This is a genomic window from Terriglobia bacterium (assembly GCA_020072565.1).
Lineage (GTDB): Bacteria > Acidobacteriota > UBA6911 > UBA6911 > UBA6911 > JAFNAG01.
Map to the genome: position 1 here is coordinate 1 of JAIQGI010000051.1, position 57,671 is coordinate 57,671.

General features: G+C 59.4%; 30 protein-coding genes (1 of these 30 running past the window's edge). 9 read left to right on the plus strand and 21 right to left on the minus strand.

Annotation, left to right across the window (positions count from 1 at the left end):
- Positions 1-463: 463 nt before the first annotated feature.
- The 3 genes from LAP85_23675 to LAP85_23685 all read right to left on the minus strand — a co-directional run bounded on the left by LAP85_23675 (position 464) and on the right by LAP85_23685 (position 6,177).
- Complete coding sequence (locus tag LAP85_23675) at positions 464-1,426, minus strand: amidohydrolase family protein (GenBank protein ID MBZ5499409.1); 963 nt, start codon at positions 1,424-1,426, stop codon at positions 464-466.
- A 727-nt stretch (positions 1,427-2,153) separates the two neighbouring features.
- A complete protein-coding gene (locus tag LAP85_23680; protein ID MBZ5499410.1) occupies positions 2,154-3,896 on the minus strand; it encodes a Na/Pi cotransporter family protein in 1,743 nt (580 codons plus the stop codon).
- A gap of 184 nt (positions 3,897-4,080) precedes the next feature.
- Positions 4,081-6,177 (minus strand): M28 family peptidase, encoded by a 2,097-nt coding sequence (locus LAP85_23685; protein ID MBZ5499411.1) that lies wholly within the window; start codon positions 6,175-6,177, stop codon positions 4,081-4,083.
- 53 nt (positions 6,178-6,230) lie between these two features.
- On the opposite strand from LAP85_23685, the gene LAP85_23690 reads away from it, so the two are divergent.
- The gene (locus LAP85_23690; protein MBZ5499412.1) at positions 6,231-8,381 is read left to right on the plus strand and encodes a glycoside hydrolase family 127 protein; all 2,151 of its coding nucleotides are present in this window, start codon (positions 6,231-6,233) and stop codon (positions 8,379-8,381) included.
- Between the two features lie 315 nt (positions 8,382-8,696).
- Positions 8,697-9,275, plus strand: a complete 579-nt coding sequence (locus tag LAP85_23695) for a hypothetical protein (GenBank protein ID MBZ5499413.1) — start codon at positions 8,697-8,699, stop codon at positions 9,273-9,275.
- Positions 9,276-9,656: 381 nt separating this feature from the next.
- Here the strand turns inward: LAP85_23695 and LAP85_23700 are convergent, their stop codons facing one another.
- A complete protein-coding gene (locus LAP85_23700) occupies positions 9,657-12,014 on the minus strand; it encodes a Tat pathway signal protein (GenBank protein ID MBZ5499414.1) in 2,358 nt (785 codons plus the stop codon).
- An 84-nt stretch (positions 12,015-12,098) separates the two neighbouring features.
- A complete protein-coding gene (locus tag LAP85_23705) occupies positions 12,099-13,358 on the minus strand; it encodes an energy transducer TonB (protein ID MBZ5499415.1) in 1,260 nt (419 codons plus the stop codon).
- Positions 13,359-13,755: 397 nt separating this feature from the next.
- On the opposite strand from LAP85_23705, the gene LAP85_23710 reads away from it, so the two are divergent.
- Both LAP85_23710 and LAP85_23715 read left to right on the plus strand, forming a co-directional pair.
- Positions 13,756-16,059 carry a beta-galactosidase gene (locus tag LAP85_23710; GenBank protein ID MBZ5499416.1) on the plus strand — a complete coding sequence of 768 codons (2,304 nt, stop codon included), beginning with the start codon at positions 13,756-13,758 and terminating at the stop codon, positions 16,057-16,059.
- 12 nt (positions 16,060-16,071) lie between these two features.
- A complete protein-coding gene (locus LAP85_23715) occupies positions 16,072-16,776 on the plus strand; it encodes a carbohydrate-binding family 9-like protein (GenBank protein MBZ5499417.1) in 705 nt (234 codons plus the stop codon).
- Positions 16,777-17,052: 276 nt separating this feature from the next.
- Here LAP85_23715 and LAP85_23720 read toward each other — a convergent pair whose 3' ends face one another.
- The 4 genes from LAP85_23720 to LAP85_23735 form a co-directional block, all read right to left on the minus strand.
- Entirely contained in the window at positions 17,053-18,288 is a 1,236-nt protein-coding gene (locus LAP85_23720) for a hypothetical protein (GenBank protein ID MBZ5499418.1), read from the minus strand.
- Between the two features lie 237 nt (positions 18,289-18,525).
- Positions 18,526-20,370, minus strand: a complete 1,845-nt coding sequence (locus LAP85_23725) for a sodium:solute symporter (GenBank protein ID MBZ5499419.1) — start codon at positions 20,368-20,370, stop codon at positions 18,526-18,528.
- A 320-nt stretch (positions 20,371-20,690) separates the two neighbouring features.
- Positions 20,691-23,120, minus strand: a complete 2,430-nt coding sequence (locus tag LAP85_23730) for a glycoside hydrolase family 127 protein (GenBank protein ID MBZ5499420.1) — start codon at positions 23,118-23,120, stop codon at positions 20,691-20,693.
- Between the two features lie 110 nt (positions 23,121-23,230).
- Complete coding sequence (locus tag LAP85_23735) at positions 23,231-25,381, minus strand: DPP IV N-terminal domain-containing protein (GenBank protein MBZ5499421.1); 2,151 nt, start codon at positions 25,379-25,381, stop codon at positions 23,231-23,233.
- A gap of 441 nt (positions 25,382-25,822) precedes the next feature.
- Between LAP85_23735 and LAP85_23740 the strand changes: the two genes are divergently transcribed.
- The gene (locus LAP85_23740) at positions 25,823-26,299 is read left to right on the plus strand and encodes a hypothetical protein (GenBank protein MBZ5499422.1); all 477 of its coding nucleotides are present in this window, start codon (positions 25,823-25,825) and stop codon (positions 26,297-26,299) included.
- Positions 26,290-28,326, plus strand: a complete 2,037-nt coding sequence (locus tag LAP85_23745; GenBank protein ID MBZ5499423.1) for a S9 family peptidase — start codon at positions 26,290-26,292, stop codon at positions 28,324-28,326. Before LAP85_23740 ends, LAP85_23745 begins: the two co-directional genes overlap by 10 nt.
- Positions 28,327-28,457: 131 nt before the next feature.
- Here LAP85_23745 and LAP85_23750 read toward each other — a convergent pair whose 3' ends face one another.
- From LAP85_23750 to LAP85_23795, 10 genes are all read right to left on the minus strand, one after another.
- Complete coding sequence (locus LAP85_23750) at positions 28,458-30,317, minus strand: glycoside hydrolase family 127 protein (protein ID MBZ5499424.1); 1,860 nt, start codon at positions 30,315-30,317, stop codon at positions 28,458-28,460.
- A 251-nt stretch (positions 30,318-30,568) separates the two neighbouring features.
- Positions 30,569-31,966, minus strand: a complete 1,398-nt coding sequence (locus tag LAP85_23755) for an FAD-dependent oxidoreductase (protein ID MBZ5499425.1) — start codon at positions 31,964-31,966, stop codon at positions 30,569-30,571.
- A 148-nt stretch (positions 31,967-32,114) separates the two neighbouring features.
- Positions 32,115-33,419, minus strand: a complete 1,305-nt coding sequence (locus LAP85_23760) for an MFS transporter (protein MBZ5499426.1) — start codon at positions 33,417-33,419, stop codon at positions 32,115-32,117.
- Positions 33,420-33,506: 87 nt separating this feature from the next.
- Positions 33,507-34,394 (minus strand): 2-hydroxy-3-oxopropionate reductase, encoded by an 888-nt coding sequence (garR, locus tag LAP85_23765; GenBank protein ID MBZ5499427.1) that lies wholly within the window; start codon positions 34,392-34,394, stop codon positions 33,507-33,509.
- A gap of 45 nt (positions 34,395-34,439) precedes the next feature.
- Positions 34,440-35,405 (minus strand): transketolase family protein, encoded by a 966-nt coding sequence (locus LAP85_23770; protein ID MBZ5499428.1) that lies wholly within the window; start codon positions 35,403-35,405, stop codon positions 34,440-34,442.
- 93 nt (positions 35,406-35,498) lie between these two features.
- Positions 35,499-36,332 (minus strand): transketolase, encoded by an 834-nt coding sequence (locus LAP85_23775; protein MBZ5499429.1) that lies wholly within the window; start codon positions 36,330-36,332, stop codon positions 35,499-35,501.
- 5 nt (positions 36,333-36,337) lie between these two features.
- A complete protein-coding gene (locus LAP85_23780; protein ID MBZ5499430.1) occupies positions 36,338-37,021 on the minus strand; it encodes an aspartate/glutamate racemase family protein in 684 nt (227 codons plus the stop codon).
- A gap of 74 nt (positions 37,022-37,095) precedes the next feature.
- Positions 37,096-37,932 carry a sugar phosphate isomerase/epimerase gene (locus LAP85_23785; GenBank protein ID MBZ5499431.1) on the minus strand — a complete coding sequence of 279 codons (837 nt, stop codon included), beginning with the start codon at positions 37,930-37,932 and terminating at the stop codon, positions 37,096-37,098.
- 120 nt (positions 37,933-38,052) lie between these two features.
- On the minus strand, positions 38,053-40,785 hold the full coding sequence (locus LAP85_23790; protein MBZ5499432.1) for a glycoside hydrolase family 127 protein: 2,733 nt from the start codon (positions 40,783-40,785) through the stop codon (positions 38,053-38,055).
- Positions 40,786-41,563: 778 nt separating this feature from the next.
- A complete protein-coding gene (locus tag LAP85_23795; GenBank protein MBZ5499433.1) occupies positions 41,564-44,461 on the minus strand; it encodes a hypothetical protein in 2,898 nt (965 codons plus the stop codon).
- A 1,274-nt stretch (positions 44,462-45,735) separates the two neighbouring features.
- Here LAP85_23795 and LAP85_23800 point away from each other — a divergent pair.
- Both LAP85_23800 and LAP85_23805 read left to right on the plus strand, forming a co-directional pair.
- A complete protein-coding gene (locus tag LAP85_23800) occupies positions 45,736-48,669 on the plus strand; it encodes a hypothetical protein (protein ID MBZ5499434.1) in 2,934 nt (977 codons plus the stop codon).
- A gap of 19 nt (positions 48,670-48,688) precedes the next feature.
- The gene (locus LAP85_23805; GenBank protein ID MBZ5499435.1) at positions 48,689-50,377 is read left to right on the plus strand and encodes a beta-xylosidase; all 1,689 of its coding nucleotides are present in this window, start codon (positions 48,689-48,691) and stop codon (positions 50,375-50,377) included.
- A 352-nt stretch (positions 50,378-50,729) separates the two neighbouring features.
- Here the strand turns inward: LAP85_23805 and LAP85_23810 are convergent, their stop codons facing one another.
- On the minus strand, positions 50,730-54,539 hold the full coding sequence (locus LAP85_23810) for a carboxypeptidase-like regulatory domain-containing protein (protein MBZ5499436.1): 3,810 nt from the start codon (positions 54,537-54,539) through the stop codon (positions 50,730-50,732).
- Positions 54,540-54,891: 352 nt separating this feature from the next.
- On the opposite strand from LAP85_23810, the gene LAP85_23815 reads away from it, so the two are divergent.
- A complete protein-coding gene (locus LAP85_23815) occupies positions 54,892-56,604 on the plus strand; it encodes a CRTAC1 family protein (GenBank protein ID MBZ5499437.1) in 1,713 nt (570 codons plus the stop codon).
- A 77-nt stretch (positions 56,605-56,681) separates the two neighbouring features.
- Here the strand turns inward: LAP85_23815 and LAP85_23820 are convergent, their stop codons facing one another.
- Positions 56,682-57,671: the 3' portion of a nitrilase gene (locus LAP85_23820; protein MBZ5499438.1), read on the minus strand. 27 nt of this gene lie beyond the right edge of the window; 990 of the gene's 1,017 nt are visible here — the last part of the coding sequence; the start codon falls outside the window, past its right edge — the gene reads right to left on this strand; it ends in the stop codon at positions 56,682-56,684.

Genomic DNA, 57,671 nt, shown 5'->3' on the forward strand with positions numbered 1-57,671 from the left:
CCCATAGGCGTCCGCCGCAAGCAACAGCGGCTTCCTTCAAGTGACCTTATCGGAAATGCCCCGGCAAGTTCTGGTTCCTTTGTTATCGCGGATTTCTGCGCCGTGGCATTTCCGATGAAGGCTTACCACTTACCGCTCGGAATGTATGAACCGCAGCCTCTGTTTCGATGGTTGCTTCCTGGAATCACATCGGTTGTTTCACTTCTACGGTTACGGCGTATCTCAGGCAAGTGGCCGGTCGTCAGTCAACTTCCCACATACGTCGTATCTGGGGAACGTACCTGTTTACGAGTGCCCGATATTCAGACAAGTGCTGCGGATTCAACTACCCAGGCCTGAAAGTGTGAGAGCGACTGAGCTCCCTGCCTGGATGGATTGGCGCGTACGCCAAACTTGGCCCCCGCTCGCCGCAGGTGGTATTCGGCTCGACAGACGCCGGCAAACGCACACTGGGCTGCTGCGCTTACTTCCGGCCGTTGTGCCGCGCGATTTGTTCCCTGCTGAGACGAAGGAACCGGGCAGCGTTGTTGTAGAGAATGTCTCGCTTCTGAGCCGGTGTCAGGAACGTGGCTGTCTCAATGGACTGGATTGCCACTTCCAATGCTTCCGGCCACACCATCTGATCCGAACCGAACATCACTCGGTTGCCGAACCCGGTTTCCACTAGGCTTCGTAGATACCTATGAAAGACCGGACGGGGAATACCGAAGCTGATCACGCCAACGTCGACGTACAGCTGCGGGTGCGTCCACAGCACCGCCAGGAGGTCGTCGAGCATGGGCCATCCGGCGTGCATCAACCACATGCGCAGCCGGGGATGCCGGAGGAGTGCTTCTTCCACCACAAGCGGGCTGTGGAGTCGGGCCCGATATCCTTGGAAACCCAGGTATGGAGCGCCCGGAGGCCCAGGGCCGACGTGGATCCCAACTGGGATGTCCATCTCCTCGGCCAACGCAAGGTAGGGCTCGAATTTCGCATCTCCCGGCTCGATCCCCTGGTACTGGATAATCACCTCGCCGAGGACGGAGTACCGGCCAGCTTTGAAAAGGGCTCGCATTTCCCCTGCGGAGGGTGCTCCGGGACCTAGGTCGAAAAATAGGCCGGGAATGATCCGGTCGCCGCTGACTTTGCGCCACTCGTTTACCAAAGGACCGCTGGCTACTCCGATGACGTTCCTACGTTCCATGATCGCGAGGGTCCGGTCCATCAGCTCCTTATCCGTGAGAGGAGAATGAATCGGATGCGCGCACGTCGGATTCTTGAGAAATGCGCCGAACGCGGCTCCCCAGTTTGCGCCGTTCTCAGCGGGGGGTATCGAGAGTGGAACACAAATACTGACCGGGGGCGGCCCCTGGTCCGCCGCTCGAAAGGCATGAAGATGCATGTCGAGAATAGGTGCGGGCCGGGTCTGCGCGGATGCCTTCATGCTGAGCCCTCCTTCCGGAACGGGGTGGATGTTGACCGAGAACACGGCCATCTTACCAGAAGTTGGAGCGCCGGCGGCGATTTCCCGGTGCGAATGGCTGGATATGTCGGTGGGGCGATGCCGGCCAACTCCAATTCTATCTGAGCAGAAAGTATCGTCCAGAGAATATCATCCGCACCTTCTGCCGCGAGAGTGCCAGAATCCTGTCTCTTGCAGCATCGTTTTGGGGCATGACTGCTTCGAGGGCCCGAGAGACCCCGCTGGTCGACAAAACACTTTCGCATGGGAAGCAGCAATGGATAGTCGGAACAAGCTGCATTCTTGGGATCAAGTCCCGTCCCTGGGGGTTAGCTCAGCTTCCGATAGTCACATGCCTGTGTTGTCGCGTAACCGGAAAAGTGACCTGATCTGGACTCCAATTCCAGGCGCTTTTCGGCGATGTTGATCCCACGCGGGCGAATAACGCGCAAACCGTACATTGGCCTGCTAGGCCCGGAGTGGAGTGATTCCGAATCAAAAACGACGTTGTCAGCGGGTCCGACATCCACGAGGGTTTGATGTTCGTCAATTTGCGGCGGGATAGCTACCTGTCAAATAGCTCCTCAGCAAATATTCGCCAATCCGCATTCAGATGACCCATAATGTCTCTGAGGATTGCCTGCACACAATCGTGGCAGGTCAGTGGTGGTGCTCGTCGGCATGGAGCAGCAGCCCCGCGCCGCCAATCTCAATTGAAGATGTTCTCATCGTACGGGGCTTTGTTGCGCTTGATCTTGCCGGGGGGCTCGACTTTGTCAGACCGCTTTTCCAGCTTGTGTTCTTTGACGAAGAAAAACGGCTCCTTCTCCACCAGGGCGATCGTCTTCGAATGCTGCACAATCTTGTTGAAGCATGTGACGTAGCGATGAAAGAAAATGCCGGACAGGGCGTCTTCCTTTTTTTCGAGGATCTTGGTCTTTTCTTTCTGCTTGATGTCGAGGCTATATGCCACGTACTGGCTGCGCATTTCCAGGATCTCCGCGGCGAGTTTGGTCGGTCGATCGTAGAACGAGGGCTCGAAGGACCGAATCGTCAGGAGCAGCATCTGGTCAGCCTTCTTGTATAGCTCGATCAGGTCCATGACCGTATCGTCAGTGAACCAGATGTTTCTGGCCATTTTCTCCCGGGTAAGTTCGGCGATACTGTCGACATGGTCGCCAATCCGTTCGAGATCCGCCGTTGCCGTCATCAAATACTGAATGATTATGGATTGCCTCCGGGAAAGCTGCCGCCCGGCGAGCGCGATCAGATAAGAATTGACGGCCTCTTTGATGGTATCCAGAGCCTCTTCGTTTTTCCGCACGTAACGGAATCGCTCCGGATTGAGATCCAGGAACCCGCGCATCGTGTCCTGCAACATCCTGCGGGTGATCGTTGCCATGCGCTGGAGTTCTTTGAGTGCGGCCACAATGGCTTTCTCCGGCGTTTCAAGATGACTGTCGTCCAGGTGGCTCTTTTCAGGTTCGGCCTGTTGCGACGGAAAGATCCTGGTGACGAACTCGGCATACTGGCGCGTGAATGGCATGAAGATCATCGCCGTGAGCACCTGCACTGCCGTATGGGTATTGGCAATCTGGCGCAGCAAGCTTCCCGAGGTCATCGGGATGACGCTTTCGTAGACCCTGTACATGATCACGGCGATCGCTGCCCCGAAGACGTTGAACATCAGATGCGAGAGGGCGGCGCGCCGGGCGGAGATCGATGCCCCGATGCTGCCGATCAAAGCCGGAGCACAGGTCCCGATGTGCGCTCCTAATATCAAGGGGAAGACCTGGTCGATCGAGGTGAAAACCCGGGCCGTGCTCAGGGCGAAGAGAATACCGATGGTGGCACCGCTGCTCTGGACCAGGGCGGTGAACAGACCTGACAGCAGCAGTCCGAATAACATGCCGGTCACCGTGGCCGCATTTGTGTGTCGAAGAACGTTCTCGAAGTAGCCGGAATTCCGGAGCGGAATGACCGCGTCGCTCATGATCCGCATGCCCAGAAACAGAAGCCCGAAGCCGACTACGACAAGCCCCAGATGCCTGAGCGATTCCCGCCTGGAAACCAGATGACACATCAGGCCGACGAATATGGCCAGGAAGCAGTAGCGATCGATGCTGAAAGAAATAATCTGCATCGACAACGTCGTCCCGACATTCGCTCCGAACATGATGCTGATCGACTGTGCGAGGTCCATCAGACCGGCGTTGGCGAAACCCACCATCATGACGGTTGTCGGTCCGCTATGAATCAATAAACTGAGGAGAGTACCGATGCCGAGACCGGACCACCGGCTGCTGGTAAGCCTGGTAAGGAACACCCGCAGCCTGTGTCCGGCAGTCTTCTGGAATTCGCGGCTCATCAACTCCATCCCGTAGATGAAAAGTCCGATGCCGCCTAACAATTCCGTGATCGAGAAAAAAAGCTCAGAAGCACTGAGAGCCACTTGCCGTCCCCTTTAGGTCCATCTCAGTACAGCGGCGCCGGGAGGCCCAGCCAGAACAGTTTCGACGCCGACTGTTGTGGCGATGGCGAACCCGCTCCCGACCTTCCATCCGCACAGGTCGGGGGGCGCATCGGGCCGCCGCCGGCCTCGCTGCGCTCCGCAGTGTTCATCTGCAGCTCGTCCATCATTTTTTTTGTAGTTCGACGAATCCTGCTTTTTCCAGTACCAGCATGAAGTTCTCGACTTCCTTGAGCGGGATGGGGTCGTACTCAGCCGAGACTCCGTTTCGAATGTCGAGGATAGAGCGTCGTCCATCGATGAAGTTCCTCACCTCGTATTCGCTCCCTTGCAGCTTGTACGCCGGGAGATCCTTGATGTCCTTCAGCGCCGCCCGGAACGCTGCAGAATCGAAATAACCCTGCATCCGGGACGTCCTCACCGGGACAATCCTGCTCAACCGGATTTCGTCGGGCGTCGGCGCCGGCTTCTGATATCTTTGCCCCTCTCTGAGAGCGCGCTGCTCATAAACCTTCTCGACATCGTCTGCCGCAATCTTCATCAAACTGTCCAAAGCCTGGACCCGCGCCTTAAGCAGGCCGTCGAGGGCCGCGTCATTCCTGATGAAGAATTTGATCGAGGCCAGCGCGTCCTTTTCCCGCACAAATCCCTGGGTGACGACATTCACGGCCTCTCTTGCCGCGTCGGCAAGGGTTGCTGCGTCCGCGTTGAGCATCATGCGCTCGGCCCGCAATTTGTCCTTGCCGACGCGCGACAGCCCGCGGTTGGCCGTTTCCGCCATCATGACCTGCGTCTCGCGCGACCCGGCCGAGCCGAGGAAAACCGCCGCAGCCGAGGTGATGAAGGCCACGCGCTTGAGCTGGGTGGCGTCGGCCTTGTCGATGGTATCGCCGCTGGTGTGGTACCACATGTCCGGCCATGCGATGAGCATGAGCGCGGGTACTTTCACGCCGCCGTCCAGAAAGACGACATGGTCGCTGCCGCCTGTGTACTCGCTGATATAGTAGTAGAACGGCTGCAGGGAGCCGTTGGGCGAAACGACCGGGATCTCCGACGCGCCGTATTCCCCGCATTCCTTCTGGGTCTTCCCCAGCCACTCAAACAGGGCTTCGAAAACGTCGTTCAGATACGTCGGCGAGGACCAGGTCGACCGCTCCAGGTTGAAGAAGGACCGGTTCCTGACGATGTCCTCCCCGACCATGTCGAGGTTGATGTCGGCGAAGAAACGCTTGGTGATCTCAGGGTATTTCTGGATATAGGCTGCCGTGCCCGAGATTTCCGGAATGAACAAAAAGCGGATCGAGCGCTTCAGCGGCGGGATCTTGCCGTCGTCCACGAGCTTTTTGATCGCCCGCGCCGTCTCCAGGATGACCGCACAGCCGCTGATGTTGTCGTTGGCACCCTGTTTGGCGAAGCCTTCGAAAAGATGAGCGGTGAAAACGAGCTCCTCATTGGGAAATTCCTTTCCCGGGATCAGAGCGGAGACCATTTCCTCCTGGTACGGGACCATCTGCGTCCTGACGATGGCGCTCATCTCGACCTTCGAGCCCCGCTCGCACAGATCTCGGAGCTCATCGAACTGCCGCTTCGATACGACAAAGCCGAAGGTTTTTTCGTTTTCGCCGACGCGAATCGAACTCCAGCCGATTTCGTCCACATCGTAGTCGGCGTGGCTGCCGCCCCAACCGATGAGCCCCGCGGCCCCGAATTTATCAACGGCCAGCGCTTTGGCCATCCCCGGCGAGCCGTTGACCAGGACGATTTTGCCCTTGACGTCCTTGCCGGTGTACGACTGCTCGCGATTGCCGAAGCCGACGTAAACCAGCTCGGAGGTCACATCCGCCGAGCCGCTGCCGGAGCAAAGCGAAGCCGGGACCTCCTTGAGATCGGCGATCTTCCTCTTCTCCGGGGAGAGCAGCCACAGCTCGGCCGCCTCGGCGTCCCAGGTGCTTTTGGCGCGCGCCGGCAGCCCGATGATTTCGGAATCGGTGATGCCGTATTCTTTAAGCTTGTTAAGGACGTATGCGGTCTCGTAATATCCTTGGACATATTCCTCGGCGCGGCGGTTGCGGTTGACGCCCGCAAGCGCGATCATGTGATGCATGGCCTCATCTCCTGAGGCCTCGTTGGCAATTTCGAGGATCAGATTAGGCGGCAGAATGGTCTCGAGGTAGCGCTGTCGGCCCGACTGGGCGAAGTCCGGCGGGGCAAGCGTGAGCGCCAGGACCAGAACGGCGGTAAGGGTCGCAATCCTCTTCTTCATGTGGGGCTCCTCCCGGAAAAAGGTGAAGCTATCATTCCATAGGATGAAACACGATGAAAAGGAAAACCCGATATCGATGCCTGGCCTTGATTTTATTGACCGTGTTGGCGACACGCGCCGGACTGGCCCAAGTGGAACAGGCGACTCCGCCCGAGGCCGACCACCCCGTAGCCAACCGCGCACCCCTGGCGGCCAGCCCGTTCATGAAACTGCCCATCGGCCGCATCACGCCGCGAGGGTGGTTGCGCAATATGCTTGAAATCGAAAGAGACGGCATGACGGGGCATTTGAAGGAGATCTCCCCCTGGCTGAAGTTCGAGACCAGCGCCTGGGCCAACAAGGAAGGCAAGGGGGAGCGCGGCTGGGAAGAACTGCCTTATTGGTTGAAGGGTTTCGCCGATCTTGGCTACGTACTGAAGGACAACGACATCATCGCGGAGGCGCGCAAGTGGATTGAACTGGTGTTGTCTTCGCAGCGCGCCGACGGCTGGTTCGGTCCGCGCGATCTGCTCACCTCGTTGAAGAGCAAGAATGATCCAAACGGCGTGCCGGATTTGTGGCCGAACATGATCATGCTCAACGTGCTGCAGTCCTTTTATGAATATACCGGGGATAAAAGAGTGATCCCTCTGGTGACTAACTATTTCCAGTGGGAGAACCAGTTGCCTCCCTCCGCCTTTGGCGAGGGCTACTGGCCGCAGATACGCGCCGGCGACAATATTGAGAGTGTTTACTGGCTCTACAACCGGACGGGTGAGCCCTGGCTGCTGGAACTGGCGAAGAAGATTCACGACAACATGGCGCGCTGGGACCAGGACGTGATCAACTGGCACAACGTGAATTTTGCCCAGGGATTTCGCGAGCCGGCGATCTATTGGATGCAGGCAAAGACCGCGGACCTGCTCAACGCCCCCGAGCGCAATTATCAAAAAGCAATGGCTATGTACGGCCAGTTCGCCGGCGGCACTTTTGTGAGCGACGAGAACAGCCGGCCCGGATATATCGATCCGCGAGGTGGTTTCGAAACCTGCGGCATCGTGGAATTCATGCATAGTTTTGAGATGCTGACCAAGATTACCGGCAATCCGCTCTGGGCCGACCGGTGCGAAGAAATCGCGCTCAACAGTTTTCCCGTGGCGGAAACGGCCGACATGAAGGCCCTGCATTACCTCACGTGCGCGAACCAGATCCAACTCGACAGCAGCAGCAAGTCGCCTGCTGTGCAGAACAGCGGCCCGACATTTTCCTACAGCCCCTACCAGGTCTATCGCTGCTGCCAGCACAACGTCTCGCACGGGTGGCCCTACTATGCCGAGGAACTGTGGCTGGCAACACCGGACCATGGTCTCGCCGCATCGCTGTATGCAGCGTCTGAAGTCGACACTCAGGTTGGGGACGGCACGAAGATCAAGATCATCGAAGAAACCGACTATCCCTTCCGGGATATCATCCAACTCAGGCTCTCCACGCCCAAGGAGGTGGAGTTCCCATTGTACATGCGCGTGCCCCGCTGGTGCGAGAAGGCTTCGGTTCGAATCAACGGCAAAGTGACTGATGTGAAAGCATCCCCCTCGTCCTACATTCAAGTGAAACGCCATTGGGCCAATGGCGATACGGTGATGCTGCAGCTGCCCATGAAGATTTCGGTCCGCAAATGGGCGAAAAACAAGGATTCGGTGTCCGTGGACTACGGGCCGCTGAGCTTTGCTTTGAAGATTGAAGAGAAGTGGCAGAAATATGGCAAGGATGACTTGTGGCAGGAATGGGAGGTTCTCCCGGCCACGGCTTGGAACTATGGTCTGGTGCTCAACGGGCTGGATCCCGCCGGATCGTTCAAGATAGTCCGCAACGCGGGCCCGCTCGCCAGGCAGCCCTTCACTCTGGAGGGGGCGCCGCTGGCGCTGCAGGTCAGAGCGCGCAAGATACCGGAATGGCAGCAGGAAGCGAAAACGGGCATCGTAGGGTTGCTTCCGCAGAGTCCGGTAAAATCGAATGAGCCGGTCGAACAGGTTACGCTTATCCCGATGGGCTCAGCGCGTTTGCGAATCAGCTCTTTCCCGACGATCGCGGCCGAGCCGGCGGCCCGCAAGCAGCCAAACGCCATCAGTAAAAAGCAAAAGATTAACGCAGAGGGCGCGGCTGGGGGCAGGGGGCACGGAGGGTCGGGAAATGAGGCTACCAAGGTTCTGCGGGCTCAACGTTAGGCTTTTGAGGATCGAGGTAGTTGTCATGCACATGGGTGCGCCCCGGCGCATGAGGTGCTGTGCCGAGAATACAGCTGCCCTCCGCGTCCTCTGCATTGAGCTGTTGAGGCATGCGGCAGTTCTCATGCGCATGGGTGGCCACAATCATCAGCCTCCGCTGCAACATTTCCGCCTTCCCAGGGTTAATGTGAAATAGCATGAGGAAATCGAGGAAGAGAAATCGTCCAGGTCCGGAACATGTCGCCATCGTGCGAAGTCTGGCGAAATTGTGAAGAAAAAACACTAACCCGACCATTGCCAGGGAGGTCGCCGGTGATGTCAACGAAAGTCCATCCAGTCGCGCGTGTTGTTGTTATCGTTTTTGTGTTGTTCAGCACCCACGTCGTATTAGCCAGCCAGGGCCAGCAAACCCGGCCAAAGGCCGCTCAGCGGGCCGGCCAAGCCAGGCAGAACCGGGAGCAATTGCGAAACCGAATCATGGGCATAAAGGACGAGCCGACGGTCGATACCGCCCTGGCAAATCTGGTGAAAGAGGGCAGGATAACCCAGAACCAGGCGGTGAAGATCAAAGCCCAGTGGCAGAAGCAGCAGGGGAGAAGCCAGCTGCAGCAGACGCTCCAGGAACTCAGAGGCATACAGGATGAAGCCAAGTTTACCGAGGCATTGAACAGCTTGGTTGCGGACGGAAAGATCACCCAGAAACAGGCGGTCAAGATCAGAGAGCAGTGGCAGAACCGGCGGCAGAACGCCGGCCTTAGGCAGGTTTTCAACAATATCCGCGGCATCAAGGACGAGTCGAAGGCTGACGAAGTCCTGGCAAATCTTGTCCGCAACGGCAGCATAACTCAGGAACAGGCGGCAAGAATCAAGGAGCGCTGGAAAAAACGCCGCTGAAGCCGAGAGAGGGAGATCTGCGACGTTCTGGGACTCACAGTGAGCGGCTCCGCGGACGGCCAGATGCTGGACGGGCTGCACTGCCTCGATAAGTGCCTAGTCGTCAAGCAGCACGGCAACAGCGATCCGATCCCTTGCCTCGAGTTACTCATCACGCAGTGCCATCACAGGGTCAAGCCGGGCCGCCCGTTGCGCCGGCAGCAGGCTGGCCGCGACCCCCGACAGCGGGGCAGCGTGTCAACGATCAACTGCAGTTCGGACCAGGGGAAACCTCAACACAGAGATTGCTGAGACCGCAGTAATTTGAAATGTTTCGAAACCTCTTTCCGTGGGCTGCGGTCTCTGCGTCGAGAAAAGGGAGGCGGAATTCGCAACCTGGGCCTAGCTGAGTTGGCCGACCACTTCAAAATGTCTCTCCGCTCCGGTCCGGATCATCACGGTGTCTTTGTGCGGGCCGCCGAGAGTCGCGGGGCGGCCGTTGACCGTTACCGCCTTGACTGGATTCTGCGCGGGTACCCGCAGCTTGACGTGAACTTCCTTTGGGGCGCCCGGCTGCGCCAGCTCGACCGTTGCCGCGACGCTCCTGGATGCGGGTTTTGCCGCCAATTCCAGGCTGACCCTGCCCCAGCGCGTGGGCGCCTGGCTGATCTTGATCGGCTTTCCGGAGATCACCCAATCGCGCGGGACACCCTTGGCGAAGTAGAGCCGGTCTTCGTCCGAGTCCTCGAGTACAAGCATCCAGCGCACCATGACGGGGACGGTCTGCTGGGCCGGTATGCAAAAAGTGGCGGTGCCGCCTGTGATGCCGCAGACCTCTCCGGCAACCCAGCCGCCGCGGGTGTGGGCATGATAACGATGCGAGTAGAGAAACAGCAGGTATTCTTCGATGCGGTCCAGGCGGAGCAGCATCAGGGCGTGGCCGTAGGCGATGAAGCCGAGAATGGAGCGGCCGCCGGGGCGGGCCGCGCCGACGTTGGCAAGAACGCCGAGGGTGGTGGCGCCGTAAGCCCTCATGGTGTCGACGACCATGTTGGCCAGGTTTACGGGGAGTATATCGGCATGAACCAGTTCGGCGTAGAGGCGGTGCGGCCACTGTTGCGGACTGGGCCGCTCCTGCGCCATGGCTTCTCGAAACATCAGTTTTACGCCGGGCATTGGCGGGACATACGGCGGAGTCTTGTCCTTCCAGATGTTTTTCTCCATGCTCGAGACTGTGGCATCCTGAAGAACCTTGCTTCGGTTCAGCCAGTCCTGGGCCTCCTTTTCCATGCCGGGCATGGGCTTGAGCTTGTCGATCTCCAGCCATGCCCTGCCGATATCCTTGAGTCCGCGTGCGGAGAAAGCGCTGTTGGCATAATAAGGTTTCCACCAGACTTCGGGAGTGGCAGCCAGGCAGGCGTCCGATTCGCTCCAGCCGTGGATCAGACCGTAACCGGGATCGTCCTGAGGCATCTTCAAGCCGAGGTCGTGCATGTCGGCGAGCAGCTTCGCCGTGGCCTGAATTTTGGCCTTGTGCTTGAGGAGCAAGGCGCTGTCGCGCGTGTAGTTGAAATAGCGGGCGAGCAGGGAGAGCGACATGCCGAACTGCGCCGTCTCCGGGCCGCGCATGTTGTTGACGCCTTTGGCATCGACGAAATCGGTGAAATAGTTGTCGATGAATTGTCGCGCCGTCTCGAACCGCCCCCACTCGAGATTGACATGGACGGCGCTGGTGAAAATATCCTGGAAGCCGTCGTACTCGGAACCGTAGTAATCTCGATCCACCGCCCCGTATTTGGGATAAACGCCGCCGGGCCGGACCATCAGTTCCTTGGCGAAATAGTGCCTGGACATGTCGATCCAGGAGTTGTCCGGCAGGGAAGCCGGCGCGAAATCCTTCAGCTGCCTGTCCCAATAGTTCGCGAAGACCAGCAGCGCGCGGTAGAACTGTTCCGGCTGGGGATCCCGGCGGGCGGGCGGAAATGCGGGGTAGCTATGGCCGTAAAACGCCTTGGCGATTTTGCCGTTTTCAATCAGCATGGTGCGATGCCAGGTCTGCACGATGAACCGGTCGTGCGCTTCAACATCGCCAAAAACCACCACCTCGCAATAGGAGTTGTCAGAGACTGGCATGACCTTCCGGACGGCAGGCATCCAGCCTCCGAGAAGGCCATCGAAGCGCTTCTGCGTCACGGCCGGGTTGCGGAGTTCGGCAAGGTATTGGGAAGGGTGGTACGTCCTGGTGTTGCCGCCCGTGTAAACCATCATCGTGTCGAAAGCTTCCCTGGTGCCGACAAAAGCGTCCCACCTCGAGCGGGGAGCTGCGGCGCCCGGACCCTGGCCGGCGGCGGACCCTTGAGGAGGCGCCGCCGATTTCACCATTTCGGGATCGGGATCGCCTCCGCCCGCGAGCAGCCTGTCGGCGAGGAGATCGGTTCCGGACAACCCGATGTCGTTCATGCTCAATCCCAGATACGGAGGGTTGGCTTCGGCGAACGAGGCTTCGGCGCTCTTGGTGAGTACGCGTGCGCCGCCGGTCGACGAAACAAAAGTCAGAACGCCTTCGCGGCTGCGCAGGTCCTCATAGACTTTCCACAAAGTCGCGTTGAGCTTGAACTCGCAGATGAGGGTGTGGCCCTCGATATCCGGGGTCACATCGGCTGCCGGCTCTTCGGGTGAGGCCGCGGCGCTGCCGCCAGATAGAGTCTCGAGGCTCGCGGCTGTCACTGCTAGGCTCTGCAAAAACCTTCGGCGATCCATAACGGCTCCTCCAAACTGGTGGAATTATCGAATGGCGGGTCAGAAAACGATGAAACCGCCTGACCCTATATCTTTTCCTTTTTTTCAGTTCAGCCGGAACCTCACTTCAATCCGGGCCTGTACATCCACCGGCGCGTCTTTGAGCGTGCCGGGCTTGAATTTCCATCGGGTCGCGATCGTATTCACCGCGGATTCGTCCAGGCCGTGACCCAATCCATGGATGATTCTGAGGTTGTCGACGGTCCCATTTTTGCGGACGACAGCCTGGATGGTCACGACACCCTCGATTCGTGCTCTTCGTGCTTCCTCCGGATAGGGAGGTAAAGGTTGACTGATAGGCACAGGAGCGGTTACGCCCTCGCCAACCATGTATGATACGTTGCCGCTTCTTGTCCCCACACCTTGGCCCGCGCCAACTTCAGGAGCCTCGACGGGGCCAGTGTCCGTTGCGCCTCCGGTTCCGGCTTCGCCGCCTCCTACCCGGCGGCCCCATTGCATCTGATTGAATTCATCCACCGTCAGGAGCTCGAGGAAGTTGGTGGAGGGATAGTACGTGGCTTCCAGACGACTCCGGTAGGGTCTCAGGCATTCTTCAATTGGGAGCGGGAGGTTGTCCTGCCATGCCAGCCGGTCCATCTGCGTGTCGATGCGGCTGATCTCTTCTGCCAGCGTGCCGCGCCATTTCGTTTGCTTCACATCTTTGATGCTGTCCAGCTGATTCCGTAGCAAGTGAAGCATCAGGCGTCGATACTGCTCGCGCATGGCTTCCGGGCTGAAGGGGAAATTGTTGCCGCCCGGGCGGTCGCGTTCCCGCTGCTGGATCTTGGCAATAATCGACGGCCCCTCCGCGGGCGAATGGCCCAGAAATGAATAGTAGGCGATCGAGTAGATGTAGGCGTATTCGCCCAAACCCATCCGCTTGTCCAGCAGAACCCGGTTGCGCTGATTTACATACTCTCCTGCTGGTACGATAAGATTGGTCATCTCGCTCAGTGTTTGGAGCACGGCGCCGAACGACTGTTGCCTTCGGGTCAGGCGTTCAAAATCGAAATTGGCCAGAGCCGAGTCCAGCCGGGCCTGTGGGTCTTTGAGCGCGTCGCGTACTGAAAGAAATGCTTCCATTCGTCCAGGGTCGATGATCCCATCGGGGGGCGGCACAAAAGTATCCGGGGCGCCGTAGGCCGCCACAATCTCTTTGCGACTGTCCGATGCTTCCTGCAGTGGCCGATATTTGCCGCGGACATAAACGATGGCACTGGTCACCAGCCCGACGACCAGCACGATCAAGACAGCGCAACCGATTCCGCAACCCGCGAGCCATTTCTGTGGGGTGGTCATAGCCATGCTTCACCGCCGTTTCAATCCGTTCCCTGTATTGCACCTGCCGGCATTCCGCGAGGGATTGTATACCCAAAGGCTGCATCCGCGCCTGCAATATGTTACGAGGCCGCTTCGCGGGGTCGGACCCAAAGCGAGCCGCCGCGTGCCGGATGGCCGATGACAGACCCTCCAAGACCGCGTCGGTCTGGATTTGTGCCTTCTTTTTTTGGGATTAAGGGTCATGTACAATTGCCAGGCTCGCATTTCCAAGTGCAAAATTACTGTTAAACGCAAAAAATGAAGCCAATAATCGAGTTTGTGCCCCATTTTTTCCCAGGAATTCATTGCGAGAAACTGAGCACGCACGGTTTATTCAGGTCCGACCCCGATTTCCAATTTGTTCTTCAGGAATGGATGGATTATGAGCAAACTGCTTTGCGCATTTTCATTTATTGTCGTTGCCGTCATTTCGGTTTCTCACCCGCCGGCGGGCGCCGAACTGGCCAGCGAGGTCAGGTTCCTCCACGGGATGCCTGCGCTCTATGTAAATGGGGTGTTGACCAGCCAGGTACTGGGGTCGCCATACCGGCCCGGCCCGTCGGACTTCAACGATTTCCGCAAAGCGGGGATTTCGATATTCGACATTTATCTGCGCTTCGACTGGACCGGCCCGGAGCAATACGATTTCACCAGGGTCGACGAGAAGGTTGAATCCTATCTCAAGATCGAGCCGAAGACTCTCTTCCTGCCGCGCATCCTGCTGACCCCGGGCCCCTGGTGGTGCAAGGCGTTTCCCAATGACATCACCATGCGGGATGACGGCAGCCCGGCCGGCATGTTCGGCCAGCCTTGCCATCCTTCGCTGGCATCGGAGAACTATCGCGAGTTGTCGCACAAGGCGATGATCGCGTTTCTCAATCACGTGGAGAGCAAGTACGGGGAACACATGGTCGGCTATCAGGTCGGGAACGGCTTCGGCGGCGAGTGGCTGATGTTCAACTCGTTCTGGGAAACCAGACCAGGCGGTCAGCCGCCCACAAGATTCGGAGTCGAGGATTACTGTCCTCCGGCGCAGGCGCTGTTCCGGATCTGGTTGAAGAACAAATACGGCAGCGTGGATCAACTGCGCCGTGCGTGGGGCAATCCACAAGTCAGCTTCGAGACGGCGACGCCCCCGAATGAGGTCGAGCGCTACAGTTCAAACCACGGCATCTTCTTCGACCCTGCGATCAGTCGGCGGGTGCCGGACTATTTTTCCTTTTTCAATGACATGGTGTCCGACACGCTCCTCGAGAACGCCCGGTGGGTGAAGGAAATCACCCACAGGAAGAAGATCGTCGGAGCTTTCTACGGGTACTTATGGTGCAATTTCCCCAACCTGAGCGTGGTTCACAGCGGCCATCTTGGGTTCGCGAAGGTGCTCGATTCGGTGGATGTGGATTTCATCGCGAGCCCGTATACCTATGACAACAAGCAAATCGGAGGGCCGAACAATTCCCAGACCCTTCCCGAAGCCGCTGCTCTCCATGGCAAGCTCTACTTCAATGAAGTGGACACCGAGACCCACCTGTTCCAACGGCAATGGCGGTGGGGTGACTCCCTGCACAATCCAACAAACTTCGAAGAGACGAAGGGCCTGCTCATTCGCGATTACGCCTATACTCTGACCAAGGGATTCGGCATGTGGTGGACCGACCTGCATGGCGGCACGTATCACGACGACCAGATCGTTCAGCTTCTGGGCCAACTGAAACAGATAGATGAGAAGTTTCTCGATGCCGACAGGAGTTCCAACGCAGATATCGCCGTCATTCTCGACGAAGCCAGCTTCACTTATTGCGGGGACGGGGAGCCGCTGTTCAACGCGCTCCTCACCGCTCAGAAGCAATGGGAGTTTGCATTTATAGGCGCGCCTTGGGATCCTTATCTGTTGACCGACATTGACAATCCGAAGCTGCGCGACTACAAACTCTACATCTTCCTGAACACCTTCCGGGTCACGCCGGAGCAGCGCGCCGCCATCCACGCGCGCCTGAAGCGTAAGGGCGCGACGGCGATCTGGGTCTATGCGCCGGGTTACATTGGCGAGAAACTCTCGGTCGAAAACATGCGGGCGCTCACCGGCATTCGACTGGCCGAGACCGGAAGCGCGGGCGAACTCAGAGTGGGCATAACGTCCTACAATCACTCATACACCAGATCCCTTCCCAAAGGGCTGGCTTATGGCACCGATGTGAACGTGGAAAATATCAAACGCTGGTATGACCACCAAATCTACCTCAAGGATCCCCGGGACCCGTCGCTCAGGCGCGACCTGCCGGGATTCCGCATCAGCCCGCGCTTCTGGAGCGACGACCCCCAGGCCCAGGTACTCGGCATCCTCGCGGGCATCGATAAGCCCGGGCTGGTGGTGAAAAAACAGCCGGGCTGGACCTCGGTTTACTCGAGCGCGCCGATCCTCCCCGCTGCCCTCCTGCGCGGCATCGCGCGCGCCGCGGGATGCCACATCTACAGCGACGCGGGTGACGTGGTGTATGCCAACCGCAACTTCCTGGGCATATACGCGCCCGGCGGCGGCTCGCGCACGGTGCGGCTGCCGCGTGACCTGCGGGTGGCGAATTTGATGAACGGGCTCGTGCTTGAAGGCGGCGCCCATGAATTCCTCCTTAAACTGGCGCCAAATCAAACCGCCCTTTTCAAACTCGAAGAATCCGGGAAAAGATAGGGAGAAAAGAACGTGAAACCACTGATATTTCTTTTTCTATTCTGCGCGTCGATGAGCCAGACCCAGGAAAAGGCCATGTTCCTGTCCTACTACGCGGAGAAGGCCGTCGAGCCGACGGCCGATCCGGATTCGGCGTTTTGGAAGGGCATTCAGGGCGTGGTCATCGATAAGAGCGTTCTCGGCCCCGCGATGCCCCAGTTTCGAGCCGAGGTGCGCTCGCGCTGGACCAAGGATTACGTCTATTTCCTGTTCATCGGCCCCTATGAGAAACTCACGCTGAATCCGAACCCCGACACCCGGAACGAAACCTACAGGATGTGGGAGAAAGACTGCTTCGAGGTGTACCTGGGCGCCGACTTCGAGCATACGAACCGCTACCGCGAATTTCAGATGTCACCCCAGGGCGAGTTCCTCGATCTGGATATCGATTCGACAAAGGACAAACCGGGATTCAACGGCGAGCAGGCCTGGAACTCCGGTATGCAGGTCAAGGCGCGCGTCGATGAGAAAAGGAAAATCTGGTACGGCGAGATGCGGATCCCAATCATTGCAGTAGACAAGCGCCCGGCGCAGGCCGGCAACGAGATGCGGATCAACCTGTATCGGCAGGATGGAGAGCCCCCGAACCGGGACTTTCTGGCCTGGCAGCCCCCCGGCGTCTGGAATCCTCATCACCCGGAGAAGTTCGGAACGCTGCGGCTCGTGAACGCCCGCTGAGGCTTCCAGTGACGAAACCACGAAACGCACCAAAGCGCTTTCGTGGTTACCTTTCAGGAAGCGAATGCTTTTACGAGGTCCGACACCGCTACCAAGCGTTACACTGGTTGACTGTGGACCAGTAAAACCATTGCCGGCACGCTAAAAGATCGTCCAGTGATACATGACCGGCACTGATTGAGTGGGGCCGAAGCCGGCCACGTCGTAGGAAGCGACAATCTTGAAATCGCCAACCGTCAGGGAAGGTACTCGCCATGAGTACGTGCAGGTGCCGCCTCAGCCAAACTGGAAGTTGCCGCTGGCCACCTGCCGATCACCCCTGTAAATGACAAATTTGGGAGGATTGCGGCGGTCGGGGGTCATGACCGTATACTCCTCCCCTGCCGCTCCCTTCAAAACGTAGCTTAGCAGCAGCGAGCTCCCTTTTCGTTCCGCTCTTACACTGCTGACAAACGGAGCGCCGATCTGCAGGCGGTTGGGAGCGCCCGCGGCCACCGTGATCCGCGAAGTTTCGGAGGTGGAAACACCTGTCAGCACCGGCTTGTCGGCGGCAGGCACCAGGTACACCGTCTGGATGCGATAGTTGTCCGCTGGCAGAGTGACGGTCCGACCCGGCGATTCCAGGATTGCCAGTCGTGCATCCCCTTGCAGGATCAGCCGCCGGACGAACTTCCCATCCAGGGTTACCTCTGCCATGGGAGAGCGGTGTTCCGTGAGCGTGGCGGTCACGAGCGCAACCCCGGATGCCGCTCCAAAGGCGAAGGCGAGCTGGTACTGATTCCCGCCTATGAAAAGGATCCTGGGAAGCGCCATCGGGCGGTATGTGAGCGCTTTGGGGTCGCCGCTGCGGGCCACCGGCGTGATCAGGAACTTGTCCTGGGCATCGAACTGACCGTCGAGGTTGTCCTGAACCTGGAAAAGCCACTTCCGTCCCTGAAGCTCGATCTCCCCCTCATAGAGCGACCGGATTCCTATGGAGGTCGAGTTCTCACCGAGAAAATAGAAAGGCTCCAACAGGTAGCGGCGATTGATGCCGTTGTTGCCGAGGTCGAGCCGGACACCTCTGAAGTAGGCAAAATATCCGGACGGCCCGCGCACCATTACCGACTTGTAGACGCCTTGAGGGTCATCCGTCAAATCCAGGTTCTGGTTGAGGTCGAGGTAGAGAGTGCGACTGGTGAAATTGACGGCGAAGCCTATAAAGTCGTTTTGACCGGGACCGATCTTGAGCGCCCGGCGTATGACCTTGTCGTTTCCCCCGAAATTGGGCTCCCTGCGGAATTTCACCTCTTGTTTGCTGAGCTCGATCCTGGTGGCCAAGGAGCTTTTTTCCGCGTACTTGAGCGAAACTGAAAGCGGCGCGCTTTTTGCCGCCGTTTGAGACCGGACCGGAGCCTGAAACAGGCCCGCACCCAATCCCGGCATCAACAGCAGGACACAACCCGGGACCAGGGCTGAACGATGAAGCTTGCGCAGACGACCGGGCCGAACCTTTGCAGTTCTGAAGTTCATGGTCGCAACCCCCCTTATAGGGTTTTACGTGCAGTGCCGCTCGATCTTTCCAATATTTTAAGCGGCAACCCTATGGAATCCAAGGCGAACCGGAAAATTGGCGTCGGCCGGCGTTCTTCGGCGTCCAAAAATAGAATTTGGATCAGACTCACGCGGATCAACGCAGATGCCGATCCGCGTTGATCCGCGCAAATCCCACCTCCTGGCTTCGAGCTTTCGGCTGCCCGTCAGGCGGCATTATCCTCTGAAGTACAGGTAGGCCCCGATGATGCAGGTCAGAACTAACGCGGAAGCAGCCACCTCCTGCCAGCTCCAGCTTGCGCGGGTGCGTATGCGGTCTTCATGCGTGACGGTGCCGTAAGTAATGCTCTGTATCTTCACGTAGTCCGGCTCGGCCGTCATATAACTCACCACGACCATGACGACCGCCGATACAATCGCAATCAGCACGCTGAAGTACTGGAAATAGATGTTGTTGATGATCCAGAGGAACGAGCCGGGCGTGTAGCCGTTTTCAAATCCCTTCAGGCCCAGCGTCACCGGCGTGTCCACCAGCATGCGGGACAGGCCCATCACAAAGCCCACCACCATGGCCCACAGACATCCCTTGGCGTTGAGGCGCTTAAAGAAGACGCCGAAGAAGAACACCACGAAAATCGGCGGCGCCAGGTAACCTTGCACCGTTTGCAGATAGTTGTAGAGACCGGATGCGCCCTTGATGACGGGGATCCATGCGAGCGCGATCAGCACCATGATGCCGGTGGCGATGCGGCCCGTGCGCACCAGGTCGTGTTGCGTGGCCTTGGGCTTCCACTTCTCATAGAGATCCACTGTGAATAGCGTGCTGCACGCGTTAAACACACCTGCCAGCGAGCCCATGAGCGCGGAAAGCAACCCCGCGACCACGATGCCGCGCAGGCCCGGCGGCAGGAGGTATTGCACCATCAAGGGAAACGCCCCCTGTGCCTCTCTCCTTACGATCTGGCCGTCTGCCCCGATCAGGATGTTGTGCAGCTCGGGAATTTTGCCGCTCTTCGCCAGCGCGAAACAGATCAGTCCCGGAATGATGAACAGGTAGACCGGAGACAGCTTGAGGAAGCCGGCGAAGATACTGCCGCGCCGCGCCACGGTCTCGTTGGGGGCGCCCAGGGCGCGCTGCACGATGTACTGGTCCGTGCACCAATACCAGAGACCTATGATGGGCGCGCAGAACAACATGCCCAGCCACGGGTAGTGGCCGTTGAAGTACCAGGCCTGCTTCACGATGTTGCCGACCGTATCCTTTTCCAGCACCGGCGCCCACGTGCCCTGCACGCCCGGAGGGATCAGCGGTTTCCAGAGGTTGAACATGTCCGATCCGCACCAGTAGCGGAGCTCATTCCAACCACCAAGCCTGTAAAGCCCATAAACCGTCAACAAGCCTGATCCCAGGATGAGGACCGTGACCTGCACGGCATCGTTATAAGCCACGGCACGCATGCCGCCGAGCATCGTGTAGAGGCCCGTCAGCACGATGACCAGCACGGACCCGATCCAGAAGCTGTCGATCTCATAACCTCCGATATTCAGGCGCATCTCCGGGAGTAGTGTGCCGAAAACCACCCCGCCCGCGAAGATCCCCACGGCGATCTTCGACACCACGAATGTGATGAGCGAGACCACGGAGAGGACGTAGCGGGAGCCGGAGGAAAAGCGCCTCTCGAGAAACTCCGGCATCGTGAACACGAGCGCGCGCGCATAAAAGGGAACGAACACCCACGCCAGCACCAGCAGGCACCAGGCATGCAGCTCATAATGAGCCATCGCCACGCCATCCGTGGTTCCGGACCCGGCCAGGCCCACGACGTGTTCGGACCCGATGTTGGAGGCGAAAATGGAGGCGCCGATGATCCACCAGCCGAGGTTGCGGCCGGCGAGGAAGTAGTCGGCCGCGGTGTCTTTGCTTTTGCGGACGACCCACCATGCGACGCACAGCAAAACCGTGAAGTAGAGCGCAATCATCACCCAGTCGATGCTCGTGATGTGCGACTTGAAGGGAGTAACCTGGAGCGAAAGAAAGAATGTGGGGGACAAAATCTTCATAGCGTTGCCCGTCTCTCAGCAGTCATTCGTTCGATGAAGTTTTTCGGTTTATCCAGCCGGTTCCAGTGACGCGACACCGGAATCCCCGGCGGATGCTGCGTATCATACCCTAGAGTTAGTAAACATACTTTAAGAATCACGGGCCGGGTGGAGATTTGTTTTTCACGCATCCGGATGCGGATGCAAATTACTTGATCCTCATCAGTTTGACGCAGAGGATGCCGTGCATCCCCGGCCTCAATCCCGAACTATCCGCGCTCTCAGCGTGGGGCTTTTGCTTTTCATTTATATTTTCGAGACCGAAAAACAAGTCCGGGCAGTTATCGGTTCACCCGCCACTCGATGATGCCGCATTCGTACCAGGTCAAATCCTGCGTCAGATAATTGCCGTCCGGCGGGCCGAGGGCTCCCTTCTTGTAAAGCTTTCCCTGGAGCTGGATCTCGAGGCGCAGGCTGGAGGTTGTCACCGGCTGAAAGGCCGCCTTGTTGAAGACATCTTTGGCAACCGGATAGGGGCCTGATGCGCTTACGGGCTTCCAGGTGTCCCCGTCCTTATACAGCAAGCGCCAGCTTTGCGGCAGCACGCAGACCTGCTTGTCGTCCTTCCAGTAGACCTCGACGGATGAGACTTTGGCCGGTTCTGCAAAGTCGTACTGGACCCAGGCGCGATCGCCCGATTGGGGGTGCAGCCTCAGGAACGGCGCCGACCCGTCCTCAGAATTCACCGGTTCGAGTTGATCGTATATGGCGCTGATGGCGCCGCTCCCATCCTGGGAACTCGGGTAGAATCGCCGTTCGATCGTCGGCGGCTTATTCCCCGGGTAGTTCTCGGCAACGGTGCCGTTGCCGCACGAAGAGGTTGCGCGGCTGGTAGAGGCGATGGTCGGCTCCGGCGCGATCCCGGCCTTCGACCGGTCGCGCGCAAGCCAGACAGACATTTCGCCCTGACTCCGGTTGCCGAAAGCGTAATACGGCACCGCCGTGAAATTCTGGGTTTGCATGACGATGGAAGTACGATCCACACCTCGGCGCAACGCGATCGCCTTCCCTGTGATCATGCCGATGCCCCCAAGCAGGTTCTGCCGGTAAGCGAATTCGAGGCCGGCGTTCTCTGGCAGCAGCAGGTTGAAAACGCCGCCGGGGTTGTCGGTTTGCTCGGCGCAGAAAACCAGCGGGCCACGCTCGAGCGCCACCATGCCACGATCATCTGCAACCTGGTCCGAGGCCACCACTCTGCGCACCGGCATGGGGAGATTGAGCTCGATTGTATCGCCGGCCTTCCATTCCCGTTCGATCCGTGCGTAGCCCTTCTCCACCTCGTACGATGCTGTGGCGCCGTTGATCGTCATCGATATTTTCTGTTCAGGAGCAGGCAGGTATCGATACAGCAGACCAGGCATCGGCTGATTTCGGGCCCAGCCTGGAATGCGGACGAAGACGGCGAATTTCTGTGGCTTCTGCGGATTGATGATCAGCCTGGTGGCTCCATCCCATGGGTAACGGGTTACTTGTGCCACGGTCAGGGGCACGCCGCCCAGTTTGACCTCAGCCTTGCTGCCGACAAACAGATTTATGTACAGGCTCTGATCACCTTGGGCGTAAATCAGGCCCCCCAATTGGGGCAAGAGGCGGGCGAGATTGGGGGGGCAGCAGTTCGGCCCGAACCAGCGCTGCCTGGCGAAACCGCCGTATGTTCTCAGCGGCGCCTGATACAGATAGGTATCGCCGCTCAGCGACACGCCCACGAGGAACGCATTGTAGAGCGTGCGTTCCAGGACGTCGATGAACTTGGCATCCTGGCGTAGCAGAAAGAGCTTCTGGTTCCACAAAGTATTGCCGTAGGCGGCGCAGATCTCATTCCAGGCGCTGAGATTGGGCAGGTCGTAATCGTCGCCGAAATCCTCTTCATCCCGATAGCTGCCGACGCCGCCCGTGAGATAGGTCCTTTTTGATACCGCGTCTTCCCAGATGCGCTCGTCCGCCCGGGCATATTCGGAATCGCCTGTCAGTGCCGCAATGTCGGTTAACGGCATATAGAGGTACGTGGCTCGCACGGCATGGCCGATCGCCCGGGTTTGAACTTTCACCGGCTGGTGATCCTGAGCATAAGGTCCGTATAAGCCGGGCCGGTCCGCAGGATCGCCGCGCGCATCGAGGAAGAACCGGGCCAAGTTCAGATACTTCGTGCTTCCGGTGCAGCGATAGAGGCGGATGAGACCGATCTTGATCCCCTCGTGATTCGCAATGTCATGCCGCCTGCCGGGCCCAAAGACCGAATCCAGGTCATCGGCGATCTCTATTGCCACGTCCAGCAGCTTACGGCTTCCCGTGGCCTCGAAGTAAGCGACCGAAGTTTCCAGGAAGTTACCGGCCCAGAGCCCGTCGCCGTCTCCCTCAGTGGACCACTTGTGCTTCCGGCTGCGAATCTCGGCGATGATTCTGTCGAGCGTTCCATCGACGCGCTTCCTCAGCGCAGCATCCGGATTCCTGGCGAGAACATAGCAGGCTGCTTCGATGAGTCGTAGATCGGGGCTGCGGCCCGTCTTGTCATATCGGTCCAACAAGCCAGGGATCGAGACCGTGCGATTGCTTTCCAGACGCGGAGTCCAGAATGCGTCCGTGATCTGCACGTCCTTGTACGAAACCGGCGAGATCCGGTAATCGGGCTTGCGTTGTGAAGTCTGCGGATAAGCGGAGAACGAAAAAGCGATTGCTGCGATTCCGGCGATTTTGAGCCACCAATATCTCATGGATAGTTTCACCATTCATTTGAGCCATCGAGTCCTGGAGTCTTCGCGGCACCTTTACCTCTAAGACTCGAAGACTTCAAGGCTCAAAGGCACTGGCTATTTTCACTGCTTCACTTTCCTGGCGGCGGAGCCTGCTTGAGAACCAGGTTCTCTATGAAGAACTCCATCATGCGAGCCGGATTGACGCCGGTATGGCCCAAATCCGGTCCGACCTGCACTTCGAAATTTTTCCCGGCCTTCTGCAACGCCTGGATAAGCTGCAGCGAGTTCGACGGATGCACGTTGTTATCGGCGGTGCCGTAGTAGAGAAGCAGCCTGCCTTTCAGGTTGTTCACGTAGGTCATCACGGCTGCCGCGTCATAGCCCGACCGGTTTTCTGAGACCAATCCCTGGTAGCGCTCACCGTAGACATCGTTGTAGTTGCGATAATCGGTTACCGGCGAACTGGAGCAGGCTGCCTGAAAGAGCTCGGGGAAACGCATCAATAACGTCGCAGCAGCGGTGCCGCCGTACGACGTGCCATAAACGCCGACACGGTTCTTATCCACGTAAGGCCTCTTCAAGAGTTCCTTCACCCCCTCGGCCTGGTCATCCATCTCGACGATGCCGAGGTGCCCATAGAAGGCGTCGATGAACCGCTTGCCCCGCCCGGCGGCGCTGCGGGCATCGAACGATGCCACCAGGAAACCGTATTCCGTGGTTGGGTTGGGAGTGGCAAAACTCTCGCTCGCGGCATTGGTCAGAGGGCCCCCATAGACGCTGACGAGCAGCGGGTATTTCTTGCCCGGGTCGAAATTCGATGGGAAGCTCAACATGCCGTGAAGGTCGGTCTGCCCGTCCGGCGCTTTGAATTTGAAGAGTTCCACGCGCTTCAAGCCCAGCTGTTCGAAGCGGGTCATATCGCTTTTTGCCAGTTCCGCCACCACCTTGGCGTCGGAGTCCACCAGGCGGGTCACCGGGGGGACATCATGGGTTTGAGCCACATCGATGAGATACCTGCCGTCGGGAGAAAGGTCCACGCGATGATTGAAGGCGGGGTCGGTGAGGCGTTTATCTCCTCTGCCATCCAGCCCGACGCGGTGCAACTGCATCTTCATGTGATTGTCGCCATCGCGCGCCATGTAGTAGAGAAGCCCGGCTTCCTCGTCAACGCGCACGATGCTGGAAATCTCGCATGGATGATTCGTGAGCGTCGCCAGCAGCTTGCCGCTGAGGTCATAAAGGTGGTAGTTCTTAAATCCGGTGCGCTCGGAGCTCCAGATGAAGCGATTCCCGTCGTTGAGGAAATAGACCGTCGGGACCCACTCCACCCAGCTCGGCAGCCATTCCTCGCGCACGATAACGCGGCATTTGCCAGTGTCCGGATTGGCGGCAGCAAATTCCACGGTGTTTTGTTTGCGATTCATGCGGTGAAAGAGCAGCTCTCTGCCGTCCGGCGACCAGTAAATGCGGTAGACATAGTACCCGACCGTCGAATCTTCAAACGGTTTGCCGTCGCGCACGTCGACCCGCACCGACCTCCTGGCGTCCAGATCGTAGATGTAAAGATTGACAACCGGGCTGGTCACTCCTGCCTTCGGGTAAGGGTCGACCTCCAGCGCGTTGTACTGCGCCGTCTGTTTGAGCGGCACATAGTAATCGGGGACTTTGCTTTCGTCGAACCCGTAGTAGGCAAGCTTTCTGCCATCCTGCGACCAGAATATCCCCCCGGACATCCCCAGTTCTTCGCCGTAAATGATCGTCGCCACGCCGAAGCGAATGCGGGCTTTCTCGTTTCCGTCTGTGGTTATGGCCACGGCATTGCCGCCGTCAGGGTCGCTGATCCACAGATTCCCGTCACGCGAGAAGGCGTTGTGCCTGCCGTCGGGCGACAGTGCCGACGTCGTCTGCGAACGCACGATGCCGCCCCCGCCCATCTGCTGGCCGGCCCGAGCAAAGCTGGTTGCGCGGCCTTGGCTGCCGCCGCGGCCGCTCCCCACGCCGCCCCTGCCGCCCTGGGGTGGAGTCTGAGGCGGCGCCGCGGCGTCTTCCGTTGCCTTCCGGGCCGCGATATCGTAGTGATAGATTTTCCCGTTCCACTGATAATCGAACGACTTGCCGCCGTCCTTCCACGTCACCGACAGGGAGCCGAGCTTGACCGCATTTCGGATCTCCCCGCTCATCTTCTGGTATTGCGCGTAGCCGGGGTACTCTGGCAGGCGGTTCTGGGCTTTTGTCGGTCCCGCAATGATCCCGGACAGAATAATTGCAGCAACACACATGCTTGTCTTGCAGGCGGTTAAAGTTCGATCGGCCACCGTCTGACCTCCATCTAAAGAAAGGCGTTTTCCACCTCTAAGCGTGAAAAAGCCCCGTCCGGATCGCCCGGAGTTCGGGGAAGTAGTGCCCTATGATACAGCAGCCAGGTTGGTTCGCAGGAGAAAGTTCGCACGCTTCTTTAATAATCCTCTTTTATTATCCTTGCTCCTGCACGCCGCTTGGGATAAAAAAGCCACAAATCGCCGCCTGGAACCTCTTGCATTTGCTCCAGGGGAGTTCGCAGGCGCATGAAAAGGGATTTGCTTAAAGGCAGCCTCGAAGAACACGAATGGCCACTTTCAAGAACTAATGATGTATTCAACCGACGTGGCGCGCGCACGATCAGCAAGCGAAGCCCCGCTGATGATCAACCTTTCGGTTACGCAGGAGGATATATGAGATTCATGAATCGATTGTTGACCGCCCTATTCCTGATGGTCGCGGTTTTGGGTCTGGGTGTGCTTCTGCCGACAGCGGTCCAGGCGCAGGGGACCCAGGCTGATTATCAGCGGGCCCAAGACCTCGGCACCAAGTTTCGAGGATTGGTGGCTAATGTCCCGGGTACTGCGAACTGGATCACCGGCAGCAACCATTTCTGGTACTACAAGTCGGTAAAGGGCGGCTATGAATTTGTTCTGGTAGATGCGGAGGCGGCGTCGAAGAAGCCGGCCTTCGATCATGTAAAACTCGCAGCGGCCATCAATCTGGCGTCGGGCGGCAAATACACGGCGCTAAATCTGCCGTTCGCGCCCCAGGCGGGCGGCCGTGGTGGTGGTGGAGGAGGAGGAGGCCGCGGGGCCGGTCCGGCGGCCGCGGCGGGGCACCCGCAGATAGTTCTTTGGCGGCGGACGATGACCAGCTCGCCAATCCGATGGAAGTAGGCGGCGATCCGGTGGACGGTCTCGAGTACCTCGCGCCTCCCCTGCTGCAGGGCGGCGGTCAAGGCAGAGGTGCCGGCCAGGGCCAGGAGAGGTGCCGCCCCCGTACCCCGGCTGGAGCGCCAGGCCAGGGCCGTGGCGGTACCGGCACGGGCGGCCGCGGGGCTGCCGGCCCGGCCGCTGCCGGCCAGACGCCCACTGAACCTCAGCTGTGCGGCTCTTTCGACGGCAAATGGGATGCATTCATTCAGAACTTCAATGTGTACCTGCAGCCATTGAGCCCCAGGGGGCCGGCGATTCCACTGAGCTTCGACGGTTCGGAAGGCAACTACTACACTTTTGATTCCATCGCCTGGTCGCCGGATTCCACGAAGCTGGTGGCGTACCAAACACGCCCGGGTTATGATCGCCGGATTCATTACATCGTATCATCGCCCGCGGACCAGCTTCAGCCGACAACCCGCACCTCCAACCTTTACCGCAAGCCGGGCGACGCGTTGGATATTGCCTCCCCGGCCCTTTTCGACGTGGCCAGCAAGAAGGAGACCGAGATCGATCCGGCCCTTTTCCCGAATGCGTTCAGCCTCTCAAGGCCCGCGTGGTGGAAGGATGGTCGCGCCTTCACGTTCGAATACAATCAGCGCGGCCACCAGGTGTATCGCGTCATCGAAGTGGACGCCCAAACCGGCAAGGCGCGCTCCCTCATCTCGGAAGAAAGCAAGACGTTCATATACTACAACAACCTGGGGTCGGGCCTCTCGGCCGGCAGGAAGTACCGCCGCGACCTCAATGACGGCAAGGAGATCATCTGGGCTTCGGAACGCGACGGTTGGGAGCATCTGTATCTCTACGACGGCGTAACGGGCAAGGTGAAGAATCAGATCACCAAGGGTGAATGGGTAGTGCGCAACGTCGACCGAGTGGATGAAGCCAAACGGCAGATCTGGTTCGAGGCCGGCGGCATGAACCCCGGGCAGGACCCATATTTCACTCATTTTTACCGCATCAATTTTGACGGCACCGGCCTGGTCAAACTGACGGACGCCGACGGCAACCACTCGTTGACGCCCTGGCCCGACTGGACCCAGGGTGATCCCCGGTATTACATCGACACCTGGCAGCGGGTCGACCTGCCGCCGGTGTCGCAACTGCGTCGCGGCGAGGACCAGAAGGTGATCATGGACCTGGAGAAGGCGGACGCTTCGGCGCTCCTCGCCGCAGGCTTCAAAATGCCCGAGGCCTTCGTGGCCAAGGGCCGCGACGGGAAGACCGACATCTGGGGCGTCATTTTCCGGCCAACCAATTTCGATCCCGCGAAGAAATATCCCGTGGTCGAAAGCATCTATGCGGGACCCCAAGGCTCATTCGTTTCCAAGACCTGGAACGGTACGGGTCAGGCGATTGCGGAACTGGGATTCATCTGGGTGCAGATGGACGGCATGGGGACAAGCAACCGCTCGAAGGCATTCCACGATGTCGCCTGGAAAAACCTGGGCGATGCCGGCTTCCCGGATCGCATCCTCTGGCACAAGGCGGTCGCCGCAAAATATCCCTGGTACGACATCACCCGAGTGGGCATTTACGGGACTTCCGCCGGCGGGCAGAATGCGATGGGAGCCATGGTGTTCCACCCGGAGTTTTACAAAGTCGCCGTCGCCAACAGCGGTTGTCACGACAATCGCATGGACAAGATCTGGTGGAACGAGCAGTGGATGGGATGGCCGCTCGGCCCCGAGTATGTTGCGTCATCCAACATGGAAAACGCGGGCAAGCTGCAGGGGAGGCTGATGCTGATTGTTCCCGAGCTGGACACTAACGTGGATCCATCTTCCACCATGCAGGTCGTCAATGCCTTGCTTAGGGCCAACAAGCAGTTCGACATGCTCGTGGTGCCGAACTCCGACCACGGGGCCGGCAGCATCAGTTCTCATTTCCGCGATGACTTCCTCGTCCGCCACCTGCTGGGCGTCGAGCCGCCGAATTGGAACCAGTTGCCTCCGCCCCCGCCAGGGAGAGGCCCAGGCAACTAGTCGAACGCATTTAGGCCAGAGGGATATTCGGCCCCGATGTGAGAACGGCTGCGAGGAAAAGGGGGACGCATCTGCAGAAATTAAGAAATCAGTCGATTCTTTGATCTTTGCAGATGCGTCCCCCCTCAGAATTACCAGAGAACGTTCCGCAGCGCCGGGTCGAAATACATCCGATACGTCGCCATCTCCGTGAAACGGTAGAGCGGCATGAAATCGTCGCGCTGGGAGGACTGTTCCTGACCGGCATAGCGGAAAACCGCCGGGTCGTTGCTCGCCACCATCCATTGGTTTAGCGCTTCGTCGTCCTTCGGAATGCCTACCAGGTGCTTGTGCACGACCTGCTGCGCATAGACAACCGGCCCACGTACGATGGCCACCCGGTTGGGATGCTGCCGATCGATCGGCGCACGGCGGAAGCGCAGCGGGATCGTCATTTCGATCCGGTCGCCGCCTTGCCAGTCGCGCTGGATGGACGCCCACTCGCCCGGCCGCGCCGCCACATTGACGATGTTCCCATTCACCTTGAACGAGACTCCGCTTGACCAGCCGGGCACGCGCAGCCGCAGCGCAAAATTGGCCGGTTGCGCCAGTTCCAGCCGCATCGCGACCGTCTCGGCCTCCGGATAGGATGTCTCCTGCGTGAGCCGAACGGTGCGCCCGCCCGCCTCCCAGGTCACCGACGAGGGGAGATAGAGGTTGACGTGCAGCGCCGAGTCGTCCTTGAAGTAAATCAGGTTCTGGTACTCCACGACGTCCTGAAAATAGGTTCCGGAGCAGCAGGTGTAGTTGTTGCGCGAATAGATCTTCATTCCGGCGCCAAGCTGGTAGTTGGCATAGTAGAAGTGTTTGCCGTTTTCGACGATGGGGAGAGCCGCGCCAATGGCGTTGTAAAGCAGCCGCTCAATCCAGTCGCCGTAACGCGCTTCACCCGTGAACATCATCAAGTATTTTGCCAGCTTGAACGCCGCCCAGGAGCAGCACGGCGCCTCGAAGCTGTCGAGGCGGAGCGCCAGCGATTCACCGAGGGCGCCGTCGGCGAACACGTAGCGCTCGGCCGGTCCGAAACCTCCCGTTGCATAGCATTGCGAGCTCTGCAGAAAATCGTAGAAGTTTTTCAGGATCTGGAGAAGCCTGGGATCGCCCTCGATCAGGTAAGCCATGGCCGCGCCGCTGAACGAGTTGCAGTGGCTGTAGGCGTGCACGCCATGGGCATTAGACGGCGCGTTGGTTTCGGCGAACTTGTTCCAGTAAGCGTCGTAGCGCCAGACGTCGCCGAACTCCTTGTATTTTGCCAGGCCCGTGAGCATATAGGCGCGATAAAGGTTTTCGCTGAGCGTGTACCACTCCAGCGGCGTCCCCGAGTGGAGTTCCCAGGGTGCGTTTGCGGCCGGCGTGCGCGTGCGATCGAGGCTTTTGATTCCCCAGTCGACGACCTTATCGATCAGCGCCGGCGTGCCGCCATGGCCGGCGTATTGGTGCATATCGGACAGCCCACCCACCAGCTTCTCCCATGGGTAGTGTTGCATGCGCGGGTTGCCGTCGGCGCCGATCGTTTTGGCCCATTCGTCGGCGAGTTTGACCGCCTTGCCGCGCAGCTCAGTGTCGTTGTTGGCTCTTGAGGTGCGCGCCATAGCCTGGAGCCACTGGCCGAAGATGACCGAAGAATCGCGGTTTGCCCAGCCCCCGAGCACCTTGCCCGGGGCGTTCAGCCCTGCGGCGCGGCGGAACCCATAGAGGATGTCGTCATCCGGGACGCGCAGGTAGTAGTCGCGCGCCGACTGGTACTGCTGCTGCCAGCGGCTCGGACCAAAGGCAATCCCCTGGTAATCGAACGGCTGTATCACGATCTTGCCCTTGGGCGTGATCTTGCTGCCGACGCTGCCGGCCGGCGTATTTTGTGCTGCCGGAACGCCCTGGGCGAGCGGCGAGAACACCACGGACGCCGCCGCCACCGTTCCCAAAAACTCGCGCCGATCCATCGTGTTATCCATATCCGCGGCCTCCTTCCAAACCGCAGCCAGTTGCCAAATGCCAAAATCCCCTGCAAGAAATTACTGTGACTACTTCGAAAATAGATCCGGTATCGCAATCGCCATCGCAATCGGAACTCTTGGCCGGCGAAAGCCGATAGCGACCTCGATATCGATTGCGATACCGATCCCGACGTTTAACAACCGGATAGGATGAGCTTTTCATGCGTCGTAGGGTGCGCCCTGGCGCATGATAGGGTGTTTCGCAACGTTTATGGATCGCGGCCTGTGACTTCCAGATCCACGCCGTCTGCGCGCAGCTTGTCCTGGAGTTCCGGCACTTTCACGTCCCGGGGCTGGATCCCTTTTTGCGCTGCCAGGGAAGCTGCCAGGCCGGCAGCATGACCGGTGGCCATGCAGTTGCCCATGCTCTTGGCCGCCGCGGCGGCCACATGGGAGGTTGAAATGCAGCGGCCGGCGACCAGTAGCCCGTCGAGTTTCTCAGGCACGAGCGCCCGGTAGGGCACGTCATGGGTCTTCATCGAACCGCCGGGCCCGCCGATTTCTCCCCCGGGATCCATGAGCCCGCTGCGCCATGCGATGACATCCTCGAATTTCTGACCGGCTCTGGCATCCTGCTCGGTGATTACGTACAAGCCCTTGACGCGGCGGCTTTCCCGGACGCTGAGCTGTGGGCCGGCGGCGACCCACTCGATCTGGTTGATGTTCGGATTGTCCGATCCCCGCAGCGCCTGGGCCATCTGGAGGGCTTGCCGGCGGCTTGCGCACTCGGCCTTCGTGCGCTCCACGGGATCCGTGGCATCGATACGTCCCATATCCGCGGTTCCCGAATGGTTGATGAACCAACTGCTGCTCTGGACAATGGGCCTGATCTCCAGAAACCCTGACGGAATCAAAGGGTATTTCTTCCTCCCGTTGCGGATGGCCGACGAAATGTCGGCGGATCTGACCTTGGTCTTGTCGATGTTGGTGAGGGCCAGCGCCAGGGTCATCGGCATGAGACTCTTGGGATCCATCATGGTCTCCGCCCCCGCATAATACGAGACATCAGCATCGCCTGTGCAGTCGATTGCGGCCTTGGCACGGACCACCATCAACCCGCGCTTGGTGCCGACTACCACGCCGGTCACGCGATTGCGCTCGACCACTGCATCCACGGCGCGCACATGCACCAAATAGCGCGCGCCGGCCGCTTCCAGGGCATCGAGAACCGCGACCTTGAGGTATTCGACGTTGCACCAGAGCTCATGCTTGTTCAGCGTGCCGATGCTCACCGCCTGGTCCCCATAGGCCACGAGCTTTTCGATCAGCAACTCGTGAACCGCTGAGCGCGGTTTGCCTCCGGGACGCACCTGGTTGATCTCCATTCCCAACATCCATGCCGCCACACCGCCGAAAAACGAGTGGTTCTCGATCAACAGGGTCTTCGCCCCGGCGCGGGCCGCCCCCAGCGCAGCTCCGATGCCGGCCGGGCCTCCCCCCACCACCAGAACATCCACCGTGTCGAGGACGGGGTATCCGGACGCCGAGCGCATCGCCGGGGCTTGCGCGAAGCTGTGTGCGCTTCCCCCGGCCACCGCCATTACGCCGACTCCGGCCGCTCCCGTTTGTAGGAATCCTCTCCTCGAGAGACTTCGCTGCTTTTTCATGGCATCCGCCTCCAGCGTGACCTTCTGGGCGATCTTGCTTGTGTGCCCTAGAGCCTATACCAGAACGGCTCACGAAACGTATCGATTATTTAACACGCCGGAAACCCACCGTGACTTCAAAGCTGAGGAAGGGAATGTCGGGGACTGTTCAGGGGCCGGCCTGCACGGCCGGCTCTTGCGCCGTGAGGATGGGGACGTCTATTGGCTGCACGTTGCGGATGATCACCACGATCAGCAGGAATGCGAGCACATGGAGTGTCCCCGCGATCATGAAGATGGGGCCATATCCGGTGCCGTATTTGAGCATCTGGCCGGCAAGCTCCCCGAAGACGATGCCGCCCATCGCGCCACCAAAGCCGACCAGGCCGGCGACGGCACCTACGACCCGGCGTGGAAATATGTCGGCCGGCAACGTCATCACCAGCGTGGACCAAGCCTGCTGTCCGAAATACGCGATCGCGAAGGGAACGATAATCCAGCGATTCGAGGCGAAGGGAACGAACAGGAGGCAAGGCATGACGGATACGCTGACTCCCAAGGCGATCTTGCGGGCGCGGTTCAGCGCGAATCCCCGCCCGACCAGCCAGCTCGAAAATGAGCCGACGACCAGGCAGCCGATGCCGGCGGCCGCCCACGGTATCCAGGCGTAATACCCCACCTCCTTGACGTTGTACCCGCGCGTATCCAGCAGATACTTTGGCAGCCAGAACGCGATGAAATACCAGACGGCGTCGGTGAGAAACTTGGCGATGACCAGGGTCCAGACCTGCGAGTAGCGGAAGAGTCGAATCCAGGGAATGCCGGGATCTCTCGGTCCGCTCACTGCCATTATTTCCTGCAGTTCGCTCCTTTCGGCGCCGGAAAGCCGGGGATGACGTGCCGGCGGGTAATAAGCACGCAGCCACCACACGGTCCAGACGAGTCCTGCAGCTCCCGAGAAATAAAAAACCCAGGGCCAACGGGCGTAGGACAAAATGGCGGCGATCGCGGGAGGGGCGATGATTCCCCCCACGGCCGTTCCCGCATTGATGATACCCATCGCCGTCGAGCGCTCCCGCATCGGGAACCACTCGGCCACGGCCTTGGTGGCCGCCGGGAAGCCACCGCCCTCACCTACTCCAAGCATGAGACGGCTTATGGCCAGCGCCGTGAAACCGGTCGCGAGGCCATGACTGGCGCACGCCAGCGACCACCACGCCATAATCAGAAAGAACCCCAAACGTGTGCCCAGTGCGTCGATCAGCTTTCCGCCGATGACATACATCAGACCATAGGTGATCAGGAATGCAGTGTTCAGGTGCGCGAATTTTTCGTCCGGGATGGGGATTTGCTTCCTGATCTCGCCCACGGCCACCGAAAGCGTCTGCCGGTCGAAATAGCTGACGGTGATCGCGGCGCAAAGCAGAATCGCGATCCACCAGCGAGTGGCAATGCGAGGAATCCTGACTTCCATAATCTCGGCCCATATAATCGGGGTCGGCTCTGCAAAGGTCAAAAAAATCCGTTTTTTTTGACTTTTGCAGATTCGATCCCCTTGCCCTCAGCCTCGCACTTGTACCTTGGCCAGGTTCTCGTAGAACTCGACGAGGCCGCTGTGGTCGTTCCCGGCTTTGCCGTCCACTTTGAGCGCCTGCATGATTTCCAGGACCTGGCTGGAGAGTGGGATCGGCACGCCCAGGCTATGGGCAGTGTCGAGCGCGTTCATGAGATCCTTGATATGGAGTTCGATGCGGAAGCCCGGCTTGAAGTTGCCTGCCAGGATCATGGGCATTTTGGCGTCCATCACGGTGCTGCCGGCCAGGCCGGCGCGGATGGCCTGGAAGACCATCCTGGGATCGACGCCGGCCTTCGTCGCCAGAACCATTGCTTCGGAAAGGGCGGCGATGTTCAGCGCCACAATGATCTGATTGGCGAGTTTGGTGACGTTGCCGCTGCCGATTTCGCCGCCGCGCGTGACCGATGCGCCCATGACCCCAAGAATATCCTTCACTTCGGCGAACGCCTGTTGCGGCCCGCCGGCCATGATGGCGAGGGTGCCCTCGATGGCCTTGGGTTCGCCGCCGCTTACCGGCGCGTCGAGCATGGGGACGCCTTTCTTCGCAAAGCAAGCGGCAATTTCCCGGCTCGCCAGGGGAGCAATGGAACTCATGTCGATGAAAATGGAGCCTGCGCGAATCCCCTCGATTACACCCTCCTTACCCAGCGCTGCCTCTTTAACCTCGGGAGAATTGGGCAGCATGGTGATAATCACTTCGCTGCGTGCCGCCACATCCTTGGGAGACTGGCCCGCCACGGCGCCGGCTCGAGCCATTTCCGTGACGGGCTCGGGTCGAATATCGTGAACAACCAGCTCGTGACCCGCCTTCAGCAGGTTCTTCGCCATGGGCTTGCCCATGATGCCCAAACCGATAAAACCAATTTTTTTCATGTCAGCTCCTTGAAGCACCCAATCCGGAGATCGGATCTGCAAAATTTAAAAAATCCGCCCGTTTTTCAACTTTTGCGGGTCCAATCCTATTGTTTCCATGGTGCTGGCGGCAATCTGGTTGGCTGTGAGGCTATACGCTTCCAGCAGATCCTTATAGCTCTGCGCCGACTGACCGAAGTTGTCTTCGATTCCCACACATCGCACGGGGATGCCCTGGCCGCGGAAGGCGAAAGTGATTACGCTTGCCAGGCCGCCGATCAGGGAATGTTCCTCAGCGGTGACGATGCCCTTCATCCCCAGAGCAAGAGCCTGTAATGCCCTTTCGTCAACCGGCTTGAGGGTGCTCACATTCACGACGCGCAACGAGATTCCCTTGGTTTCGAGGGACTCTGCGGCTGCAAGCGCTTCGGAAACCATCTGACCCATGGCAAAAACGACGACGTCCCTGCCGTCGCGAACGAGGGCGGGCTTCCCGATTTCGAAAGGCGTGTCTTCAGGAGTCACATCGGTGAGATCGTTGCGTGTGATCCGCATGTAGACTGGGCCGTGAAAAGCGGCGATCGCACGCGTCATTTTGCGGGTCTCGACGGCGTCCGCAGGTACGAGAACCGTGAGGTTGGGGATGGCCCGCATGATGGCCACGTCCTCCACCGTCTGGTGCGAAGAACCGTCGCCATAATCTGACAGTCCGGCGCTCGAGCCGACGATCTTGACGTTGAGCTTCGGGATGCAGATGCCCTGGCGTATCTGATCAAAGGATCGCCCGGCTGCGAAGACCGCGAAGGAATTGGTGAACGGGATCTTTCCGGTCAGCGAGAGGCCGGCGGCAAAGGAGGTCATGTTGGCTTCGCCGATCCCCATTTCGAAGAAGCGCTCGGGAAACGCTTCTTCGAAGTAGCAGGTCATGGTGGACTTGCCCAAATCAGCCTCGAGCACCACGACGTTGGGATTTTCCCGGCCGAGTTCGACCAGCGTGCGGCCATAGACCTCGCGTGGATTCTGCATTCTCATGGGATCAATCATCCTCCCTCGCTGCGCCGTCGGGACCACGAGACCAACGAAATAGACGAAAGTCGTTTTGGGAATTTCGTGTGTTTCGCGGCTTCACTGTTCCTTCCCCAGTTCCCGGCAGGCCTGAGCGAACTGTTCGGCGTTCAGGATGCCGTTGTGAAACTCCGGCCGGTTCTCCGCAAACGAGATCCCCTTCCCCTTGATCGTGTGTGCGATGACCATCTTGGGCTTCCCCTGGATCTCGTTCACGGCGTCGAGTGCCTCGAGGATGGCCGCGATATTGTGGCCATCGGTCTCGAGCACGTGCCAGCCGAACGCCCTCCACTTCTCTGGATAGGGGGAGGTGTCGTAGCGCCTGGCGATGGGGCCGGTCGCCATCAAGCGGTTGTTGTCGAGGATCGCCACCAGGTTATCCAGCTTATAGAACGCTGCTGTATGTGAAGCCTCCCAGACCTGGCCCTCAGCCGCTTCCCCGTCTCCGAGGATGCAGTAGACGCGGCTCTCCCGGCCGTCGATCCTGAGCCCGGCAGCCATGCCGCAGGCGATCGATATGCCCTGTCCCAGCGAGCCCGTGTTGGCCTCGATGCCCGGCGTTTTGAGCCGGTCAGGATGCCCCTGCAGCATGGCTCCCAACGTCTTGACTTTCTTCAATTCATGTTTGGGGAAATAGCCGCATTCGGCGAGGGCGGCATACTGCGCGAGTGCGCTGTGGCCCTTGCTGAGGAGAAAGCGGTCGCGGTCGGGCCAGGCGGGATCAGCCGGATCATGGCGCATCTTTGCGAAGTAGAGCGCAGTGACGATGTCGGCCGCAGAACAGGAACCGCCCAGGTGCCCTCTCTGCCCCACGCCGACCATTTCCACAATGTGCAGGCGGATCAATGCGGCTATCCGCTCGAGTTCCTTGATGCTGCGTGTCTGGTGGAACATTTCCATTATCCGATCGCTTCCAGGATTTGACGGATCCTGTTGAAGGAGGTGCGTCCGCTATTGTAGACGGGGACCTTCGTGTGGTCGAGTCGTGGTTCGAGTGCGGTCATCGAAACCTGAGCCATGACGATGGCATCGACTTCACCGGACAGGCGGTCGATTTCCTCGAGCAGCATGTCGTTGTGCTTTTCCGGATTGCCGGCCTTGAGAATCCGGAAGGCCTCGCTGCAGAGGCGAAGCTTGACGTCGATCACTTTCCCCGCTTCTTCGGCCGCGAGACGCAAGAGGCGCTCGGAAGAGGGCACGGTCGTCGGCACCGTGGCCAGCAGTCCGATCCGATCGCCGTCCTGGACGGCGAGGTCCATCATGGGCCGGTCGATCTGTAACATTGGCGTCTCAATCATCGGCTGCGCATACTCGGCCGCCCGGTTGAACGTGGAGCAGGCGAGCAATATCAGATCCACTCCGTACTCCTGTTGCGACAAGGCGGCCTGCACAAACTTGGCGTAATTCTTTTTGGGGATCGTGCCGGGCTCACAGGCGAAGTTGGTGTTCTGGATGGTGTCGTCCACCCAGTGCACCACTTCCACTTCCGGGATGATCTCGTCGATATACTTCTGTACGGCGCGCGTTGTGATCAGCGCCGCGTGAATAATGCCCAGCTTCTTTCCCTTCAGACCTTTTCGCATTCGATCACTCCTGTCGTGCGGAATCATAATCCGCCACGGAAAATTTCGCGGATCTCTCGAAGTCATTCTCGGAATCAAGCCGTGGGCTGCTTCGGAGCGCCGGTGCAGTCCGCCGCGGGCTTGTCCTGAACGCGCAACATATGGAGCGCACGTCGAGCGTCGGTTGGGAAATCGGTCGTGCACGCTTCAATACTGCACCGGCCCGAATAACCCACGTGCCGCAGGGTATCGAAGAAACCGGCGTAGTCCGGTTCCCGCGCGGCAGGGAAGCCTCTTCCCTCGACCTTCGCGAAGTGCACGTGGCGGATCGCGGGCCCTGCCTCGGCGAGGATCGCCAGGTCCTCCCGCTCCAGCATGAAATGATAGAAATCGACGAGCAGTTGAATGTTACTATGCCTGACCTCGCGGGCAAGACGCAATCCGTCGGCAACCAGGTTGACGATGTTGGCTTCCCGCTTGTTGATCGGCTCGATCGCGATCGTGAGGTTGTGCTCTGCAGCCACAGGACCCAGTCGCTTGAGCAAGGCAACGATTTGGCGCCATGCGTCGGTTTTGGAAAATCCATCGGGAACGTTTTTGGCACCCGCGCTGCCGAATACGATGATGCGCGCGCCCAGGCGGGCGGCTCGGTCCAGGGCGCGGCCGGCATAATCGAGCGCCGTATTCAAGCGAGCCTCGGCCCCGGTCAGACGGATCCGGGGCGGGAAGAAGTTGTTGCAGGCCTCACACCGGATGCCGGACCGTTCCACACGCCGTGCCAGGCCGGAAAACGCCCGCTCCGGCAACGCAGCCAGATCCGCCAGCGACAACTCGATATAATCGAATCCGATCTCCGCCATCGTCTCGACCATCTCGATGCCGATGGGATCCGTCGAGGGCGAGATCAGACTGCCGCAGCACCCAAATTGCATGGAATTCCCTAAACGCAACATTAAACCGCGAAGACCTCGAAGACCGCAAAGGCTTACTTCAAAGTGTCCCAAGATCCTTCGCCTTCTTTGCGGTCTTTGAGGTCTTCGCGGCTCGCCCCTTTACTTCTCCGGGATCCAAACGATGGATGTGGGAGGACGAGGCGCCGGGCGAGCCGCGGGCTGTCCGCCGGCCTGCTGCTGCGGCTGAGGCGGCGGTGGGGGCGGCGGCGCGGGACCGCGATTGGTCCGGGCAAAGTTGGGTATTGCCATCATCGGAGAGCCGTCGGCAAAGGAGCCTTTGATCACCATCACTCCTCCCAGAAGATCTCCCTTCCACTCAGTGGTCAGAGCGGCTGTAGAGCTGATGGGCGTTGTGATGTCCTGGTCGGCTCTTTCGATGTTGTAAACAAGAGGTCCGTAGCGCAGGGCCACCTTGTTCTGGGTTGCCGCAATCTTGTCGCTGGCTTTGACGCGCTGCACCTTCATGGGGAGTTCGAGGTCGATCTTGTCCCCAGTCTTCCACGCCCGCGTGATCACGGCATACCCTCTGTCGATGGAGGGCTTCACCGCCGACCCGTTGACTTTCAAAGTAGTGATGCCATTCGCATCGGGCGTGCCCTTGTAAAGGACGCTCACGTCACGATTCGGAACACGAACCCTTACGCTGAAGGTTTTTTGCTTTTTGGGATTGACGGTGATGGATACCTTGCCGTTCCAGGGATAATCCGTGGCCTGCACCATTTGAATGTCGGTGCCCGCTATGTTTTCCAGGTTTATCGTACTTCCGACGAAGAGATTGACATAGACGCCGTCTTCACTCTTGGCATAAACCCACGTCGGGAGCATGAGCAGAGTCCTGGGAATGTTGCCTACGCAGCATGGGCAGGCATCCCAAGGGGAGCGAAGTTCAACGGCATCCAGCGGATTCCGGTAGTAGAAGTTCTTTCCTTCGAGGTCCACCGCGCCCAGGAGGGCATTGAACATCGTCAACTCATACTGATCCGCATACCTGGCGTCGTGATACGCCAGGTTCATCTTCCATTGGAAGAAAATTTCACCGCAACTGGAACAGGCTTCGCAATAGGCGCCGTTGCGCAGCGAGTAGTTGGGACCAAACCCTTCCGAGGTCTCGCCGCTGCCTACGCCGCCTGTGAAGTAGTATTTCTTATTGACGACGTTGTCCCAGATCGATTTGACGGCACTCTGGTAGTCGGGATCGTGCGTTTCCACGGCGACATCGGCCATGCCCGAGTAGGTGTAAACGGCGCGCACCGCGTGCCCCACCGCCTCATACTGCTGAATGACGGGCAGATGGCTCTGGTCGTACTCGGTGCCGTTTTTCCGGTTGTCGAGCAAGAATTTCGCGAGCTGGATATAGCGGTTGCCCTTGCCGCCGCCCTCCATGTCGTTGACGAAACGCCCGAAGCGCACCAGGGCCTGTTCCATTTCCTGGTGGCCGTCGAACCATTCTTTCTTGGGGGCCGGCCCGAGGTTGTCGCACCAGCAGTCGGCCAGCTTCTTGGCCGCGTTGTACAGGCGCGCATCTTTCTTGTCGGTCATAAGGTAGTGATTGATCGCCGACTCGATGAAGTACCCGGCGGTGTAGCCTTCGTGATTGCCCCTGCCTTGGGGCGTCCAGCGATCCGGCCAGCGGTCCACGTTGCGTAGCGTGAAGGCCGTCTGCAGGTAGCCGTCTGGGTGCTGTGCGGCCAGGATCTTCGGGATCCAGTCGTCCAGGGTCGCCCGGAATTTTTCATGGGCCTTGATGATTTCCGGATCGCCCTGGGGATCGACCATCAGCGCGATGCTCATCGATTCGACCGTCTGATGGACCCAGGCATTGGAGAACACGTATCCCTTGTGGGCGGCGTGCGGCTCCCCGCGCAACGCCTTGGCGGCTTCAATGAAATTGTCGATGCCGCCCGGCCCCAGGGTCAGATCGGTCCGGTTGATCTGGTCGATGCAGTGGGGGATCCAGCTGGTGGTCAGGGCCTTCGCGCGGGCGTTCCACAGCGGGCTGTTGATCTTGAAGGGCTTAGTATAGACGGCGTCCAGTTGCTTCGCAGGCGGGGGTGTTTCCACCGAAACATTGAAGTCCGACGAAGCGGTTGTTTCACCGGATTTGACCGTGAGCTTCAGGACATAGGCGCCAGGAGTGGAAAACGTCGCGGTCGTCGCGAGCGACTTGGGATCCGCAAATGTAACGGTTCCGGGGCCGGACACTTTGCTCCAATTGAAACTGCCGGGAAGAATGCGGAGGTTCACGGCGATCGTCTGCGCCGGATTGGCGGCCCCAGGTGCATTGACCGTAACGGTCGTCTGATAGTTGCCGGGAGGAAGCGCCTCGGCACTGGCAGGCAACGTCTGGTAGCTGCCGAAAGAAAGAGGTGCGGCATTTACGGTCAGAGTCAAAATGCGGCTGCCTCCGCCGCGGCCCCCACCCCGGCCCTGTGCGCTATTCCAGGATTGGGGCGTGACCGACAACCACGCGGGCTTGGGAGCACCCGCTGACACAGTCCCGCTCGTGGCTCCCTCTACGGACAGAGGAACAAACCGGCTGGGGGGATTGGCGCCCTGGATCATCTGAAAATCAATGGACGCCGGAGTCGGTGCCGCAGGAACTCCTCCTCTGCCTCCCATCCCCTGCCTCGCCGGTTCGCCGCCGAATCCGGCCCAGCCCATCAGGTAGGTCTTTCCCGGGAGCACGGTGACGCGATCGACGCCCGCAATGGCGTTCAGCGGCTCATCCGCGGCGATGACGCCGGAGACGATGAGAGTCTGCATGAGGGGAGTGATGGCCACCGATGCCGCTGCCGCCTTGCCGACGGTCCCCATCATTTCCCGGCGAGTCATGTTGGATATCTTTGTTTCTTCACTCAAGGGTCACCTCCAACTCTTGATAAATCCCTAGCGATGCGATTTTTAACGTCACGGCAGCGATGCCGCGGCGCAAATCGGGCCGAAACATTCGAAGCGCGAGTTCCCAATGGATCATGAAGATGGCGGCCCCTATTCTCGCGCAGCAACCCCTTTGGCCGCAAGCAAGATCGAAAAAATTAAGAAACCTTCGGAATTATTTTCCCTGGTCTGGCCCGGAACAACAAATGGTGTCTGGCTACCATTTCCCCTTATGTCAAAGTAGAACGAGCAACCTGGCACGAATGGAGCTTAAATGCGGATTTCAATTGGACCCTGAAGGGGTCCAGCAGCAAAGCCCAGGGCGTAAGCCCTGGGGAACCCGCGCCTGGCAGAAAATCAGCCCTGAAAGGGCGGCGCAGCTGCGTCGCCCCTTCAGGGCTAGTCTTTTGGATGTCCATAATCCCAGGGCTTACGCCCTTAAGCGCTAACTTAACCCACTTTCCCGACCTGGGCTTGGGCTTGGACTTGGACTTTGACGTGGACCTTGACGCTCTGCTGCGCAGCAAGCGATAAGAAGCGACCCGTAGCCTGATAAAGGTTGGGCGTGCAAGAGTTTGTCTCCGCTCAAAAGGTCCACGTCTACGTCCAGGTTTAGGTCCAAGTCCACGTTTATCACGCCCTTTCAGGGCTTAAGACCCTTGATTTGGCGGCACTGCCAGGTGATTTTGGTTACTCTCATTTGAGTGCCATTCTTGCCTGACACCGTATTCACTTATCGACGGTCGGCGCGCTGCAAATCGATTTTCGAGGTTGGTCCGCTGATTGCCAGCTCGGCGCGCCACGGATAATCCCAGTTGCCCGTCTGGACGACGGGCACCGCTTTGCCCTCCTGGAGCAACTCGTACCTGGATTGGGCGGGGATCGACAGCCGCACGCCGGTCTTGTGTGCGTTGGCGGTGCGGTTCTCGATCGTGAATGCGATCTTTTGAAGCGCCTTGTCCATCGTGATCGGGCCATCAGCTGCAAAGCCGTCGCGTTCCAGCTCCAGCTTGACCCTCCGGATGTCGTCCGGGAAGGGGAGGTACATGTCGGGGATGACGACATCCAGGCGCCGCCGCAAGCCGTCGCGCGGATTGATCGACAGTTCGTTGCCCTGCTCCGTCATCATGCCGCCATAGGCGAACCAGCCGAAGACCGGGTCACGCGTGACGATGGTCGAGGCCATGCGCAGCGCGCCGCCGTAACCCAGATCGATCTCGCCGTCGTAGCGCCACGGGCCGCGCGGCACGATCACGCCGCCGGGATAGCTCGAGCCCATCCACGCGCTGCCCACTTTGGAGGACATGAACTGCCAGCCCGACGCGCCGTCGTTCTCCGGGCCGGGATACCAGAAGCCGTAGTTTGTGTCAGGCCGGCCGGTGTTCATCAGGCACCACGAGCTCAGGTAGGAGGCATAGCCGAGCTGCAGCCAGTCGAACGGTTGCGCGGCGAAGTTGAGCGCATAGTCGAGTACGCCCCAGCCGCCCATGGCGGCCATGTAGCTGACGCCACCGTCGGCGCCGAGCGTATAGAAAGCCGGGTTGAGCCAGCCGCGCACCACGAGGCCCGACGCCAGCTGCCGATCCATGAAGACGCGCGAGTCCTCACGCCGCACCAAGGGGTGCGAATACCACTTCTTGAGCTTCAGGTCGAACCACAGGTTCTTGTCGGGCTGCATGTCGTGCGTCGCGCCGTACTTGGCAAACGCGTACGTCGACTCGAACGCCGTGCGGTCGAAGGCGTACTCGGAGCGGAACGGATAGAGATCGTCATAGACGAAGTACTTGACCTTTTTCTCCCACTCGTTGCGCAGCCAGACCGCCTGCTCCGGGAAGCCTTCCTGATCCAGCGCGTCGATCAGATCAAGCACGATGAGCTCGTTGTAGAGCCCCCATTTATAAGTCTCGTAATACGACGGGTAGATCTCGTAAGGATAGGTGTAGAAAGCACGGGCTGTCTCCCAGGCGCGGTTGAGGTAACCCGCGGCATCGAGGTACTTCGACATCTCGGGGTACATCTTGGCGATCTGGTACATATGGAAGTAGAGCATGATCACGTGCGGGTAATCGTAGGAGCGCCACACGTGTTCCTTATCGAGATCGCGCAGTGCCGTCGCGCCGGATGCCAGCTTCTCGGCATAGGCTTTGCGCCGCGCCGGGTCGCGGTTGATGTACCAGTTCGGTGTGCCGTAGACGCCATATGGATACGGCCGCTCGTCGTCGCGCCGCTGCAGGCCGCCCCAGACGAAGTTCTTCAGATAGTACTCCAGCGATTCGATCTCCTTCAGGTTTGGATAAGTGACGTTTTTTGACGCGATGTAAGGCGCCTTGCTCAGGCCCGGGTCGTCGCACGTCAGCGCATAAATCATGCGGTCCAGGAAGATGTCCGGATCGTCGATCGTCCGCGTAACCTTCGCCTTCATGTCGTACGGCCCGTAGACCCCGTTCCACCACTTCGCCGGGTCCTTGATCTGCTGCTTGTCGACGATGAACGCGGCGCGTTTCTTGATCAGCGTTTCCATCGGCTCGGTGACGAAGAACTCGAGGTAGGTTTGGCGCCCGCCGTCGTGTTTTATGGTCAGCATGTTCTCGCCGAGCTTCTTGAATGCCACTTCGTAGACATGGTGGCCGGGCCTGGGCTCGCCAAGGGCCTTGAGGGTCGTCTGGTCGGGGAACTCCGACTGGATGGTGTCGATCTTGGCCTTGGTGTGAAGCGAGAAGCGCGCCGTGAGGTTATCGGGAATCGTCATGCCCGGCACCACGCGGATGTCGAAAAGCCCGGCCTGATAAATCATCTCGCGCAATTCTTCGTAACTGTCGGCCCATTGCATGCGGAAGCCGTAAGAGGCCTTGCTGCCCGGCCGGCCCGCAGCGGCAAGGTCGAGGGCGGTGTGCGCCTGGCGCCAGGTGCCGCGCGTCTCGGCGCCGCCGGTCCGGCTCGAGTGAACATAGACCTGCGCGCCGCCGCGGCCGCCGCCTCCACCTGTGTACTCGAGCTTTGTGCCGGGCCGGACGGTCACCAGCAGAAAAGGCGGGGCACCTGAGGCGCGCACGAAGTAAAAGAACGATCCATGGCCCGAGATAAACTGGTGGCGGAGAAATCCCCGCTCGAAGATCTGGATCGGATTTTCGCCCGACGGCCCGACGACCGGGATGTTGATGCCCAGGTCACCGATCTGCACGGCCGTCTTGCCTGTCGACTCCACGTCGATCGTCCAGTCGAGCACATTCCCGTCGGTCCTGTAGGTTTCGGCGACCTTGAGCGGCACGTTGCTGGAGTCGTTGGCATAGGTGACAACACCGGTTTCAGGCGAGGCTGTCCACTTCGGCCCGCGCGTCGTCAGAGTGGTCCATTCGCCGTTGCCCGCTCGATAGCTCAGGCTCAGCCCAAGCGTGGCGGCGCCGCCGCCGCGACCCGTGGCTCCTCCCTGGCCCCGTCCGCCGGGCGCCGCGGACGGCATGAGCATCGCGCCAAACGGATCGTGCGGATTGGCAAGGCCCGAAATGCCGCGCTCGTCGTAGGCGAAGCGGAAACTGCCCTTTTCGATCGTGCCGGGTGCGGTCTGAGCCACTGCGAGGGCCGGGATGGCCGCCAGCATGCCGGCAGCGCAAATCCTCATGAATAGCTTCATCGTTCTACTCCCTTCTTGCAATGCGGCGGCATACCGCCGCATTGGAGTTAATCTATTCAGGGGGTGACGCCCGAAGGGCCGCCATTGCGTAGGCCCGGCCGTCAGGCCGGGAGACAGTGAGCACGTCCTGAATGAGCGCCGAAGGCGCGACACCTCCCGCAGAGATCTTCCTGACCAGTTTGCGTGCCATCCAGTTGGATAGGGTATGGCCGGGAAATATCTCTGCGTAAATCTCCATATCGTTTGGAGTACCAAGTGGAGGAAATGCCTCATCGATCCGCAATGAAGCCATCGTCTTTATGCCTATGTGGGTTCCGTTGCTCGCTTCAAGCAGGTCAGGCTCATACAGGCTAACAGCCGCTCACATCCATCTGTACACCACCATTTTGATTGAGTGCCGCGCCTTCGGCGCTCGATTCTTCAGCCATACGCGTATCCCGGCCTTACGGCCGGGCCTACGAACTGCCGGCCCTTTGGGCCTCCGCTCCGTCTTGGGGTTTCCGCTCCATCTTGGGGTTTCCGCTCCATCTTGGGGTTTCCGCTCCATCTTGGGGCCTCCGCTCCATCTTGGGGCCTCCGCTCCATCTTGGGGTTTCCGCTCCATCTTGGGGCCTCCGCTCCGTCTTGGGGTTTCCGCTCCATCTTGGGGTTTCCGCTCCATCTTGGGGCCTCCGCTCCATCTTGGGGTTTCCGCTCCATCTTGGGGTTTCCGCTCCATCTTGGGGCCTCCGCTCCATCTTGGGGCCTCCGCTCCGTCTTGGGGCCTCCGCTCCGTCTTGGGGTTTCCGCTCCGTCTTGAATGTATGGACTCCAGGCAGCGGCATGCCGCTGCACTGCAAGGCGCCTTCGGCGCACGATTGCCTTGAGCGGTTGCATCTCACTGAACGGGTGCCGGGGGATGGGCTTGGGCGTCAATCCGGCAAAACCTATATCGAATAAGCCGCCGCAGCTCCGGCCCATAAACCCAGAAGGTAGGTCCACGCCCGCTGCGGTTGAGCTCCAAGCTACACGCCGCGCAATTGGTCGGGATCGCGCGTTGCCGTCTGAGCTGGCTTTGATTCGCGGTCCGTAACTTGCGGCCCGTGCCGTCAAAACGAGCAGGATTATATCATCTTCCAGTTGTGCACGGTTCTGGAATGGCGATAATGATCTTCATCAAACATCGTTACTTCAGGCAGGCGAGCGGACCTACCGTTGACCTATCAGAGCACATGGTTCCACGGATGGCAAAGGCTTCAGGTAGGCTGCCTTGCGACAGCCGGCGGAGAAGAAGCATGAGAGCAATGAGGAAGATCGGGAGAGGGCTTCTTTACTCGGTTGCAGTGCTGGCCCTGGGAACTGGTGCGCCCGGTCCCACGATTGCAGAAGAGCCCCTGGTATCCATTGTGGCAGACCGCGCGCCAGCAGCGCCGGCGATCCATGGTCTGGAAAAAATGATGGCCGCCTTGCGTGCAGGAAGCATCGCGTGCGAGAAAGTGACAGCCCTGGAAACCGCTCGTGGAAACACGCTGGTTGTCGTCGGACTTGGCGATGGCGAGGGCCCTGCAGCGCAATTGCTGAAAACCGCCGGTCTGCCGAAACCGCAGGGAGCGGAAGCGCTCATGATCCGGCGCATCCCCTGGAAAGGCAAATCCGTCCTGTTGATCACCGGAGCCGATGCTCGCGGCCTGATGTATGCCGAGCTGGATGTTGCCGATCGCATCGGGTGGAGCAGCGACCGCAAAATGCCTTTCAGCGAGGTGCGCGACACGAGCGAAAAGCCGGACGCGCCGCAACGCGCCCTTTCCATTTACACGATGAATCGGGCCTATTGGGAGAGCCGGTTCTACGACGAGGCTTACTGGGCACGTTATCTGGATATGCTGGCGCAGAACCGCTTTGACTCGCTGGTGGTAATCTTCGGTTATGAGAACGGAGGATTTCTCGCTCCCTGCTATCCGTATTTTTTCGATGTGGAGGAGTTTCCGGATGTGCGCATGGTCGGCATCACCCGCGAACAGCAGCAGCGCAACCTGGCCGCGTTAAACCGCCTCATCCAGATGGCGCATGATCGCGGAGTGGATTTCACCGTAGGGATCTGGGACCACATCTACCGCGGCGGCGTTCAGGGCGGCGGCCTGGCCGGCGCAGACGAAGCAACCCGGAGACCCACACCCGGCCTGGTGTGGGGTGTGACCGGAGACAACCTCATCCCCTACACCAAAGCTGCACTCGCAAAGTTCATCCGTGCCGTGCCGGATCTCGATGCGATCCAGTTTCGGATGCACGACGAATCCGGCCTCAAGCCGCAAGAGCAGCTGGAGTTCTGGCGGAGCGTTTTCCGGATGATGAAAGAGAACGCCCCGAAGCTGCGGCTGGATCTGCGCGCCAAGGGGCTGCCGGATTCCGTGATCGAAGCGGGCCTCGATATCGGCGTTACGTTCCGTATCACCACCAAGTATTGGATGGAACAGATGGGAATGCCGTTCCATCCCACGCACATCAACACGGAGGACCAATCCAACCGCCGGCACAGCTACGCCGACTTGTTGCGCTATCCGCAAAAGTACCAGCTTCACTGGCGGCTCTGGCCCGGCGGCACGGCACGCGTGTTGCTGTGGGGCGATCCGGAGTATGTGCGCCGATTCGTCGGCAGCACGCACCTCTACGATGGTGATGGTTTCGAAGTAAACGAGCCGCTCACCACGAAAATGGAAGCGCAGCCGCATGATATGAAGCCGTTTGAATTGCTTAAGCCACAATACCGCTACTACGATTATGAGTTCGAGCGCTATTGGCATTTCCTTCAGGTCTTCGGCCGCATCGGCTACAGTCCCGGCACACCCGCGGAGGTGTGGCAGCGTGAATTTGAAAGGCGCATCGGCAAAGAAGCCGCGCCCTACCTGGAGAAGGGATTGCATCAGGCGAGCTGGGTTCTGCCGCGCATCGTCGCGTCCTGTATTCCTTACAGCTATTTCCCGATGACCCGCGGCTGGGTCGAAAAAGAGCGGATCGGGGATCTCCCTTTTTACGCCATGGCGCAGGGAAGTGACATTCAGCAGTTCGCCTCCTTCGACGAGGAGGCACAGAACCTGATCGCCGGCAATGACACGGCCAAGACGCGGCCGCCCGAAACCAGCCGTTGGTTTGCTCAGGCGGCCAGGGAGATCGACACCGATGTCGCCGAAGCCGAAAAACGCATCGGCAGCCATCGGAACAAAGAATTTAACTCCACCATCATTGACCTGAAGATTCTGGCTGGTCTTGCTCTGTACCATGCCCGCAGAATCCCTGCTGCTGTCAGCTACCGTCTCTTCGAGCGGACAAAAGATGTCGGTGCGCTTGATGACGCCATCGCTCAGGAGCGCAATGCCGTCGAGGCCTGGAGAGGACTCGTGGCTGCTGCCGGCGACGTCTACGCCGATGACCTGATGATGGGCCTGCGCAGTTCGGGCTTGTGCGGCCATTGGAGAGATGAACTCGCCGCTCTTGAAAAGGGTCTCAGTGCCTTGGAGCGCCGGCGGCAGGAATTTCGTCCCGCCGGCACGACCACGAATCTTCAGATCGCGCATGCGCCGGTACGCCGCCTGCAACCGGGGGAAGAATTTGCAGTGCGCGCAACGGTCAGCGGACCGAATCCGATCGCAAAGGTGCGCGCGGCCTATCGCTTCGCGCCCGGTGAGTACCGCTATGTCGACATGAAGCCGGCCGGACCGTGGTTTTACACCGCTGCGATTGCCGTCCCGGCGCGCACGAGCCGACTCGAGTATTTCATCGAAGCATCGGACGAAACCGGCAAACAATCGAGCTTCCCGGCTGCTGGATCACAGCCTGTTGCGGTGATCACGGGCGGCGACGTCGAACCGCCGCTCGTGATTCATCGGCCGGTCACGAGCGCTCCGGCAGGCAAGCCTCTTGCCATCGTCGCACAGGTGCAAGACCCTTCCGGGGTGAAATGGGTCCGCTTGCGCTACCGCAACGTCAATCAGCAGGAAGACTATCGGACCCTGCCGATGCTGCCTGCCGGCAGAAGGGGGCAATATCAGGCCGTTGTGCCCGCCGAGAGCCTCTCCTCAAAGTGGGATTTCATGTATCTGATCGAGGTGATGGATAACCAGGGCAACGGGAGGATCTATCCCGATTTCAACAAGGAAACGCCCTATGTGGTCGTTCGATTAGCACGCTCAAAGATGGCACCGCAGATGCGCGCGGATGCAGGCGGACGATGACAGGTATCTCAGGAGGAAGATGATGAAGAGACTCGCAGCCGGCTGGCTGTTGTTGTGCGCGGCCATCCTGGAGACGGCGGTGCCGGGGCAAGGCAACCAGGATGTCGTAACCATCACTGTCGACGCTTCGCAACCCGGCGCGCCGTTGCGGCAGGTCTGGCCTTTCTTCGGTTTCGACGAGTGCAACTACGCCACGGCGCCGAATGCGCGCGCTCTGATGAAATCGTTGGGCGCCTCGCAGCCGGATCCCGTGTACATCCGCTCGCATTTTCTGCTTAACACCGGCAATGGCGTCCCCGCGCTCAAGTGGGGTTCGACGAACGCCTACACAGAAGATGTTGCCGGGACTCCTGTCTATGACTGGAAGATCATGGACGGCATTTTCGATTCGATCGTGAACTCGGGTGTGAGGCCGCTCGTCGAAATCGGTTTCATGCCCAAGGCGCTGTCCGTCAAACCTGATCCTTATCAACACGTATATCCACCGAATCAATGGGCCGGCTGGGCCTTCCCGCCCAACGATTATCAAAAATGGGCAGGCCTGATCCGCGAGTGGGCGCGCCACAGCGCTGCTCGTTACCGCGGGGCGGAGGCCACATGGCTCTGGGAGTTGTGGAATGAGCCGGATATTTTCTATTGGCAGGGGACGTTCGACGAATACTGCAAGTTGTTCGACTATACCGAGAATGCGCTCCACGGGGTGCTGCCGAAGGCCATTTTGGGCGGGCCGCACACGACCAGCCCTTCCTATCGCAGGCCGGCAGCCTGGCTGCGTGATTTCCTCGAGCACTGCCGCAGCGGCGTGAATTCTGCCACGGGGAAAACCGGCACGCGCCTGGATTACGTGGGATTCCACTCCAAAGGCTCCACTTCCTTTGTGAATGGCCATGCGCGCACGAACCTCGCGGGCAACCTGGCCAACAACAAGGCCGGTTTCGAGATCGTGGCCGGATTCCCGGAATACAAAAACACGCCGATCATCATCGGCGAATGCGATCCGGAGGGCCTGGCCGCTCAATCCTCGACCGTTCAGCCTGCCAATGGCTACCGCAACGGCAGCGCCTATGCGGCTTACGAGGCAGCGATGATGAAACACACCCTCGACCTGGCCGAGCGAACAGGCGTGAACGTGAAAGGCATCCTGACGTGGGCCTTTATGTTCGAGGGGAGAGACTATTTCGAGGGGTTCCGCACGCTGGCAACCAACGGCATCCACAAGCCGGTGCTCAATGTGTTTAAAACGCTGGGAATGCTCAAGGGGAAGCGTATCCGGCTGGCCAGCAGCGGCGCGTTGGGCGTGGATAAGATCATCGCGGAGAAAGTCATCGGGCAACCGGACATCGACGGCTTGGCCACGGCATCCGCCGATGCTGCGCAGATCATTCTCTGGAACTATCACGACGATGTCGCGGTTGCTCCCGCGGCGGCCATACGGATGTCGGTTCGTGCGCCGGATGCTTCCATCAAGCGTGCCCGAGTCACGCATTACCGGATCGACGAAACCCACAGCAACGCATACACCCGGTGGCTGCAGGCCGGCAGCCCCAAAGCACCGACTCCGGAACAACTCGCTGAATTTAAAAAGGCCGGACAGCTGGAGCTTTTTGAAGCGCCCAGAACCATCGAGCTGAAGAGCGGGCAGCTGCCGCTGGAATTTGAACTGCCGCGCCTGGGCGTTTCGTTCATCGAAACCAGATGGATTCGATGAAAACTCATAAGCATACCTGTGCCCATGGCGTTCACCTGCAGAACGAAGGAGAAATCACCCGCTGCTCCCAAGAACTCTCCGCCGCCCGGTGGACCCGCTTTTAAGATTCAAGGCGATAAAACAAAGTAAACCTCGAAGGCTCCAAGGCTCAAAGATCTCAAAATTGAGTTTCTCTGAGCCTTGGAGTCTTTGAGGTTCAAACTCCTTTTCGCGCAAAAACATACCTGGGCAGGTAGCCTGCAAGCTTGCCGATGGAGTAGCGCGCGGGAGGCGCGGTCGCACCTGTGCAAAAAAACTGGGCCAAGTCCCCGGAGGACCTGGCCCAGCACTACATACCAAAGATGAGGCGGATCTAGAACGAAATCGCCAGGCGGAATTCGATCACCCGCGGACCGTTCGATGCGCCGGTGGTAGTCGCCCAGCCGCTGCCACGAACGCCGCCGCTGGGTGGGTTTCGGAAGATCGGGTGATTGAAAGCGTTCAGGAACTGCGCCTGGAACGTAAGCCGCGACCGTTCGGTGATCGCAACTGCCTTATTGAGGCTCATGTCGCATTCGAACGAGCCGGGGCCATAGATATAAAACGCGCCGACGTATGTGCCGGGCGTGGTGTTGGCTGTAATGTACTGCGTATTGGCGCCGACACCTACGGTCCGGTACTTGGGATCGATCATCTGGACAAAGTTGGCGCTGGTTTTAAACACTCCGACGGCATTCTGGAGGTCCTCCCTGGTGATTCCGTTGAGGTTCAGGCCGCCATCGGCAAGGTTGTTGAACGTGGTGTAGCCGCCAGTGATGCGGCCGGGGGATCCGCTCCGGTACGTCATAATCGTGCCGACGTTCCAGCCGCCGATGACCCTGTCAAGCGGGCCTTTTCCATTGAAGAACATCTTCCCGGACCCGAAGGGCAAGTCCACGTACCCGGAGATGTTGAAGACATGGCGAATGTCTATTGTTGGCCCATAGCTCTCCCGGAGATTACGCAGGGTATATGTGGTGTAGGCGCCAGTCCAGTCGTTCCCCCCAGCGGTCCCCCCCGGGTCTACGCCCAGACCGTGGCTCCAGGTGTAATTGGCATTGAACTGCAGGCCGTGCCAGTACTGCTGGCGGAAATCAACCTGCATGGCGTTGTAATTGGAATAGCCCGGATCCGTCATCACCGTGACCGGGATCCCCGACCCGTACGGATTGGCCTGGAAGAAATTGATCGGGTAGCCTGCACCCGCCCCCGTATATCCCATGCGGGCGCAGGGAGCGAAGGAGGACCCCACCAGGTTGCAGAAGTACGGGACCGTGCCGTAGGTGGTGAGCACATTTGCCATCCCGCCGACAGAGCCGGTGTTCAGGGTTGTGATGAAGGAAGCGCGCCTGAACTCGCTGCTCGTCTGCGAACCGTTCCGGTCTCCCGTGAAAGCCGCCGTCAGGATCGGCAGAGCCACCGTGCCGCCAGCAGGATTGAGGTTGGCGAACGAGATAGTGCCGTTGGCGGCGTTGATGGCCAGGTTTTTCTGGGCGTTCTTGAAATCCTGGAGGAACCCGTTCTCGAACACATTGACCTCGTTAACGTTTAACGACAGCCACTGGTGCACGACGCGGTTTCCGTTGTAGCGGACTTCAAGGGCACGCGATTTACCCAGCCTTTGCTGAATGCCAAAAGTCCAGCTCATCGTGTACGGCTGACGGATGTTGTAATCCATCCCGTTGATGCCGTTCCCCTGGGAACTGTTGTTGAACGTGAAATTTCCCGCGGGAATGGACTTTTGATAGGACGGCGGATCGTACGAAAACGATGGGAAGGGTTGCCCAAGGAAGAGACTGCCCGGGGCAAAACTTCCCGGCGCGGTGCTGTTCCGTGCCGTCGCCGTATAGAATTGGTAGTAGAACGAGCCGTAATCGGTCGCATTGTTCCAGAAATACTGGTACGGTACCGTATAGTTGCGATACGAGAAGCTCGTGCGGATTACGGTGTTGCCCTCACCGAAAATCTTTTTCAGGAAACTGTTCCCGAACTTCGGGCTCCAGGCGATCCCCAATGACGGCTGCGGCGTGACGTACCAGCTGTTATAAGGATTCGCAATCTCATCGATCGTCGGATTCATGTTGCCGGTGAGAGTGCCGGGCTTGAAAAGATTGCCGACGCCGGAAGGCCCCCAGATCGAGGACAAGGTGGCGCTGTGATACAATCCATTCAGGTCTGTGCTCGCCGCGGTGAAATCCCAGCGGAAGCCGGCGTTAATGGTCAGATTCGGCAGCATGTGCCAGGCGTCCTGGATGAATATCCCCCCTGCCTTGGCGAGTTCGTTCAGATCGAAGTGCCCCAACGGCTTCTGGATGTATTGAGCGCTTTTCTTGTCGTACTTGTACATCCCCGTCATGTAGGAGACGCGCCCGGTCAGCAGCGCATACAGGCTGCGCGCAGTGCCCTGTTGGTTCGTATTCGAAAAAGGCAATGGCTGGTAGCTGCCCGCATTGGTCAAGGCATTGACAGCGGGATCTCCGACATCCATCCCGACGTTCTGCCACGTAGGCTCCGCTCCATTCCAATATTTATCCTGCTCACGATAAGCCGAGAACCCAAAACTGAGCGCGTGCTTTCCCTTCTGCCAGTTGAGCGTATCGGCAAGGGTCCAGACGGGATAATACGTGGGGATCGGATAACTATATGTCATCGGCGAAGTGACCAACGGCCAAGTCACGTCTAAGGGATGTGCACCCCAATCGTAGGTGGTAAAGCCATTCTGGGCATACGGATACAGGTAGCCTAACCGGAAGGCATTGAGCATCGTATTCGTTGCCGTCCAGTCAATCCCCAGCGAACCGGAGATGTTATTGGATTTAAAACCACCAGCCCTGTCAGTAAACTCCTGTCCCGGGAAAAGGGGAGCTCCGGAAGTCGGTTGTGACCTCTTGGTCTGGTTCGCGGTCACGCTGAAGCGCCATTTTGAAACGGGGGAGTAATCCACGCGGAACGTCGGGAACCAGCGTATGTCTGGATTCGGCGTTTGCCAGTTGATCGCATTCGTGAGCAGGTCGGTGTTGGGGGTGCTTGTCGCCCCGACGATGGCACTGTTGATGAGTGCCAGCTGAGCGGCTATCACACTGTTCGTGGTGTTCGAAAGCGTGGGGTCATAGGCTTTGGCTAATTGAAGCACGTTGACGGTATGGCTCTGCCCGTCCGAACCGACGTAGGTATAATTTCCTGCCTGCCCGGCCGGATTCAGGACAGTGGCGCCTCGGGTCGAAGTGCCCGGCTGCCGCGAGGTGGCGAGGCTGAAAAAGAAGAACAGCTTGTCCTTGAAGACCGGACCACCGACGTTGCCGCCAAAATCGTTCAGCTTGATCCTCGCCCTGGGGACGCCGCGGGCATTGCCGGACCAGGTGTTGGCGTTCAGCCAATCGTTGCGGAGATCCTCGAAGAAGCTGCCGTGCCACGTGTTGGTCCCGCGTTTGGTTGTATAGTTGACTTGCATGGCGGCCGCGCCGAAGCCCTGGTTTTCGTCGAGCTGGGCGGTCTGCACCGTCATCTCCTCGATGTTCTCCAGCCGGACGCTGACGCTCGGCTGGGAATTGCCGCCGAACTTCATGCGGCTCGTGCTGCTGATGACGCCATCTATGTTGTTGCCCTGGGCGGCCGTCGGCAGACCATTCCACGTGCCCGTATACCCGGGAACATAGCGTGTAAACTGGCCAATGTCGCGGCCCTGGAGAGGCAAGGAGCCGATGTTTTTGACATCAATGGTCGAGCCAATGGCCACGGCCGTCGTCTCCACAACCGGCGTTGCGGCCTCGACGGTGATCACCTCAGTCGGCGCACCGACCTGCAAAGCCGCCAGGATATCGGTGGCCTTGGTCGCCGCGACGGTCACCTCGTCGTACACTGTATTCCGGAAACCTTTGCTGGAAATCGTCAGCTTGTACTTGCCAACCGACAGGTTGGGAAAAGTGTAGGTGCCTGCGCTCGTGGTCACGGCATTACGGATTTCGTTCGTCGCCAGATCGACGAGCTCCAGCACGGCATTCGGCACCACCTTCTCCTGTGGGTCAAGCACGGTGATATTGATTCGCCCGCGGGTTTCCTGTCCCCACACGGGCGCCGTTAGAGCCAAAACGATAAGCCCAATCGTGATACAGAACAGACTCCTTTCGAAAAACCAGCGCGACATTAGAGCCTCCTTTCAGCAGAAAGCAACGTGACGAGTATGATGGAGTGAATGCCAGGGACCCCAAAGAACGTAAGATGACTGATAGTGATCGGGAGAACCGACCGCCACGATGCCTGGGGGTGTTGATACAAGCACCTGCATACAAAATGTCCTGCTTACGCAGCTTTTAGCAGGGAGCATACGAGCGCTGGATGATAACGTCAAGACATTTCTTGCGAATCCTAAATAAATATTTTTGTATGCCCTTGGGCCCTTGCGGCAGACTGAAAATCCTTTTCCCTTGTTCCGTTGGTCCTCGGCGCTTAGAATCAGCGAGCTTGAGCTGAGTTGTGAGGCGCTATCAGTGAGCAGTATGTCCAACATTTTGCGGCGAGTCTGGGTCGGCCTTCTGGTAACTACCTGTGCTGCCATGCTTTTGAGCGGGGCCCTTCCACCCGCCGTGGTGACTTTCACCGACATCGCGCCTACTGCCGGTATCAACTTCGTGCACGACAACGCCTGGACACCCGAAAAGTATTTGATTGAAAGCATGGGCGCCGGCTGTGCGTGGATCGACTATGACCAGGACGGGTTGATGGACCTCTACCTGGTCAACGGCGCAGCCACCAAGGTTTACACCCCGAAACAGCCGCTGCGCAGCGCGCTCTATCGCAATAACGGCGATGGAACTTTCACCGATGTGACCCAATCCGCCGGCGTTGGAGCTGACGGATTGTTCGGCATGGGCGTGGCCGTCGGCGATTACGACAATGACGGCTTCCCCGACCTGTTTGTTCTCGGTTACGACCGCTGCATCCTATATCACAACAACGGCAATCGCACGTTTACCGACGTCACCGCGCGCGCCAAAGTCCAAAACCGCGGCCTCTGGGCCTCGAGCGCAGCCTGGTTCGATTACGACAACGACGGCCGCCTCGATCTGATCATCGCGAACTATGTCGACTGGACGCCCGAGCGCAACTTCTACTGCGGCGATCAGGGCCCCGGCATGCGCGCCTACTGTCATCCCAATGTGTTCCACGGCCAGCCGGCCGCGCTGTACCACAATAACGGGGACGGCACGTTCGCCGACGCGAGCCAGTCCTCGGGAATCGGTCCGAAGGCGGCGAACGGCCTGGGCGTGGTGACCTTTGACTACAACAACGACGGCTGGCAGGACGTATTCATCTCCAATGACGCTCAGCCCAACCACCTTTTTCAAAACAAGGGCGACGGCACGTTTCGCGAAGTCGGCTACCCTGCCGGGACGGCAGTGAGCGGCGATGGCCAGATGGAAGCAGGCATGGGGGTGGATGCAGCCGACACCACCAATACCGGCAGGCTGGACATCTACATCACCCATCTTGACATGCAGCTCAACCGCTTCTACCGGAATATGGGCGATGAGAGCTTCACAGATGCCACGTTGTCCTCCAAATTGGGCTATGACACCTACCTGGTGAGCGGATTCGGCACCCGCTTCCTTGACTACGACAACGACGGCGCATGCGATCTGTTCGTCGCCAACGGTCACGTGATGGACAACATTCAACTCTACCACCCGAATACGACCTACGCGGAGCCCAAGCAGATGTTCCGCAACGTAGGCCGCGGCAAGTTTGAGAACGTCAGCGATCGGCTGGGGCCGGACATGCAGAAGCCGCACGTGAGCCGCGGTTGCGCAACGGGTGATTTCGACAATGACGGCGACCTGGACATTCTCGTCAGCAGCTGCGGCGGAAAGCCCCAGCTCCTGCGCAACGATGGCGGCAACACAAATCACTGGCTGGAGATTTTCCTCATCGGAGCCAAATCAAACCGCGATGGCGTGGGCGCTCGTGTGAAAGTCACTGCCGGAGATCTCGCGGTGTATGATCAGAGGAAAGGCGGCATGAGTTACCAGTCGGCCCAGGACCCACGCCTGCACTTCGGATTGGGAGAGCATGCACAGGTTGACGCGGTCGAAATCGTTTGGCCCAGTGGGATGATCTCGAAGCTCGAAAAACTGAAAAGCGACCAGATCATCGCGGTCAAGGAAGGCGTGGGGCTGGTGGACCGTCCATTCCCGCGCGTTCAAGCAAAGTGATTCCAGGCGCGTCCTGCCAAACTCGAATGGAGCGGGCGAATTCATTCGGGACTCCGCGCGCTCGCGGCAGGCGCGATTCACTCCCGGCGCGGCGGCAGAGGCGGCCCCCCGGCCTTCGCCTTCTCAATCAGCCGGTTGTTTTCCTCGATGGTGTGCGGGAGCGCTTCGGCCCCCCGGGGATAGATCGGACGGGAATACCCGGAGTAGAGCTCGGTGCGCAGGTGAGAAAGCATGTGATGCCCGCGACGGCGGGCGCGCTCTCCGCGCAGGGCATCGATATCCACTGGCGCCACAACTATCCTCTCGCCCGGACCGGGTTCGGCCTGGGCGAGAATTCGCCCGTCAAAGTCCACCACCATGCTCCCGCCGGGCCAGCTGAACGGCGGGTAGTTGGCAAGGCGCGCCCCCTGGTTGACCGCCACCACATAAGCGATGTTCTCGAGCGCCCGGCAACGATTCACCAGTGTCCACCAGTCCAGGGGAGCCGCTGTTCCCCATGGGTCCATGTAGGCAGAAACCCGGATCAGCACCTCCGCGCCCTTGAGAGCCAGCTGGCGAATGGCCTCGGGGAATAGCCAGTCATAACAGATCGCTGCCCCCAGCCTCCCCAACTCGGTGTCGACCACGGGAAAAGGGTCTTCGCTGTAGCCGGGGATGTCGTGCGGGCTGGCATGAACCTCCCATGGGATCCACGGGTGGGTTTTCCGATATCGCGCAAGAACACCATCGGGCCCCACCAGGCATGTGGTGTTGAAGACGACACCCGGGTAATTCTCGTCTTTTTCCAGAAAAGTGCCGGTCTGGATGTAGATCCCATGGTGGCGGGCGCGCAGTGAGTACCGGTGCGTGTGCTCGTTAGGCACGGGAACCGCAAGATGCTCCTCCAGCTCGCGGACCGTGTTGTAGACCGGTGGAGTGTGGGCGAACTCCGGAAAAACCACGAGGCGCACGGGAAAAAAGGGCTCATAGCCGATCACGGCGGAGTCGATCAGCTCAAGCATCCGGTCCACCCGCGCGGGAATTTCCCGTCGCGAAGCCGGGCTCGCAAAATCGGTCTGACAGCAGGC

What these genes read in the sequence shown, in the direction of transcription:
- LAP85_23685 (MBZ5499411.1), bottom strand. Translation starts at nt 6,177, where the DNA reads ATGAAGAAGAGGATTGCGACCCTTACCGCCGTTCTGGTCCTGGCGCTC.
- LAP85_23700 (MBZ5499414.1), bottom strand. Translation starts at nt 12,014, where the DNA reads ATGGATCGCCGAAGGTTTTTGCAGAGCCTAGCAGTGACAGCCGCGAGC.
- LAP85_23750 (MBZ5499424.1), bottom strand. Translation starts at nt 30,317, where the DNA reads ATGGATAACACGATGGATCGGCGCGAGTTTTTGGGAACGGTGGCGGCG.
- LAP85_23770 (MBZ5499428.1), bottom strand. Translation starts at nt 35,405, where the DNA reads ATGAGAATGCAGAATCCACGCGAGGTCTATGGCCGCACGCTGGTCGAA.
- LAP85_23740 (MBZ5499422.1), top strand. Translation starts at nt 25,823, where the DNA reads ATGAATCGATTGTTGACCGCCCTATTCCTGATGGTCGCGGTTTTGGGT.
- LAP85_23760 (MBZ5499426.1), bottom strand. Translation starts at nt 33,419, where the DNA reads ATGGAAGTCAGGATTCCTCGCATTGCCACTCGCTGGTGGATCGCGATT.
- LAP85_23710 (MBZ5499416.1), top strand. Translation starts at nt 13,756, where the DNA reads ATGAGCAAACTGCTTTGCGCATTTTCATTTATTGTCGTTGCCGTCATT.
- LAP85_23695 (MBZ5499413.1), top strand. Translation starts at nt 8,697, where the DNA reads ATGTCAACGAAAGTCCATCCAGTCGCGCGTGTTGTTGTTATCGTTTTT.
- LAP85_23800 (MBZ5499434.1), top strand. Translation starts at nt 45,736, where the DNA reads ATGAGAGCAATGAGGAAGATCGGGAGAGGGCTTCTTTACTCGGTTGCA.
- garR (MBZ5499427.1), bottom strand. Translation starts at nt 34,394, where the DNA reads ATGAAAAAAATTGGTTTTATCGGTTTGGGCATCATGGGCAAGCCCATG.
- LAP85_23720 (MBZ5499418.1), bottom strand. Translation starts at nt 18,288, where the DNA reads ATGAACTTCAGAACTGCAAAGGTTCGGCCCGGTCGTCTGCGCAAGCTT.
- LAP85_23705 (MBZ5499415.1), bottom strand. Translation starts at nt 13,358, where the DNA reads ATGGCTATGACCACCCCACAGAAATGGCTCGCGGGTTGCGGAATCGGT.
- LAP85_23730 (MBZ5499420.1), bottom strand. Translation starts at nt 23,120, where the DNA reads ATGAGATATTGGTGGCTCAAAATCGCCGGAATCGCAGCAATCGCTTTT.
- LAP85_23735 (MBZ5499421.1), bottom strand. Translation starts at nt 25,381, where the DNA reads ATGTGTGTTGCTGCAATTATTCTGTCCGGGATCATTGCGGGACCGACA.
- LAP85_23725 (MBZ5499419.1), bottom strand. Translation starts at nt 20,370, where the DNA reads ATGAAGATTTTGTCCCCCACATTCTTTCTTTCGCTCCAGGTTACTCCC.
- LAP85_23745 (MBZ5499423.1), top strand. Translation starts at nt 26,290, where the DNA reads ATGGAAGTAGGCGGCGATCCGGTGGACGGTCTCGAGTACCTCGCGCCT.
- LAP85_23790 (MBZ5499432.1), bottom strand. Translation starts at nt 40,785, where the DNA reads ATGACTCGCCGGGAAATGATGGGGACCGTCGGCAAGGCGGCAGCGGCA.
- LAP85_23815 (MBZ5499437.1), top strand. Translation starts at nt 54,892, where the DNA reads ATGTCCAACATTTTGCGGCGAGTCTGGGTCGGCCTTCTGGTAACTACC.
- LAP85_23785 (MBZ5499431.1), bottom strand. Translation starts at nt 37,932, where the DNA reads ATGCAATTTGGGTGCTGCGGCAGTCTGATCTCGCCCTCGACGGATCCC.
- LAP85_23805 (MBZ5499435.1), top strand. Translation starts at nt 48,689, where the DNA reads ATGATGAAGAGACTCGCAGCCGGCTGGCTGTTGTTGTGCGCGGCCATC.
- LAP85_23810 (MBZ5499436.1), bottom strand. Translation starts at nt 54,539, where the DNA reads ATGTCGCGCTGGTTTTTCGAAAGGAGTCTGTTCTGTATCACGATTGGG.
- LAP85_23775 (MBZ5499429.1), bottom strand. Translation starts at nt 36,332, where the DNA reads ATGTTCCACCAGACACGCAGCATCAAGGAACTCGAGCGGATAGCCGCA.
- LAP85_23755 (MBZ5499425.1), bottom strand. Translation starts at nt 31,966, where the DNA reads ATGAAAAAGCAGCGAAGTCTCTCGAGGAGAGGATTCCTACAAACGGGA.
- LAP85_23795 (MBZ5499433.1), bottom strand. Translation starts at nt 44,461, where the DNA reads ATGAAGCTATTCATGAGGATTTGCGCTGCCGGCATGCTGGCGGCCATC.
- LAP85_23690 (MBZ5499412.1), top strand. Translation starts at nt 6,231, where the DNA reads ATGAAAAGGAAAACCCGATATCGATGCCTGGCCTTGATTTTATTGACC.
- LAP85_23780 (MBZ5499430.1), bottom strand. Translation starts at nt 37,021, where the DNA reads ATGCGAAAAGGTCTGAAGGGAAAGAAGCTGGGCATTATTCACGCGGCG.
- LAP85_23675 (MBZ5499409.1), bottom strand. Translation starts at nt 1,426, where the DNA reads ATGAAGGCATCCGCGCAGACCCGGCCCGCACCTATTCTCGACATGCAT.